This window comes from Flavobacterium cheniae (genome assembly GCF_004363695.1).
In the GTDB taxonomy this organism is placed as follows: Bacteria; Bacteroidota; Bacteroidia; order Flavobacteriales; family Flavobacteriaceae; genus Flavobacterium; species Flavobacterium cheniae.
The window spans coordinates 115,343-173,013 of sequence record NZ_SNZC01000002.1; the positions used below are offsets into that span (position 1 = coordinate 115,343).

Here is a 57,671-nt window from a genome sequence, read left to right on the forward strand (position 1 = left end):
AATTGAGCTAATTTAGCTTCTTCAATTGCTACTTTAGTTTCGATATTATTGGCGCGTTCTTGAGCAATTTTAGACTTCAAATCTTGAGCTTTTTCAGCTGAAATCTCTCCTTCTTTTACTTTTAAATCGATAGCTTCAACTTCTTTTTTTAAAGCGTTTTTCTCCTCGGTGGTAATCATTTCAATGCTGTTTGCAATTGCTTTCGCTTTATCTTCAAATGAAATACTTTTTGAATTTCTGCCTTTTGTAATTCCCGTTTCTGGAATAGAATCATCTACAATTTCAAGTTGTATGTCTTTGAACCAAATTTGACCTGTTCCATCCAACAAAACACCATAAGAAAAATCTGTTGCATCTTGAGGCACAAATAAAACAACTTCGTATTTAGTCCAATCATTTGTTCCTTTAATAGCTCTATTTTGCATATTATCAAAAGCAAGAACTTTATCGTTATAATAATCGATTCGCATCCAAAGGCCAGCCCAAGATTTTACATTTTCACTTTTAACATAACCCGACATTTTAATGGTTTTTCCTAAATATAAATCAGGCTTACTCGATTGCATTAAATTTCCAAAACCTTCTATTTTTTCATCTATAGAGCGTATGGTAAAAACTTTTTGCGCTTTATCTGTTGAATTTTTCAATAAACCCATTTCATAACTTTCTGGTTTACTTCCGCGTGCCATCCACTCGGTTGATTTCTCTATAGTTTCTAACTCCTGCGCAACTGCTTTAGTTACTAAACTAAAGACAATAACGATTGTGTACAAAATAATTTTTTGCATGACTGTTTGATTTTTAATTAATGATGATTTTTGTTTATTCGTAATTTCTATTCGCTAAAGCTGATTTAGCGTCTTTAAACTTTCTATTTAATTTATCTAAAGTAGTTTCTCTGTGATTTTCGTCTAATTCTTTTTCAACGTTTGTTAGTAAAGAATTAGCATCTACTTTCATTTTAGCTTTTGGACTTATTTTTTTATCCGATGTAATTACTTTTTCTCCTGTTTCAACTTCTGCTAATAAATTTTCAGGCGAAACGTATTTGTATGAGTTTGGTGATGGATGATGGATGATGGATGATGAATTATCTTTAGTTGAAGTCTCCTCTTTTATCAATTCATTTGTTTCCTTTGATTTTTTATTTTTTTGCGTTTTTGAATAATTTACTTCATTTTGAACTAAAACGGGTTGCTCTTTTTCAACTGAAATTTGATTTATTTTATTTGCTTCGGTTGAATCCATCACTTCGTTAATTGTTGTTACAATCGGATTTGAATTATTAATTTCCTTTGTTTCGTTTGAATTGAAAAGGAAAAATCCCAATCCGAAAAAAAGTATCGTAGAAGCGGCCACAAAAAACCAACCATAACCTTTCTTTGACTTTTTTTCTTCCGAAACCGCAAGCATCGCATCCAATCGATCCCAAGCTTGAGCTGATGGCTGAACTTCTCTTGCATTCAGCTTTTCTCTTATTTGATTATCTATTTTATTTGGTTCCATTGAGTTTCTTTTTTAATTCGGTGATTTGTTGTTGCAATAACTTTCGGGCGTTTGATAATTGCGATTTTGATGTTCCTTCACTTATTTTGAGCATTTCGGCTATTTCCTGATGTTTGTAACCTTCAATTGCGTATAAATTAAAAACCATTTTATAACCATCGGGCAAATTATCAATCATATTTTGAATGTCGTCTACCGAAAAATCTTCCATTTCATAAACCGATTCATTCTCGCTTACCGTAACATCATCTATATCTTGGTGATTGAAATTATTCTTTTTCACCCGAATAAAGTCGATGCATTCATACACCATAATTCTTCGAATCCAACCTTCAAAACTACCTTTGTGTTCAAAATTTTTCAGATTGGTAAACACTTTCATAAATCCGGTAATCATTACATCTTCTGCGTGGTGAATGTCTTTTATGTATTGGCGACACACACTTAACATTTTAGAAGAAAACTTAGCATAAATCTGCTGTTGTGCTTGTCGATTATTTTCGACAGCTAACATAATGAGTTGTTTTTCTTCTTGATGTAATTGAATTACTTTCATTTTTAAAATTTAGAATTCAGAAAATAGAATTCAGAATCTCGCTTCTAATTATATAGACGAGAATGAGTTTAAAATGGTTGTACGAAATGAGAAAAAAAATTATTTTTTTCTTTCAATAACGTAATTTACCATTAAAATAAGGGAATCTTTATAAGTAGATGTTGGGAAATCTTGTAATAATGAAAGTGCTTCTTGTTGAAATTGCACCATTTTTTCTTCGGCGTACGTTAATCCGTTTTTGTCTTTTACAAATTGGATAACTTCTTTGACGCGCTTTTTGTCTTTATTGTAGTTTTTTACCGAGTTGATTACCCAACTTTTTTCTTTAGGCGAACAATTATTCAATGCATAAATCAAAGGCAATGTCATTTTTTGTTCTTTGATATCAATTCCTGTTGGTTTTCCTATAGCATCATCAGTGTAATCGAATAAATCGTCTTTGATTTGGAACGCCATTCCGATAAGTTCTCCGAATTTTCGCATTTTCTCGACCACTTCTTTATCTTCTGGAGCAACAGAACATGCGCCAAGCGAACAACAAGCTGCAATTAAAGTAGCTGTTTTTTGTCGGATGATTTCGTAGTAAATATCTTCTGTGATGTCTAGTCTACGTGCTTTTTCAATTTGAAGTAATTCGCCTTCACTCATTTCGCGAACTGCGACTGAAATGATTTTTAATAAATCGAAATCGTTATTATCAATGGAAAGCAATAAACCTTTTGAAAGTAAATAATCACCTACTAAAACCGCAATTTTGTTTTTCCAAAGTGCGTTTAGAGAGAAAAACCCACGACGTTTGTTACTGTCGTCAACTACGTCATCATGTACTAAAGTTGCAGTGTGAATTAATTCAATAACCGAAGCGCCACGATACGTTCGCTCATTAATTGAGCCACCTGAAACCATTTTAGCCGTTAAGAAAACAAACATTGGTCGCATTTGTTTTCCCTTTCGATTTACTATGTAATGTGTGATTCTGTTTAATAAAGCCACTTTTGAAGACATGGAATCGCGAAACTTCTCTTCAAAGAGTTCCATTTCATTTGCGATAGGTAGCTTTATTTGTTCGGTTATTTTCATTTAGATTTCAAAAATACAAAAACAAACTCGTTAGTCAAAAGTTTAGCAAAAGATTATAAAAAAAGAGACTCCGAACTTTATCGAAATCTCTTTAATTTTTTTAGAATGAAAACCTATTAATTTTTAATAGAATCAACAAATTGCTGTTCGCTTTCTTTTAAAGGAAAAATATTGTTCATTTTCCAAAATTTCTCTGTGTAATTAGTGCCAGCTTCAAAAATAGTTTTTCCATCAAAACCTTTTTCTGGTATTTCTACATCGTTTTTGCTATCAAGAACCAACAAATCAAAAGTCCCACTAACATTGTCGTGTATTTTTTTACCCATTTGAATATAAATATTAAAACTACTTTTATAGTAAACCAATTCATATTGGTTATTTACAAACTTAAATTTACACCAAACCGATTGGTCATTCAGTTTTAGTTTAGCAATTAATATATTTTTAAGTTTTGAATTTTTCTTATGAGATTCAGCTATTTCAACCTTAAATTCAATAATTTTATTGGATTTATTATCTACGATAACATAACCTTCGTATAATAACTCATCGCTATCTGCATTCGGAATTATTTTAATGAATTCGTATTCAAATCCTGATGCATCTCTTCTTAAATATCGATCAAAAGTGTATTCTTTACTCTTGATAAGATTTTCAATTCCATCAAAATTATAAGCATATTTTACATAATCTCTTACATTGTAGGCTGAATCCATTCCATTCAAAACAGAACTGGTTGAATCTTGCAAATTGGATTTTATAGCTCTACTTTGATTGATTTGTAAAACCGATTTTCCATTTCCTTTCTTTATGAAATAATCCATTTTAGCATCTGAATACTTGGTATACTGATTGTTAATTTTTACAATTTCTCTACCATATGTAGTTAACTTAGTGTTTTTTACGGCACGAACTTTAGCGTCTTTTATTAACGATTTCAAAAAATCTCTACCTGAAACATTTGAGATTATTAATTCATCTAAAACATACACTTTTGGACTTAGATAAATTTCAACTTCCTTAGTTTCAAACACGACTTTCTTGGTTTCGTAATTGATATGACTAATCTCAACTTCTTTGATATGTTGCAATGAAAATTCACCATTTTCATTTGTCATCGTACCAGTCAAATTTCCCGAATTATCTTTAAAAAGAATATTTACAAAAGGAACTGTTTCTTTTGTTTCTGCATCTTTAATAATTCCTTTTGTGATGTTCTCCTGTGAAAAACTAAATGTAAAAAAAAGCAGAAAAAATAAGGTGTGCTTAATCATAATGATAGATGTGTGTTTGTTGAAACTGAAATTTATTTCTTTAATAAAAAAACCTTTCAGTTGTACGAAGATACTGTTTCTTACAAAAAAACATGTATTTCTTACATCTTTTTATAGCACAAAAATTACAATAATTGAATTTTAAGACTTATTCGCTAATTGGCCGCAAGCTGCATCAATGTCCTTTCCACGACTTCTTCTCACTTTTGCTACAATATTACTTTTTGCTAAAGCAGTTATGTAAGAGTTTGTTGCTTCTTCAGAGGCTTGTTGAAACATGCCGTCGTCAATAGGATTGTACTCGATAAGATTTACTTTACAAGGAACATATTTACAAAATTTTACCAATGCATCTATCGATTTTTTGTCGTCATTGATACCTTTCCAAACTACGTATTCGTATGTAACTTTGCTTTTCGTTTTTCTGTACCAATATTCTAAACTTTCACGTAAATCGGTTAAAGGAAAATTTTTGGTAAACGGCATGATTTCATTTCGAATTTCCTCCACAGCAGAATGTAATGAAACTGCTAATTTGAATTTCACCTCATCATCTGCCATTTTTTTAATCATTTTCGGAATTCCTGATGTAGAAACTGTAATACGTTTTGGCGACATTCCTAAACCTTCGGTAGACGTAATCATATCAATTGCTTTCATTACGTTTGGATAATTCATCAAAGGCTCACCCATTCCCATGAAAACGATGTTTGATAAAGGTCGGTCGTAATACAAACGGCTTTCGTTATCAATTGCAGCTACTTGGTCATAGATTTCTCCTGGTTCCAAGTTACGCATGCGTTTTAATCGAGCGGTTGCACAAAAATTACAATCTAAACTACAACCAACTTGCGAAGAAACACAAGCTGTAGTTCGAGTTTCTGTAGGAATTAAAACCGATTCTACAATTAAATCGTCATGCAAACGAACGGCATTTTTAACGGTTCCATCTTCGCTGCGCTGTAAAGTATCTACTTTGATGTGATTGATTACGAAATTAGCTTCTAACATAGCGCGCGTTTCTTTAGACACATTGGTCATATCTTCAAAAGTATGTGCGCGTTTTTGCCATAACCATTCGTAAACTTGGTTACCACGAAATGCTTTGTCTCCGTTAGAAACAAAAAAGTTACGCAATTGTTCTTTAGTAAGTGCCCGTATGTCTTTTTTCTCGATTTGCATGGTGCAAAGTTAGGTTAAAATGTTAAATCGTTTAATTGTTAATTTGTATTTTTGTCAAAATTTGATTTCATATGCATTTCATATCAGAAGATTTAGAAGATTACGTTGCCAATCATTCACAAGCGGAACCTGAATTATTAGCGAAACTTAACAAAGAAACTTACCAAAAAATCATGCAACCTCGTATGTTGAGCGGTCATTTTCAAGGTAGAGTTTTGAGTATGCTTTCTAAAATTATTCGTCCGAAACATATTTTGGAAATTGGAACGTATACAGGTTATGCTGCTTTGTGTTTAGCAGAAGGATTAGCTGAAAACGGAACTTTAGATACAATTGATATTGAAGAAGAATTGGTTGATTTTCAAAGAAAATATTTTGACGCTTCGCCATGGAAAGACCAAGTTTTTCAACATTTAGGCGATGCCGTTGATATTATCCCAACTTTAAATAAAAAATTCGATTTGGTTTTTATTGATGCCGATAAAGAAAATTATGTAAATTACTTTCACTTAATAGTTCCCATGATGAATAAAGGTGGAATTATTTTATCGGATAATGTGTTGTGGAGCGGAAAAGTTTTGGAAGAAGTAAAACCAAATGACAAAAGCACACCTGTTTTATTAGACTACAATCAACTATTGAACACTGACCCAAGAGTAGAAACGGTTTTATTGCCTATTCGTGATGGACTGACTGTTAGTCGCGTTCTGTAATGAAATTGTATTTTTTTCCAAAAAACAAGTACAATTTATAAAATACAAATCCGAAAGTTGCCCCAAACACATAACCAGTTAAAATATCGGCTGGATAGTGTAATCCTAAGTATATTCTACTATAAGCAAAAATTAATGGAAACAAAAACAGCAAATAAGTGTGTTTATAATATTTGCGTAGGATTAATACAACAAACGTTGTAGAAGCAAATGAATTAGAAGCATGTCCTGAGAAAAAACTAAATGATTTTCTTGTGATTACTTCTCTAATTGTTCCATCAAGTTCGGGATTGTTACATGGTCGCAAACGTTCGAAGGAATATTTGAAAAGATTGGTGATTTGGTCTGTAAAAGTTATTAAGGCCGCTAAAAAAAGTATGATAATTCCTAAACCTTTCCAACCAACTTTCTTTTGAATGAGATAAAAAACTCCAACGAAAAGTGGTGACCAATAGATTTGTTTGGTAATAATTTTCCAAAAACCATCAAATGGTTCTGAACCTAATCCGTTTAAAAAAACAAATAATTCTTTATCTAGATTAATTAACTGTTCCAAATTACAATTGTCTTTTTACAGGTCCGGTAATGCTTTCAATATCTTCTTTTACTTTTTCAATCGGATTTTGAACATCTAAATTGATGTTTTCAATAGGATTTACCATTTTAGTAATCCCCTCTTTTGCTTTTGCTATTTCATCTGAAACACCTCCTGTTAAAGTGTTCATATCCAAACCAGCATCTTGAGTACCTTTCTGAATTTCACTTTTAATCTCGTTAGTGGCATTCTTTAATTGCGCCATGCCTTTTCCTAAAGCACGAGCAATATCTGGAATCTTATCTGACCCAAATAACATTAAAACAACTAAAATGATGAAAAACAATTCACCTCCACCTATTCCAAACATAACGTATTGTCTTGAAAATTAACTTCGCAAAGTTACAAAGTTTTATACCTACTTTATCTTAAAGTAATCAAAAAAAAAGACTATCCGAAGATAGTCTTAATACTTATTTTTTCTCTAACGTATCAAATTTTGATACTGTTTCTGCTTTAGGCCAATAATTATTTTCAACATCAATATCAGCTGTTTCTAATTTTGGATCTACTTGAATTTTTACTACTTTTTTCTCAGTTGCGAAAACACGTTTAGCAGTGTCGTTGTTTCTTCTCCAAATTTGAGCTGGGAATTTTTGCGTTTCACTCGTTCCGTCTTCAAACTGAAGCTCTACGATGATTGGCATGATTAATCCTCCTGGTTTTTCAAACTCTACTTCATAGAAATATTTAGGCGATTTTAAAGCGTTCTTTTCTTCTGCCGTATAATTTTTATTTACATAATCAGAAAGTGCTTGAACACTATTTACGTCCATTGCTTTTTTCAATTCAGGTTTAAAATCTGGAGCGTCTTCAGCAACTAAGTACAACATTGGTTCTCCATCGCTAATTTTTCTTCCTCTTCTATTAAACATTGCTTGAGTTTCTTTTGAAGCTTCAGTAGAAACGTAATATTGTTTAACTGTTTTCACTCCAATATCAGTATAATCTGTTGAATAGAACCAACCTCTCCAAAACCAATCTAAATCTACAGCCGAAGCATCTTCCATAGTTCTGAAGAAATCTTCTGGTGTTGGGTGTTTGAATTTCCAACGATTCGCATACGTTTTGAAAGCATGGTCAAACAATTCTCTTCCCATAATAGTTTCTCTTAAAATATTTAAACCTGTAGCTGGCTTTCCGTAAGCATTAGCACCAAATTGGTAAATATTCTCAGAGTTTGACATAATAGGCTCTAAATATTTTTGGTTCCCTTTCATATAAGGAACAATATTTTTAGCTGGACCTCTTGTTGCAGGGAAATTTGGATCAAAAGAAGTTTCTGTTAAATATTCTAAGAAAGTGTTTAAACCTTCATCCATCCATGACCATTGTCTTTCATCTGAATTTACAATCATTGGAAAGAAGTTGTGCCCTACTTCGTGGATAATAACTCCTAACATTCCGTATTTAATTCTATCACTTACAAATCCTTTTTCGTCAGGACGACCGTAATTCCAACAAATCATTGGATATTCCATTCCTTGATCTTCTGCAGAAACTGAAACTGCTTTTGGATAAGGATAATCAAATGTAAAATGTGAATATGTTTTTAATGTATGTGCTACTGCTTTTGTAGATAAATCTCCCCAAAGTGGATTAGCTTCTTTTGGATAAATCGAAATTGCTAAAGGCTTGTTTGTTGGTAAATCAACTGCCATTGCATCGATTATAAATTTTCTTGAAGTTGAGAAACCAAAGTCACGCACATTTTGTGCTTTGAATTTCCATGTTTTCTTTTTGTCTGAAAAGCTACTTTCTTTTGCAACTGCTTCTTCTTGAGTAACAATTACTACTGGTTTATCAAAAGTTCTTTCCGCTAATTCCCATCTTTTTACTTGTTCAGCGGTGAAAACTTCGCTTCTATTTTGTAAAACTCCAGTTGCTTCCATAACGTGGTCAGCAGGAACTGTGATATTTACTTCGTAATCTCCAAAAACTAAAGCAAATTCACCTCTACCCCAAAACTGCATGTTTTGCCATCCTTCAACATCATTGTAAACAGCCATTCTTGGGAAAAATTGTGCCATTACAAACAAACGATTTCCATCAGGAAACTGCTCATAACCAGAACGACCGTTGTTAGCTCCTTCCATGTAATTTACAATATTGTACCACCACTTGATTGAGAAAGAAACTTTTTCACCATTTTTTAATGGCTTAGGCAAGTCGATTCTCATCATGGTTTGGTTGATGGTGTATTTCATTGGATTTCCTTTAGCATCTTTAACATACTCAATGTTAAAACCTCCTTGAAAAGGGCTTCCCATGTATTTTTTTGCAAAACCACTTGTTGAAATGGCCTTGTCCATATTTTGACTTTCTACCAAAGGTGTTTTCGAATCAGGTCTTTCGATATTTTGGTCTAATTGTACCCATAAATATTCTAACGATTCTTTTGCGTTATTGTAATAGGTAATAGTTTCAGAACCATATAATTTTTTGTTCTTATCATCTAATTCCAGATTCATTTTATAATCTGCTTTTTGCTGATAATAAGCAGGTCCTGGAGCTCCAGAAGCTGTTCTGAACATATTAGGAGTAGCCATTTCGTCATACATTTGACGGAATTTATTCTCATTATAATGTCCTAATTCACGCTTTTTTTCTTCTGTTTTCACTTCTTGAGCCAAGGCTCCGAATGTAAACGCTAAAGTTAAAAAAGCACTAAGTACAATTGACTTTTTCATGGTAATTCAGTTTCTTTTAATAGACTATTTTTTGTTGCGCATCACTATTAGTAAACAAAAAGCTATTTTTGTTACTATTAATATTTACATGAACAATATTTTGTTGTTCGCTGTAAACATCGGTTAGTAATGAATTAAAGATTTCGAAGGTATTTATTTTTTTTGAAATGGCAATTTTAGTGTAAAAAATTAACACATCACCTTCTACTTCTCGAGCTAAAAATTCAAGGTTTTGTGCTTTTTTATTGATGGAAATCTTTACGTTTTCCTTTAAGTAATCTTTGATTAAGGTTTCTGCTTCGGGCAACTCTTTCTTAGAAGTCAAATATACTTTCTTCTTGTATTTTTTTTCCAAAGCTTTTTCTAAATCGTCGATAAAAATTCTATGCGTAATTTCTATCCTTTTTTTACTTGGCACATAATCGATTTGGGTTACTGAAACATAAAATTTATGCCAAGCAAAAGAGCTTAACAGCACAACGATAATGATTGGAAAGACAAATCGTAACAGGTTCTTCTTCATTGGGTAAAAATAGTAATTATTCCTTTTGCTTTTCTAATTTATATGCTTTTGCTTTATCGGTTAAATACTGAATAAGCTGTAATTCATATTCAGATTTTAAAAACAATGATAAATCTTTGGCAGGCATTTCAGCATATTGCAAAAACAATGGAATATCTTCATGCTTTATTTTTAAAGTTTCTACGAAAAAATTATGTGAAAAACGCTCAAATATATGGTCAGAAAAAGATTTAGACTGAATATCTCGCTGTCTTCGTTCTTCAAAAACTTGTTCTGAATACTTTTTAGGATTTCTATCTTTTACAAATAAACTTACTAATCCAGCTCCAATGGCAAGAAAATTAAAATTTGAACCATTTGGCGCAAAATGACTTGGCATTGCCGTATTTACAGGTGTTCCTAACCGAACATCATCTTCATAATACATGACTTTTTTAGCATCAATTTTTGCAAAACCATCTCCATAAACTTGAATTCGTTTTATGTCTTCTTCTATTATTCCAGTAAGTGTATAGGGAGTAATTTCTACTTCATTTAACTCTGTAACCCTTACTTGCAATCTAATTTCTAATTCTTCTAACCAAAAATCTTTGTCGGTTAAAACATATTTTTTGGAATCGTATGAAATTCCTTGAATAAACAAAGTATCCGTAGCTCTAGCTTTAATAGAAAATTTTCCATCTACATTCGTAACTGCTCCAACATTTGAAGTAATATTAAAAATCGTTAAATTTTCAACTTCTATTGAGTCGGCAACAATTCTTCCTTTCAAAACTTTTCTTTCAATGTGTTGTCCAAAACAAATTTGAACAAACAAAAAGAATATACAAAAAAGACCTTTATTTTTCATCTGCTTTGATTTTAGAAATCTCAAGTTCATTAAGTTTTAAATATTCTACTGCTAACTCTGATAATATAAAAGACGCCATTGTTTTATTTTTGTCTTTCATAGCTCTAGCAAATCTTTCATTTTCTGCTATATAAAAAAGAAACCCATCAACATAAATTTCTGGAATTTTTAGTGTTTCAATAAAATATTTCTTTTCAAAATAATCAGAAGTTTTCATTTGTAACATTTCTTTTCTTTCAACCACTAATTCTTTCTTTAACATGCTAGTTCTTCCACTAATTGAATTTAATAATCCATCAACACTCATTCCTCCCAAAGGAATCAATAATGGACTATACCATTTAAATTCTTCTGCCGCAGCTAATTTACGTTCTGCAGGAGTATATGTTTTTTGATTAGCTGGCACAATTCCAAGAGCAACTGCATTTATATTTTTATATTGAATGATAGCAACTTCATCTAATTCTGTAATTAGCGATTCCATTTTTACAAAAACCAAATCTTTTGAAAAATCATTTGTAGTTAACACATATCTTCTTGCTTTCAGATTAACTGCGCTAAATTGTAGCGTATCAGAAATTTTTGCACTTATTTCAAAATAACCTCTTGAATCAGTAACAACGCCATTTTTTTTAGATAAATTAATGATATGAATTCCTTCCAATAGTGAAGACTCAGAAACAACTTTACCTTTAATTATGGAGACGTCCTGAGAAAAAACAAAAGCTGGAATTAGTAAAAAAAAGAAAAATAGTTTTTTTATCATAAATGAAATCTTATCACATTGTAAATGTAATTAGTTCTCTTCAAAATGAAATCCTAATGAGATGATAAACTTATGTTAATACAATTTGATAAATTTGTAAAAAATTAATTTAATGAAAAATATTATAATTGCTAGTACATCAACTTTACATGGTGGCGACTATTTAGATTATTTATTACCTGAATTGCAATCTTTCTTTTCGAACGTAAAAGAATTGCTTTTTATTCCATACGCAAGACCAAGTGGTATTTCACATGAAGATTACACAAAAAAAGTTAGTGAAGCTTTTACCAAAATTAACATCTCAGTAAAAGGAATTCATGAGTTTGAAAACCCAATTGAAGCAGTTGAAAAAGCAGAAGGGATCTTTACTGGAGGAGGAAACACGTTTTTATTAGTAAGTCAATTATACAAAAACAATGTAATTGACACTATAGAGAAAGTAGTTAAAAACGGCACACCTTATTTAGGAACTAGCGCTGGAAGTAATATTTGTGGTTTAACTATGAGCACAACTAACGATATGCCAATTGTATATCCTCCGAGTTTTAGAACTTTAGGATTTGTTTCATTCAATATCAATCCACATTATTTAGACCCTATTGAAGGTTCAACTCACATGGGAGAAACGCGCGAAACCCGAATTAATGAATTTCACCATTTTAATCCGCAACCTGTTGTGGGATTGAGAGAAGGAAGTTGGTTAGAAGTTAAAGGTGATTCTGTAAAATTGAAAGGAACTTTAACTGCGAGGATTTTCAAAAGAAATGAAACGCCAATTGAAGTGGCGCCTGAAACCGAACTAAACGAATTGAAATAAAAAAAGCCTTGCAATTGCAAGGCTTTTTTGTGGAGCGGAAGACGAGGCTCGAACTCGCGACAACCAGCTTGGAAGGCTGGAGCTCTACCAACTGAGCTACTTCCGCAGGTGATAATTTTTAAAACTTTATCTTGTTTTGGAGCGGAAGACGAGGCTCGAACTCGCGACAACCAGCTTGGAAGGCTGGAGCTCTACCAACTGAGCTACTTCCGCATTTGAATTACAAAAACTCTAATTTTATTAGGAGTTGCATGTATTTCTTTGGTGGGTGCAAATATACTTCAAAAGTTTTTTTAATTGCAAATTTTTTTAAATATTTTTTTCGAAGCAATTGCACTAACTTTACACTAGAATAAACCCATTTTACTAAATGATTAGCTTTTAATAAGTTATATAATTATGGAAATAAAAAAAATCAATTCAATTGACACTTATCCTGTTAGACATGAAGTTTTAAGAAAGGGAAAGCCAATCGAAACTTGCCAATTTAAAGGAGATGATGATGAAAATACCATTCATTTCGGATTGTATCAAAATGAGCGATTGATTGGAATTATTTCAATTTTTAAAGAAAAAAATGATTTATTCTCAGAAACAAATCAATTTCAGATTAGAGGAATGGCGGTTTTAGAAGAATTTCAAGGCAAAGGATTTGGAGCCGAATTAGTAAAAGAAGCTGAAAATCATTGCATTAGTTTGAATACCGATTTAATTTGGTTCAACGCACGAGAAAATGCAGTTCCTTTTTACAAAAAACTAGACTATATAATTATAGGAGATTCTTTTTTAATTCCTGATGTTGGCATTCATTTTGCTATGTATAAGAAAATTCGGAAAAATTAATTCAATAATTCTTCTTACATTTATATCACAATTGCTGCTCTCTATGAAAAAAATTACTTTTCTACTTCTTATTCTCTCTATTATTTCTTGTAAAAAAGAAGCTTTACCTGTTGCTTTTGATAATAGCATTATTAAAGACACGGTTTTAAATGTAATTATTAGACCTGTGCATCCCGACTTACTTTCAGAAAAATCAGATAGTTTGAAACTGTATTATCAAAAGTTTAATTTTCATGAAATTTGGTATCTAGATGAAAACCGAAAAGATTTAATTAATGAAATTAAATTTTGTTACGAAGATGGATTAAATCCAAACGATTATGAAATTAAAATTATTGAAGATTTAGAAAGTAAAAGAGCTAAATTAAATGATGAAGACATTGTAAAATATGACATTCTACTTACTGAAACCTTTGAAAAGCTAGCCAATCATTTGCACAAAGGGAAATTAAATCCAAAAGAATTATATACTGATTGGGATTTAAAACCAAAAGAAATTGCACTTTCTCCGCTATTAGAAAAAGGTGTAAAAGAAAAAACTATCGCTTCAACCTTTAAAGATTTAAAACCCAATCATATTGTTTATCAATTACTTAAAAAAAGCTTATTTGAAATAGACAAATTTCCCAATGTAACCTTTGAAAAAATTGCTGTCAAAAATAAAATTGTTGTAAACGACACTTTACCCGAAATGGTAAAAATTAAAAAGAGATTGGCTTATTGGAAAGATTATAAAAACAAAGACAGCATCATTACTTGGGCTTACGACACTTTAACACTCAAAGCGGTAAAACGTTTTCAAGCTCGTCATGGATTAGCTCCAGATGGCGTTATCGGAATTGGAACACTTAGAGCGTTAAACACTACTAAAAACGAACGAATTGAACAAATATTTGCCAATTTAGAACGTTGGAAATGGTATCCTTCAGATTTAGGAAAACAATACTTAATAGCAAACATTCCAGATTACATGTTACATTATGTAATTGATAATGATACCGTAGCTTCGCACAAAATTGTAGTAGGAACACCTAAAAGAAAAACTCCTATTTTAAGTTCGAAGTTGTCTAATTTTGTTTTCAATCCTACTTGGACCATTCCTCCTACTATCATTAAAGAAGATTTAACTCCTGATGCTTCAAAAAACCGAAATTATTTCCCTTCACGAAAACTAACAATATACAACAGCCAAGGAAAAGAAGTGAGTCCGTATGAGTGGAATCCAGCCAGAGCTAACAATTACAAATACGTACAAAAACCAGGTTACAATAACTCTTTGGGGTTGGTTAAGTTTAATTTTGCCAATCGACATTCGGTTTATTTACATGATACGAATCATCGTGAATACTTTGTAAAAACGTATCGTTCATTGAGTTCAGGTTGTGTGCGAGTGGAAAATCCATTGGTTTTAACCAAACAAATTTTAACCAAAACCAATCCTAACAAATGGGATAACAACGAAATTGATTCCATTATAAAGTTAGAGAAAACAAAAACAGTGTCCGTTAAAGACACTGTAAATGTATATTTGTTTTATTGGACGAGTTGGATAGAAAATGACAAACTTCAATTTAGAGATGACATTTATGAACTCGATAAGGCTTTGTTTTTAAAATTAAGAGACTAACTTAGATTTCACTACATAGTTTCTTGATGGGTGATAAATAAAAATACAAGATTTACCTTTTATGGTTTGAATCAATTCTTTGTGTACTTCGTAAGGAACAGCAGGGCAACCTTGACTTCTTCCCAATCTTCCTGTATTTCTAATGAATGATTTGCTTACATAATCAGCTCCGTGAACCACAACCGCTCTATTTCTAGCATTATCATTTATTCCGTATTCCATTCCGTCTAAACGTAATGACAACCCGTGTTTTCCTGTATACGTTTCTCCAGTTACATAAAAACCTAAACTACTTTTAAATGATTCACTAGTGTTTGAAAAATCAGTTGCAAATTCAGAACCCGAATTTCTTCCGTGAGAAACTAGCGATTTTAAAATCACTTTTTGTGTTTTCATATCAATAACCCACATTCTTTCTTGAGAAGATGATAAACTAAAATCAACAATCGTTAAAATTTCGTTTTCAATTTTACCTTGTTGTTTCAATTGCTCATAACCTTCAAAAGCAGCAATAAAACTTTCGAATGTTGGTAAAGAAAATCCATTAGCATCAATTACAGTGTAAAATGATTTACTTCTAGCTTCAAAAGTTGCTTTTGCATTTGCAGCAATTAATTTTGGATCAGTAGATTTAACTTCATTCTTAGTATTTTCTGTTGTATTTAAAGGCTTGAACGAAAAAATGCAAAATAAAATTAGGGGCAAAATTCTGTAAATCATTGTTAATCTTGTAGTTATATTGTTGTTGTGATTTGCCAAATATATTTATTTTTTTTAAACCTGCAAACTTTTTAATGCATTTTGTCGAAAATTTTAACCTTTCGTCGATTATTCGCACAAAAGTTAAACATTATATAAAAAAAGTAGACCTATATAATAAAACTATAATTTTGCGACCAAAATTTTTTACATGATAAATAGATTCAGTATTACAATTCTTTTTTGCTTAGCAAGTTTTCTTCTTTCGTTTTCACAAACTAAAAAAAGTGTTTCGACGAAAAAAACAACTGAAAACATTTCAATTGATGCTGAATTAAACGAAGCTTCATGGAAAGATGCAGAAATTGCAACCGACTTTGTTTCTTTAGAACCAAAAAACGGAACACCAATTCCTGAAGAATTTAAAACTGAAGTCAAAATCTTGTACTCTGATGACGCGGTTTATATAGGTGCAAAATTATATGATCCAAATCCAGAAAAAATTTTAAAAGAATTAGTGGAACGAGACGAAATTGGCACATCTGATTTTTTTGGCATTTTTATTAATGGTTACAACGATGGTCAGCAAGAATTTAGATTTTTTGTAACCGCGGCCAATGGACAAGTCGACACTAATTTCACATCTTCAGAAGGTGAAGATGGTTCTTGGAATGCTATTTGGGAAAGCAATGCAAAAATCACCGATTTTGGCTATGTCATCGAAATGAAAATTCCTTATGCTGCACTACGATTTCCTGAAAAAGACAAACAAATTTGGGGACTTAACTTTTTCAGAGAAGTTCGAAGAGAACGCCAAAAATACACTTGGAGTCCAATTGATAATAAAATTGGAGCCATTTCACAACAAGCTGGACTCTTAACCGGAATTGAAAACATCAAAACGCCTACTCGATTATTTCTAATTCCTTATTCTTCATTTTATCTTTCCGGAAGTGAAACTCAAAAAACTAAAGGCGAACTAAAAGGTGGATTAGATATCAAATACGGAATTAACGATGCTTTCACTTTAGATGCAATTTTAGTTCCCGATTTTGGTCAAACTAAATTTGATAACGTGGTTTTAAATTTAGGTCCATTCGAACAACAATTTAATGAAAATAGACCTTTCTTTACAGAAGGAACCGACTTATTTAGCAAAGGAAATTTATTGTATTCAAGAAGAATTGGACAAACTCCAGATTTGAATTTAAACATTGCCGAAAACGAATCAGTAGAAAGTCCTGGCGCTATCAACTTAGTCAATGCTTTAAAAATTTCTGGGCGTGATAAAGATGGATTAGGTATTGGATTTTTAAATGCTATTACCGAAAAAACAATGGCAACAGCAACAAATTCTGTTGATAATTCTACTCGACAAGTAGAAATTTCTCCATTGACAAATTACAATGTAATGGTTTTTGACCAGCGATTTAATCAAAATTCATCGGTAACTTTTATCAACACAAATGTTACCCGAAACGGGAGTTTTAGAGATGCTAATGTAACAGGATTATTATTCGATTTGAATAATAAAACTAATAAATACAATCTTTCTGGAGGATTGAAATCGAGTAGTATTAATGATGTTGAAAATAAAAATGGTTTTAATGCTTCTTTATATTTTGCAGAAACAAATGGCAAGTTTAGATATAGTTTTGGTAGTGAATATATGTCGAAAGATTTTGAAATTAATGATTTAGGAATCAATTTCAGAACCAATTATTATTCTTTCTCTGGAAACACAAACTATCGAATTCTAAACCCTAACAAAACCTTCAACACCTTTAGAATTAACCTAAACTCTTACTTTGAATTTTACACACCTACAAATCAAATTCAGGCAAGTAATTTTAATGTAAACTTAAATTCTACAAATAAAAGTAACCATTATTTTGGAGGCGGTTTAAATTTTAATCCGTTTGAAAATTATGATTACTACGAACCACGAGTAGCAAATAGATATTTCGTAAACCCTAGAAATGCCGGTGGTTTTTTCTACTTTTCATCTAATTACAACAATAAATTTGCTTTAGATATTAATCCATTCATTACCCATGTAATAAATGAAAACAGATATGAAGCTGGTATAAACATCAGTCCGAGATATCGATTTAGTGATAAATTTTCATTAGTGTATAGCTTTGACTATTTCAAACAACAAAATGATATTGGTTTTATAGATTTTGAAGGTTCAAATATTATTTTTGCAAGAAGAAATAGAGATACTTATACCAATTCAATATCGAGTAAATTTTCAATTAGTAGTGTAATGAATTTCAATTTATCGGTTAGACATTATTGGTCATTAGCCGAAAACAATAAAATCAATAATCTGAATGAAGATGGAAGTTTATCAACCAATACAACTTATACAGGTAATAGAAACTCAAACTTTAGCACTTGGAATTTAGATTTAAGTTACTCTTGGTGGTTTGCTCCGGGAAGTCAAATGTCAATTTTATACCGAAACAACGCAGGAACTTTTGACCGCACTATCAATAAAGATTTTGGCTCCAATTTCTCCAACTTATTTGAAGATAATTTGAATCATGTTTTATCTGTAAGCGTTCGTTATTTTATTGACTACAACCAAGCCAAAAACTGGATTAAAAAAGAATAAATCACTTAATCGTTTTCGTAATTTTAAGTCGGTTTTTAATTCAGAAATTTACCAATTGTTTATCTTTGTACAAACACACAAAAATGAACAAAAAAGTAATTTTAATGATATTGGACGGTTGGGGAAAATCTCCTGACCCAAAAGTCTCTGCAATAGACAACGCCAACACGCCTTTTATAGATAGTTTATATACCAAATACCCAAATGCTCAACTAAGAACCGATGGTTTAAACGTAGGTTTACCCGAAGGTCAAATGGGAAATTCAGAAGTTGGTCACATGAATTTAGGCGCTGGACGAATTGTATATCAAGATTTAGCCAAACTAAATTTAGCAGTAGAACATAAATCCATGAGTCAAGAAAAACCACTTATGGACGCTTTTGATTACGCAAAAAACAACAACAAAGCCATTCACTTTTTAGGATTAGTTTCTGATGGTGGTGTACATTCACATACTTCACATTTAAGAGGTTTGATTGATGCTGCTCAAGAAAGTGGTGTTCAAAAAATGTTTGTTCATGCTTTTACCGATGGTCGTGATGTAGATCCGAAATCTGGAGCTAATTATATTTTAGATTTAGAAAATTATCTTCAAAACACCAATGCAAAATTAGCTTCTGTAATTGGAAGATATTACGCAATGGATAGAGATAAACGTTGGGAAAGAGTAAAATTAGCTTACGATTTAGTAGTAAATGCTGAAGGAACTCACTCAAATAATGCTGTCGCGAGTATAAAAGAAAGTTACGCAATAGATACTACCGATGAATTCATCCAACCAATTGTTATGGTTGATGAGAATGACAATCCAATAGCGAAAGTTCAAGACGAAGATGTGGTGATTTTCTTCAATTTTAGAACCGATAGAGGTAGAGAATTAACCGAAGTTTTATCCCAAAAAGACTTTCATGAATTCAACATGCACAAATTGGATTTGTACTATGTAACCATGACCAATTATGATGACACGTATAAAAATGTTCATGTAATTTACGACAAAGATAATATAACCGAAACACTTGGTGAGGTTTTAGAAAAAGCAAACAAAAAACAAATTCGTATTGCCGAAACCGAGAAATATCCGCATGTAACGTTTTTCTTTTCTGGCGGAAGAGAAGAACCTTTTGTAGGTGAAACGCGTATTTTAAAAAATTCTCCCAAAGTAGCTACTTACGATTTACAACCCGAAATGAGTGCTTTTGAATTAAAAGACGCTTTAGTTCCAGAATTGAAAAAAGGTGAAGTTGACTTTGTTTGTTTAAACTTTGCTAATGGCGACATGGTTGGACATACTGGAGTGATGTCGGCTGCAATTAAAGCTTGTGAAGCTGTTGATGTTTGTGTAAAAAAAGTAGTTGAAACCGCTTTAGAAAATAATTACACCACAATTATCATCGCCGATCATGGAAATTGCGAAACGATGATAAATCCTGATGGCTCACCAAACACAGCGCATACAACCAATCCTGTTCCTATTATTTTAGTGGATAAAGATTTAAAAACTATACATAATGGGGTTTTGGGCGACATTGCTCCTACGATTTTAGACTTAATGGGAATTGAAAAACCTGACGTAATGACTTGTCATTCATTATTATAAAAAAGAAAAACTAAAAGAGATTCATTCATTTGAGTCTCTTTTTTTTTACTCGACAATTGTAAAATAAAAGTTAAACTTTTACATCATGATAGTATTACTATTATATTTGCATTGTAAAATATTACAAAATGCAAAATTTACTATCTAATTTAAAAATAACAATTAACGATAAACTATACGTTAAAGATCCTGAAACTTCAGAACTAGGGCGTAATATCTTAAAAAACAGCATCATATTAATTGATGAAATTGGATTTGAAGCATTTACATTCAAAAAATTGGGTGAAAAAATTCAATCTAATGAAAGTTCAATTTATCGTTATTTTGAAAACAAACATAAATTATTAGTATATTTAACTTCATGGTATTGGTCATGGATTGAATATCGTTTGGCATTTGCCACTACTAATGTTTCAAATCCGATTGAAAAATTAGAAAAAGCAATTAGACTCGTAACTGAAAATGTAGTTGACGATAATACAACTCCACACATCAATGAAGAAATTCTAAATCGAATAATTGTTGGAGAATTTACTAAAACCTTAATGACTAAAGAAGTAGACAACGAAAATAAAGAAGGTTTTTTCTTAGTTTACAAAAGAGTTATCAATCGTTTAATTGACATCATAAAAGAAGTGAATCCAGATTATCCTTACGCAAAAAGCTTAGCTTCAAGTGTTGTGGAAGGCGCACTTCACCAACATTTTTTAAAAAATCATTTAAAAACTATCACTAACTTATCTGAAAAAGAATGCGCAACTGAATTCTACACAGATATGACAAAAAAGATATTAGCATGAACCCAATAGATCGATTTAAAAAATTATTAATAGCAGATAAAAAAGATGTTTATCAATTACTTATTTATGCTGTTTTAGCAGGATTAATAAGTTTATCCATCCCTTTAGGTATCCAATCCATTGTAAATTTTATCCAAGCTGGACAAGTGAGTACGTCTTGGATTGTATTAGTATTTGGAGTTGTTATAGGGGTTGCGTTTGTTGGAATACTTAAAATCATGCAGTTTAGGATTACCGAAAACTTGCAGCAAAAAATATTTGTAAGATCTTCTTTCGAATTTGCCTTTCGTTTTCCAAATATAAAATTCAACCAACTTTACGATTTTTCACCTCCTGAATTAGCTAATCGTTTTTTTGACACAATTTCTGTTCAAAAAGGATTTTCTAAATTAATTTTAGAAGTTTCAACAGCAGCGCTGCAAATTATTTTCGGAATCTTGCTTTTATCTTTATATCATTCGTTTTTTATCTTTTTTGGAATTATCTTATTAATATTACTATATTTTATTTTTAAAATAAATTTTAAAGATGGGTTAGAAACAAGTTTAAAAGAGTCAAAATACAAATACAAAGTAGCACACTGGCTTCAGGAAATTGCGAGAAATCATTTAAGCTTTAAAAACAGTTCATTGTTTAATTTTTCGATGCATAAAAATGACAGACTCGTTAGTGAATACCTAATAAACCGTGAAAGCCATTTTAATGTATTAAAAAAACAATTTATTCAATTAACAGGTTTTAAAATACTTATAACTGCTGGATTATTAATTATTGGTGGAATTCTTGTATTAAAACAACAAATGAATATAGGCCAATTTGTTGCTGCAGAAATTATAATTATCACAATTATAAACGCTGTAGAAAAATTATTTTATGGATTAGAGCTTTTTTATGACGTAACTACTTCCTTAGAAAAATTAGGTACTGTTGTAGACTTAGAACTTGAAAGAGAAAATATATCTAAATCAGGATCAGAGTATTTCATTGAAAATGAAGAAATAACAATTGAAGCTAAAAATATATATTTTCAATTTCCTGATAATGAAAATCCTGTAATTAAAGGAGTCGATTTGACCATAAATAATAAAGACAGAATTTTAATTCAAGGAGAAAACGGTTCTGGAAAAACAACTTTACTTAGAATACTTTCAAGACTTTTAGAGCCATCAATTGGTAGCGTTTTTATTAACGATGTAAATTACAAGAAATATTGTATAGAAGACTTTAGATCAAAAATTGGTGTTATTACAATTGATGATAGCCCATTTGAAGGAACAATTTTAGAAAACATAACTTGTAATAATCCGGCAATTACAAAAAAAGAAGTTACTGAAGTTTTAGATAAATTGAAACTTACAGAAATAATTAAATCTTTACCTCAAGGCCTTGATACACCTATGCTTTCAGAAGGAAAAAGAATTAACTCAGCATCCATTCAAAAAATATTAATTGCTAGATCTGTTATCACCAAACCTAAAATATTATTTTTTGAAGAACCCGTAGATAAACTAGACAAGTATGCTGCCGGAGAGATAATTGAATGGCTAACAGACCCTGAACAACCATGGACACTTGTTGTAATTGCAAAAGCAAATTATTGGAAAGAAAAATGTACTAAAATAATTACAGTAGAAAAAGGTAAAATTAAATCCATAAAATAAGATGTTAAAAATTACAGAAAATGGCGTTGAAAAATGGATTGATATCACTCAATTCAAATCAACTAAAATATTTGAAGATAACAAAGGATACCTAAAAGTTAAAAAAACAATATGGGTATTGAGTATTTTTTTACTACTATTTTTGTTTTTGCCCTGGACTCAAAATGTTTCTGGTGCAGGTTCGGTGACTACTTTAAAACCAAATCAAAGACCACAAACCGTTCAATCAGCAATTGCAGGAAGAATAGAAAAATGGTATGTAAATGAAGGTGACTATGTAAAAAAAGGCGACACTATTTTGTTTATTTCGGAAATTAAAGAAGATTATTTAGATCCAAATTTAGTTGAAAATACGGGTAAACAACTAAACGCAAAAGAAAATGCAGTAATATCTTATGCAGACAAGGTAAAGGCACTAGAAAATCAAATGGGTGCTATTCAAAACGAAAAAGGTCTTAAATTAAAACAAGCTCAAAACAAATTAAAACAGTCGTATTTAAAAGTCCAAAGTGACAGTATTGATTTTGAAGCTACTAAAACCCAACTTAAAATTGCTAAAACGCAATACAATCGTTCAATAAATTTAAACAAAGAAGGTTTAAAACCAATGACCGACGTGGAAGAAAAACGCATGAAGTTGCAAGAAACCGAAGCTAAAATAATTACACAAGAAAATAAATATATTACCAGTAAAAACGAGGTACTTAATGCAACAATGGAGCTAAATAGAATTAGGGCTGAATATGATGAAAAGAATGCAAAGGCTAGTAGCGACAAACAAACTGCTTTAAGTACACAGTTTGACACTGAAGCTCAAGTTAATAAATTAAAAAATCAATACCGAAATTATCAAATTAGAAATGGAATGTACTACATTGTAGCGCCGCAAAATGGATATGTTAACCGTGCTTTACAAAGTGGAATTGGAGAAACTATTAAAGAAGGCACTGCAATTGTAAGTATAATGCCGGCAAGTTTTGATATTGCGGTTGAAACATATATTAATCCTGTAGATTTTCCATTAATTCACAAAGGAGAAAAGGTCAGAGTATGGTTTGACGGTTGGCCTTCTATTGTATTTAGTGGTTGGCCAGGTGCTTCGTATGGAACATTTGGAGGTGTTATTGTTGCTAAAGAAAATTTTATAAGTGAAAATGGAAAATATCGTGTTCTAATTGCTCCCGACAAATCAGATAAAGTATGGCCTAATCAATTAAGCATTGGAGCAGGAACACAAACTATAGCATTATTAGACGATGTGCCAATTTGGTTTGAAATTTGGAGAACACTAAATGGTTTTCCTCCTAATTTTTACCAACCAACACCAACTGAAAACACTAAGAAATAATGAAACCGAAACTATTTTACATCTTCCTTTTCATTTGTAGTTCACTGAGTTTATTGGGACAAAATTCACCAACCGAATTTACCTACAATGAATTTTTAGGTTATGTGAAAAAATACCATCCGTTAGTAAAACAAGCCGATTTAAAGCTCAACGAAGCACAAGCCAATTTAATGCAAGCGCGTGGGGCTTTTGACCCAAAAATTGAAGTCGATTTCAGTGAAAAACAATTCAAAGACAGTGAATATTATTCGATTTTAAACAGCAGTTTTAAAATACCAACTTGGTACGGAATTGAATTAAAAGCAGGTTTTGATAACGCCGAGGGAATTTACGTAAATCCAGAAAACACCTTACCAAATAGCGGATTAACTTCGTTAGGAATTTCAGTTCCATTAGGACAAGGTTTATTCATTAATCAACGAATGGCTGATTTGAGAAAAGCCAAAATTGCAAGAAATTTAAACGTTGCCGAAAGAAATTTACAAGCGGTTGAAGTAATTTATGAAGCTTCTGTGAGTTATGTCAACTGGAAAAGAAGTTTTGATGAAGTAAAATTGTATGAAACCTATTTAGAAAATGCTCTAATTCGTTACAACGGTATTTCAAAATTAATTGAAGAAGGAGACAAACCAGCAATTGATAGCGTAGAAGCTGGAATTGCAGTTAAAACCCGTAGATTAAATTTAGAAGAAGCTAAACTAAAATTTACTAAAGCTAAATTAGAATTATCTAATTATTTATGGTTAGAAAATAACATTCCTTTAGAACTGAATGACAATTTATTTCCTGAAACAACGTTATCTAAAACAATCAAAGAAGTTTTACAAATTAACGAATTAGGAACCGTTGATTTAGAAAATCATCCAAAAATTCAAGCTTTAGATGCTAAAATTGCAATGTTGAAAGTAGATCGGAAATTAAAAGCAAATGCACTTTTACCTAAGTTAGATTTGAGCTATAATTATTTATCTGAGCCAAGTTACATTGACAATTATCGTTTTGAAGATTATAAAATTGGCGTAAATTTTGCGTTTCCTATATTTTTAAGAAAAGAACGCGGTAGTTTAAAATTAGCCGATTTAAAAATTCAGGATTCAGAATTTGGCTTGCAGTTTGAACGAAAAAATTTGGAAAACAAAATCACTGCACAACAGCAAGAAATTGTTTCACTTGCAAAACAGCAAGACTACAATAATAAATTAGTAAAAGATTTTACCACATTGCTGAATGCTGAAGACCGATTATTTGAAATGGGAGAAAGTTCGTTGTTTGTAATTAATTCTAGAGAGAATTCTTTGGTAAGCTCACAAATTAATGAAATTGCTTTAGAAAACCGCTATTTGAATGCTATAATTGGGTTGTATAAAACTATTGCCAATCCGCAATAAAATGTGTCAAACAGAGTAAATCTGTTGATTTTATAACTTTCTGCATAAAAATTAATAAATTAGCAACCCCAAACAAGTATCATGAAAAAAACTGTTTCTATTTTATTAATTTTCTTTCTGTTTTTTAGTTTAAAAACATATAGTCAAGGAGGCGCATCATCTTGTGCTGAATTGGCGGCTAATCCTGCAGCATATCAATCTTGTGCAACAAGTATTCCTTTTAGCAGCTCTACTGGTGGAAATGGAGAAAGTTTTACTTCAACCTGTATTCCAACACAATATGTTGGTCCTACCTGGTTTTTTATTGAAATTGACACCCCAGGAGATGTTACACTACAAATTAGTCAACAAAATTTAGCGGGTAATGGTACCGATGTTGATTTTGTATTATGGGGACCTTTTCAAAACTTAAACAACATTTGTAATCAATTAAACACTACTAATGAAGTAGATTGTAGTTACTTACCAGACAATGTTGAAACTGTAAGCATTCCAAATAGTAATGCTGGAGATTTATATGTAATTGTAATTGATAATTATTCTGGTCAGGCTGGAAACATTACTGTTTCACAAACGGGAGGTTCAGGAAGTACCAATTGTGATTTTTTATCTTCAGTAACCTTAAACAACACTGATGGTTCTCTTTTAACCAATTTAGACTATTGCAAACCTGATACTAAAGAAATAGTAGCTACAATAGATATTTCTGATTTTCCGGGCGTTCCTACTAACTTAAGATTTAATTACACTTGGTTTAAAGATAATATTCAAATCAATGCAGTTTCTAATTCAACAACTTCAACCAACAGTTTAATTGTTTCAGAAAGCGGCATTTATAAAGTAGTTACAACAGCTTATGACATTACAGTAAATCCGACAGGAAACTTAACTGGTTTAAGAGTGAGTGAATCAGAAGCTAATTTAAAATTTCATGTAAAACCTGATGTTAGTATTTCAAATTCTAATACCGTTTGCTTGAATTCGAACCCAATATTATCATCAAATATTATTAATAATGCGGATTTAAATGCTACTATTGATGTTTTAAGTTATCAATGGTATCGGAATAACACCCTTATAAATGGAGCTACAACAAATACGTTTACTCCAACTCTTCCAGGGGACTACTTTGTAAAAGTTATCAATACACCTTGCTCGGAAACAGATTCAAATGTAATACGAATCATTGCTAATCCTAACATTCAAATTGCAACAGATACTACAATTTGCGAAGAAGACACCTATATTATTACTTCATCAAATGCAAATGCAAGTATAAATTCTGGATTAACTTATCAATGGTTTAGAGATGGAATTGCCATAACTGGAGCAAATAATTCGACTTATACCGTAACTAAATTTAATCAAACACTTAATACTACGGTACAATATTATTTAGAAACCACCGAACAAGGAACTTGTACAAATACCTCAAATTCAGTTTCAATTACTATTAATGCTTTACCTGTAATTAATTCGGTTTTAACTACTTTAGAACAATGTGACTACATCAACAATACTCTTGATGGAATTGCTGAAACTAACTTATTACAACTTTATAATTATTTTACGAATAACACTCCTGGATTAACCCTTAATTTCTATGCTGACGCTGGACTAACACAGTTAATAACTAATCCTACGAATCATGTTAATACTACATCTCCATTTTTACAAACCGTTTATGTAAAAGCGATAAATGAAAATGTGACTCCAAATTGTACTTCGGTGGGTGTTGGTAGTTTTGTGCTTCAAATTAATCCAACAAGTGTTGCTAACTATCCAAATATTCCAGCTGTTTGTCCAGAAATCAATCAAAACTATGGGTTTGTAAATTTTGATGCTCAACGTATCTTAATTAAAAACACTTATTTTGCGAGTTCAGATGTAAGTATTTCTTTTCATTTGAATACATCTGATGCCTCAACGGGTTTAAACGGATTGACTAATTTAAGCCAAATTCCAGTTGGAACTACAACTGTTTTCACTAGAGTAATTTCAAATACAACGCAAAGTTGTGAAGGAATTGGTACTTTTGAAGTTATTGTTACACAAGCGCCATTACAAAATATTGTAGATAATGAATCCGTTTGTCTTTTAGATTCGTTTTTATTGAACGCTAAGGATGGTGAAGCTTTAGCAGGACAAAATCCTTCTGTTACTGTTTCTTATTTCAATACTTTTGATAATGCGAGAGACAATGTTTTTGTTATAAATAAAAATATTCCTCTTCCATTGACATTAGGAAATCGCACAATTTTTGCTCGTTTATTTGATACACTAACTGGATGTACTTCAATTATAAACTTTACTATTACGGTTTTCCCAAATCCAATTATTGTACAACCTTCACCTATTCGTCATTGTGGTGATGTGACGGCTACTTTTGATTTAAATAGTAGAATTAATCAAATCACTAATGGGAATTTAAACTATCAAGTTACGTTTTATGCTAATAATGCTGACGTACTAGCAAATAATCCGATTGCAACACCTGATAATTACACAAGTTCCACAGCAACTATAATTTGTAAAGTTGTTGATGCTACTAATAATTCTTGTGAAGCATTTACTACTTTAAATCTTGTAGTAATGGCATTACCTGGAAGCAATTCTAATCCAACTCAAATGGAATTATGTAACGATTCTGGTTTTGACTATTTTGATTTGACTTCTAGAGAAATTGAGATGGCTGGTTCGACACCAATTAATACAATAAATTTTAGATATTATACAGAATTACCAGATGCTTTAGCAAACGCGAATACAAATCGTATAACTACACCAAGTAATTTCTTAAATACAACTATCAATTTTCAAAAAATATATGTTCGATTAAATAGCAGAACTAATATTGATAGCGAAACTGGAGTTGCTTGTTTTAAAATATTGGAATTGGACTTATATGTTAGACCTTATCCGGTAAATTATCTTTTAAACGAACCGTACACTATTTGTATTGACCAACTAAATAATATTACATATCCTGTTGAAATAAAAACGCAATTAAACAGCACAGATTACACTTTTCAATGGTACAATGGTCATGATGCAGTAGCTGGAAATGAAATTATTGGACAAACAGGTACTTCATTTACCACTTCAACTGTTGGACAATATTCGGTAGTGGTTACTAACATTTCTAATGCAGCCAATTGTTCGTCTACATTTAATCTTAGCACACAAAATTCGATAGTACCTAATTCCGTTACAATTAACCCAAATGAATTAATCGCTTTTGGAACGGATAATACAGTAACAGCAATCGTAACTCCAACATCTAACGATTATTTATATTCGATTGATGGAACATATTTTCAGTCAAGTAATGTGTTTACTAACATTCCTGGCGGCGACTATACTTTAACCGTTATCAATAAATTTGGTTGTGGCGATGTTAGTGCAACATTTACTATTGTAGATTATCCTAATTATTTTACTCCAAACGGAGATGGCTACAATGATACATGGAATATTAAAGGAAGTAGCGCTTTAGATTTGGCAATCATAAGAATTTTTGATCGCTATGGAAAGTTAATCAAACAAATTGACCCGAATGGCAATGGATGGAATGGAACATTCAACAATGAACTATTACCATCAACAGATTATTGGTTTACAATTGAATACACAAAAAATAATATTACTAAAGAATTTAAAGGACATTTTAGTTTAATCCGATAAATGAAAAAATAGAGCAATAAAAAAGCCTTCGCAATGCGAAGGCTTTTTTTCGTTTTATATCCAAAAAATATATTAGTAACGACCTCTTGAGTTGTTATCTCTATTGTTAGAGTAACCGCCTCTACTTCCACCAGCGTTACGATCGAAGCTTCTTCTTTCGCCTTCTGGTTTTGGTTCAGATTTGTTAACAACGATTTTTCTACCTTCGATAGTTCCACCGTTTAATTCGTCGATTGCTTTTTGAGCCTCAGCATCATTAGCCATTTCAACAAATCCAAATCCTTTACTTCTTCCGGTAAATTTGTCAGAGATAATTTTAACTGATTCAACAGCTCCATACTCTTCAAAATAACCTCTTAAATCTGCTTCCTCTACACTGAAAGGAAGACTTCCTACAAAAATGTTCATCTATGAAAAATTTAATTCCTTACAAAGGTAGACTATTTAATGTTGCCAAAAGGTTAAAGTTTGGTTTATTTTCAAAAACAAGCCTTATTAGCTAAAAAATTCAAAATCAAAAAGTTAGTTTTTTGATAATTTTTTAATTTTATAGAAATTTTTCAACAAAAAAGGACAACCATTCGATTGTCCCTTTCTATAGTTTAGTTCTTATTTATTTACAACCTGTCATTTCATAGTAAGCACGTTCTACTGCTTCTTGATGATTTGGATGTGCAATTCTTACTAACTCTTTAACTCTTTGTTTTAAAGTTTTTCCATATAAATCAGCAATACCATTTTCGGTGATAATGTAATGGGCGTGTGCTCTAGTAGTTACAACACCAGCTCCTTGTTTTAAATAAGGCACAATTCTACTTTCACCTCTTTTAGTAATCGAAGGCAGAGCAATAATTGCTTTTCCACCTTCACTTAATGATGCTCCCCGAATAAAATCCATTTGTCCTCCAACTCCAGAATACATAGTACTTCCGATAGAATCGGCACAAACTTGACCTGTTAAATCTACTTCTATAGCCGAATTAATAGCAACCATTCTTGGATTTCTACGTATACGAGCAGTATCATTTACCATAGACGATTCTTTCATTTCTATAAACGGATTATCATCTACAAAATCATACAAACGTTTCGAACCCATTAAAAATGTTGCCAATGCTCTACCTCTTAAAGTTCCTTTATAATTACAATTAATGACATCATTTTCTATTAAATCGATAACACCATCAGAAAACATTTCTGTATGTAATCCTAAATCTTTATGATTGGTTAACTTACTCAAAGCTGCATTTGGAATAGAACCAATTCCCATTTGAAGTGTACTTTTATCTTCAATTAAAGAAGCAACATAAGTTCCGATTTTTTCTTCTTCAGATGTAAATGGGGTTACTTCATGAGCAAAAATTGGCACATTAACTTCTACTAAATAATCTATTTCCGAAACATGCAGAATTCCATCTCCAAAAGTTCTTGGCATTTGTGGATTCACTTGAGCAATAACAATTTTCGCATTTTCAATAGCTGCTACCGAAGCTTCAACCGAAACACCTAACGAACAATAACCATGACTATCTGGAGGCGAAACATGTATAAATGCCACATCTAATTTTACTACATTTTTACGAAACAATAATGGTAATTCACTCAAAAAAACCGGTGTATACGAACCATTTCCCGCTTTTAACGTATGACGAACATTAGCTCCAATAAAAAAAGAATTCACGTGAAAACTTTCAGCTAATTCAGGATTAGCATAAGGCGCATCGCCTTCGGTGTGTAAATGGCAAACTTCTACATTTCTAAGCTCAGAAGCTCTATCGGTTAATGCTTTTGTTAAGATTGTTGGTGTAGCTGCCGCGGCTTGAACATAAACTCTGTCGCCACTTTTTACTACTTGTACAGCTTCCGCTGCGGTTACATATTTTCCCATACCTAATGAAATTTATACTGCAAATTTATGTTGGAATTTAAGCATAAAATATGATAATTCTCATTTTAAATTTAGAAGTTAGATGTCCGAATTATCACATAATAGTTTGAGATTTAAAATTAAAGTTATTCTTGAAATTGAAATTGAACTTGAATTTGTATTTTTGCCTCGAAATTTTGCATTATGATCGTAATTAAAACCTTAGAAGAAATAGAATTGATGCGCGAAAGTGCTTTGATTGTTTCGAAAACATTAGGAATGATTGCTAAGGAAATTAAACCTGGCGTTACTACTTTATATTTAGATAAATTAGCAGAAGATTTTCTTCGTTCGCACGGAGCTGAGCCTGCATTTTTAGGAATGTACGGATTCCCAAACTCGCTATGTATGAGTCCAAACACACAAGTAGTTCATGGTATTCCGAACAATGTTCCATTGCAAGATGGCGATATCATTTCGGTAGACTGTGGTGCTTTTAAAAATGGTTTTTATGGCGATCATGCGTACACTTTTGAAGTAGGTGAAGTTGCTCCAGAAACTAAAAAACTACTTCAAGTTACCAAAGAATCTTTATACGTTGGAATTCGCGAAACTAAAGTGGGCAATCGTGTAGAAGATATCGGACATGCAATTCAACAATACTGCGAAAGTCATGGTTATGGTGTAGTTCGTGAATTATGCGGACACGGTTTAGGGAGAAAAATGCACGAAGATCCAGAAGTTCCAAATTACGGAAAACGAGGTCGTGGAAAAAAATTAGTCAACGGAATGGTTATCGCAATCGAACCGATGATTAATATGGGAACCAAAAACATCAAACAACATAAAGACGGCTGGACAATTACAACAGCCGACGGAAAGCCAAGTGCACATTTTGAACACGATGTTGCCATTGTAAACGGAAAACCTGAATTGTTATCCACTTTTGCTTACATCTATGATGCTTTAGGAATTGTGAGTAACGAAGAAGATGGGTTGAGACAAAAACCATTAATATTATAACAAACTCTTTTAATGTATGAATTGTAAAACTTGCAATAATCCTTATGAAAACACCGCACAATACTGTTCAAATTGTGGTGCTAAAATAGTTGATGACAGACTTTCATTAAAAGGAACTTGGGAAGAATTTATTGGTCCTTTTTTTAGTTGGGATAATAATTTTTGGAGAACTTTCTTTGGTTTGTTTAAAAATCCTAAAGATGTATTAGCAGCCTATATTTCTGGTGCCAGAAAAAAATATTTTCATCCTTTTTCCTATATAATTTTATATGCTACGATAGCTGTTTTTTTCTATAAATTTTTCCCAATGGAAATAATCATGGATTATTCAGAAGGTTTTACAAAAGGCTATAATTCGACAAATTCCTCAAGTAATGTCCCTAAAATAGACATGAAAGGTTATATGGAAACATTAATGAGTTATTACAACTTTTTTGTGTTGTTGTTAATCCCTATATATGCCCTGACTAGTTACATTATATTCAATAAAAGAGGTCATAATTTCTTCGAACATTTGGTATTTAATAGTTACTTACAAACAAACTTAGGGTTTATATCATTAGTATTACAAGTTATTTTAGTAAATATGTTAGGAATGAGTTTTGGTACTTATTCTATACTATTTTTGTTTTTATTCATATTTTTTACACTTTATGCTTTTAAAGAATTATATAATCAAAATTTAAAACAAAGTATTGCTTCCGGAATTAAATACCTACTGCTTTTCTTTGGATTATACATAGGTATAATAATCGCATTTTCTCTTCTATTTGGAATTATATACGCCATAACTTTAATGAAATGAAAAAACTTTTTAAACTTATATTAAACACTATTCCTCGTCCGATATTGATTCGATTGAGTATTGTAGTGCGTCCTATTTTGGCTTTTTTATTAAAGGGAAGTCGTTTTACGGATCCGATTGATGGCAAAAGCTTTCGCATGTTTTTACCTTATGGCTATGGAACACAACGAAACAATGTATTATCACCAAGTACGCTTTCATTGGAAAGACACCGCTTGTTGTGGTTGTATTTACAAAACGAAACCGATTTTTTTACCGCTCCAAAAAAAGTATTACACTTTGCGCCTGAACAAGAATTTTACAAGCGTTTTAAAAAACAATCAAATTTAGATTACACAACTACCGATTTATTTTCGCCTTTGGCAGATGTAAAAGCAGATATTTGTAATTTACCTTTTGAAGATAACTCATATGATATGATTTTGTGTAATCACGTTTTGGAGCATATTCCAGATGACACGAAAGCTATGCAAGAATTATATCGTGTTTTAAGACCAGGCGGAATGGGAATCTTTCAAATTCCACAAGATTTATCAAGAGCTACCACTTTTGCAGATGATTCGATAACTGACCCAAAAGAAAGAGCTAAAATCTTCGGACAATATGATCACGTTAGAGTTTACGGAAGAGATTACTTTGATAAACTAAGAAGCATTGGTTTTAAAGTAGAAGAAGTAGATTACACCAAAACAATTGCTCCCGAATTAGTAGAAAAATATTGTTTAGCAAAAGGAGAAATTATTCCGGTTTGTTATAAATAAAAAAATCCCGCAATCATTACAATTGCGGGATTTTGAATTTAATAAAAACCTATTTATTCTTCAGGCATTAATATACCAATTACTTTATCTTTTGATAAATATTTCTTAGCCACATCTTGAAGCTCTTTAATAGTCAACGCATTCAATTTAGCTTCAAATTCAAATACTTCTTCAGGATTAACACCATCTGTATATTGACGTTTTAAAATTGCCATCCAATATCTGTTATCTTTCAAGCTTTCTTTGTATTCTAATCTTGACGCTTCTTTAAATTTATCCAAATCTTTTTGTTCTGGACCGTTAGTAATCATTTTGTTTAATTCTCTTAATGCAGATTCTGTAAGTTTTTCAGCATTTTCAGGTCCACAAGGGAAAGAAATTGAGAAATTATAACTTCCGTAAGGTACTTTATTTATACTTCCTCTTGCTCCTACTCCATAAACACCACTTTCATTTTCTCTTAGTTCTTCTACTAATTTAATTGTCAATACTTCACCTAATGCTTTGAAAGCAAATGCTTCTTTAGCATCGTATTTTGTATCGCCATAAATCATGATGTTCACGGTACTTTTTGGATCTTTACCTTTGTTTACCACTTTTTTGTGTGAACCATTAAGCATTCTGTATCCTAAATCTTTCGCACTTTCTTTAGTATTCTTATCCGAAGGCAATGAAGCAATATATTTCGCCGCAAAAGCTTCCAATTGAGCTTCATCAAAATTTCCAACAAAGTAGAAATTAAAATCAGCTGCATTTGCAAAACGCTCTTTGTATTTTTTATAAGCTAATTCATAATCCGCTTTATCAAAATCTTCTTCTTTTGGAAACCCTTTATATCTTGGATTTTCTTTATTCAAATACGTATAAAATTCATTTGAAAAATAAGTAGCAGGTTGCGACATCATGTTCGCCATAAAACCTTTTTGCTTTGAAATAAAACCAGCAAAAGCATCTTTATCTAAATTCAAATCAGTGAAATAAGCATAAGTCATTTGGAATAAATACTCTAAATCTTTTGGAGTTGAAGAGCCGTTTAATCCTTCATAAACTCCACCAACATAAGGATTTACTCTTGCGATTTTTCCAGTCATGAATTTATTGATATCGTTTTTAGACATTCCCGAAAAACCTGCTTCAGACAAACCACCCATTGCTAATGAAACTTTTGCCATTTCATCGTTTGAAAATAAATTTGAACCTCCAAAACTTACCGCTTCAAACATTACTTGATCGTTTTTAAAATCGGTTTTCTTGTAAACTACAGTTGCTCCATTTGAAAGTTTTAAAGTAGTTGTTCCTAATTTCGCATTGCTTTCTTTTGAAACTACACTTCCTTCTTTAACCTGATTTCTCAATAAACTTTCAGATACTTTCGTTTCTGTGTAAGCTGTTAATTCATTTTTGTTTACTGTTAATGAATTTAAAACTTCTTGCTCAGTTGGCTTAACCAATCCATCTTTTTCTGGACCTGTTAAAATTACAACTCGGTTGTCTTCTTTTAAATATTTTGCAATTAATCCGTTTGTTTCTTCAACACTTACTAAAGGCAACATTTTTTTGAACACATCGAATGTCCATTCGATACTAGGTATTGGTTCTTTTTCAAGGAAATTTGCCTGATATTCTGAAACATAATTCTCAGATTCATTCTTTTCTCTCTCGTTATATTGTCTTTCGATTTGTGATAAAAATTCGGCTTTTGCTCTATCTAATTCGCCTTGCGTAAATCCAAATTGTTTCACTCTTTCATTCTCTTTTACTAAAACTTTTAAAGCTTCTAATTGTTTGTCTTGCGCCACCATAGCAAAAGACTGAAAAGCTTCTTTTGTTCTTGCAAAAGTACCACCATGGTAAGTATAACCAAAGTTAAAAGGAGGATTCGGACTGTTTTGTAACTCTTCTAATCTATTATTTAACATAGTAGAAAAAAGTCCTTTTGCAAGATATTCTTTAAAATCACCAAGAGTAGTAACTTTCTTAGGCTCTTCATAATCTTTATACAACAATTGCACTTGAGCAAATGCCGCTTCTTTATCCGATTCTACAGAAACAAAAGTTTCTTTATGATTAGGAACATCAAACGTTTTTCTTTCTTTTTGCTTTTTAGGATTTTTATATTTTCCAAAATGAGCAATAATTTTTTGCTCCATTTCGGCAACATCAATATCACCCACAACAATTACCGCCATTAAATTAGGACGATACCAGTCTTTATAAAAACTAGTTAATTTATCGTATGTAAAGTTTTCTAAAATTTCTTTTTGACCAATAGGAAGACGTTTTGCGTATAACGAATTATACATCATTTTTGGCATAAAACGTCCCATCATTCTTTTGTCGGCACCTAAACCTAAACGATATTCTTCTAAAACAACTCCTCTTTCTTTATCAATTTCTTCTGGAGTTAACGTCGTATTGAATGCCCAATCTTCGATAATTTGAAACCCTTTTTCTACTTTTTCTTTATCATCTGAAGGGATTGGTAAAAAGTAAACCGTTTCATCAAAACTGGTGTAAGCATTTAAGTGTTGCCCAAACTTAACTCCAATACTTTGAAGGTAATTTACCAATTCATTTTTAGGAAATCGTTTTGTTCCATTGAAACACATGTGCTCCATAAAGTGTGCTAATCCTTGTTGCTCATCTGTTTCTTGAATAGAACCTGCATTAACAACTAAGCGCAAATCTACCTTATCTTCTGGTTTTGCATTTTTACGGATGTAATAGGTTAATCCGTTTGAAAGTTTACCGATTTTTACATTTGGATCGGTCGGAATTGGATCTTCTAGCTTAAAGTCCTGCGCAAAAAGAAACGCTGGAACGAAAAGCAATAAAGAAATGGAAAATTGAAATTTCTTCATAAAATTTGATTTTGTTTGGATAAAATTATCTTTATAACTACAAAATCAAAAGTTTATTATGCAAGTTTTAACAATTATTTTCTTATTTGGAATTAGTCTATAATTAAAGAATTGAAATTTTCTGTAGTAAATTGTTGCATTTTATTGTCAGAATCTGAGTACAAAAGCATTACATACAATTCTGGATGTTTTTGCAAGAATACTTTACTTTCCTCTAAACTCATTAACATGAAAGCAGTTGCATAACCATCAGAAATAGCAGAAGATTTAGATAAAACTGTAGCGCTTAATACATTGTTTTTTTGTGCCAATCCTGTTTTTGGATTAATGATGTGTACGAATTTATTCCCTGTAACTTCGTCAATCATTACTTTACGATAATTACCTGAAGTTGCCATTCCTAAGTTTTCTAAATTTACTTTGGCAATTAAAGTACGCTCTTCAGGTTTTTGTAAAGGATCATCGATTCCTACTACCCAATTCTTATTTTCAATCGTGTTTTTTCCTAAAGCGAATAATTCACCGCCAATTTCAACAATAGCATTTTCAATTCCTTTCGATTTTAAATAATTTACGACCACGTCAACGGAATAACCTTGTGCAATTGCATTAAAATCGATAAAAGTTTCTTGATGCTTTTTTGAAATGGTTTTATTTGAATTTAAAGCAATCTTATCAAAACCTACAAATTGCAACAAACTATCTATTTGTTTTTGAGATAAATTTTGTTGTTTTTTATTCGGACCGAATCCGTAAGCATTCACCAAAACACCAATAGTTGGATCAAACAAACCATTAGTTTCTTTATAAATTAGATTTGAAAGTTGAAACGTTTCTGTAAAAAAATCATCGACTACAATCGTTGAATCTCCTGAATTGATTTTAGAAATTTTAGAATCTGGACGATACGTTGAAAGCGACAAATCGAAAGCAGTTAACAACGAATCGATTTGATTTTTAGTTACTTTTTCTTCTGATGCAATATATTTTATAGAATAGGTACTTCCCTGTGCTTCACCTTGAATGATATGAAAATCTGTGGCTTTATCACATGAAACTAATAACACAGCTACAACCAAAAAACTACAAAATCTCTTTAATTCCTTCATAATTTAAAATATAATCTTGATTTTTTAAAACGGGCTTTTCGAAATCATTTGCATTGGCAAAACCAACTCCAGCATAAAGCACTTTAGCTTTTTTCCCTTTAGCGTGATTGATGAAGGTTTCCATAAACAACACATCGTATTCGGCAGGATTATCAGGATACGTAACGGCTTGCACCATCACAAAATGTAAAGTATTCGTAGGTTTATCAACACAAACAAATTGTGGATGTTTTTTCAATTGGCTGTTAATAGCAATGAACTCAAATCCTTGTTTTTCGAGTTCTTTTCCCACGTGATTCATGGCCAAATGATGTAAGTCTTGAAGTGATAATGGTTCCATGATACAAAGGTAGTTATTCTATTTGAAAGCATAAAAAAACCGACTCATTTCTGAATCGGTTTTGGTATTTAAAATTTGGATTAACCTCCAAAGTCGTCAAATCTAATGTTTTCTGGATCTAAACCGAAGTCTTCACCCATTTTTTGAACTGCTTTGTTCATCATTGGGGGTCCACAGAAATACAATTCAATATCTTCAGGATTATCATGTTTTGATAAATAATTATCAATTACCACATTGTGAATAAATCCTACGAATCCGTCACCTTCTCCGTCGATTCCTTCTTTCACTTTCCAGTTATCTTCTGGCTGTGGTTCTGATAAAGCCAAATAGAATTTAAAGTTAGGGAAATCTTTCTCTAACGCTCTGAAATGGTCTGTGTAGAACAATTCACGTTTAGAACGACCTCCGTACCAATACGTAACTTTTCTTCCTGTTTTAACTGTACGGAATAAGTGATATAAGTGCGAACGCATTGGCGCCATACCAGCTCCACCACCTACGTACAACATTTCTGCTTCTGATTCGTTGATGAAGAATTCTCCGTAAGGTCCAGAAACTACTACTGGATCACCTGCTTTTCTTGAGAAAACGTATGAAGAAGCAATACCTGGATTTACTTTCATCCAATCGTTTGTAGCTCTATCAAAAGGAGGAGTTGCAATACGAACGTTCAACATAATTTTTCTTCCTTCTGCTGGGTAAGAAGCCATAGAGTAAGCTCTTTCAACCAATTCGTCATTTTTCATAACTAATGGCCATAATTTGAACTTATCCCATTCCGCTTTGAATTTTTCAGGATCACTAGGATGTTCTTCTGGGTGCGCCATAATATCCATATCTGAGAATTTTACTTCACATTTAGGGATTTCAATTTGGATATATCCACCAGCTTCGTAGTGCATATCTTCTGGCAACTCAACGATAAATTCTTTAATGAAAGAAGCTACGTTGTAGTTAGAATATACTTTTGCTTCGAATTTTTTGATACCAAAAATTTCTTCTGGCACTTCAATTACCATGTCTTGTTTTACTTTAACTTGACATCCTAATCTCCATCCGTCTGCTAATTCTTTACGTGAAAAGTTAGGTATTTCTGTTGGTAATGGTTCACCACCACCTTCTAATACTTTACATTTACATTGTAAACAAGAACCTCCACCACCACAAGCTGATGGTAAGAAGATTTTACTATTTCCTAAAGTAGTTAAAAGCGTACTTCCTCCACCTACTTCGATTTCGTTTTCACCGTTAATTTTAATCTTTACTGCACCTGAGTTTACCAACTTTGATTTAGCGTATAATAGCATAAACACCATTAGTAAAATAAGCACTAAGAAAGCTAAAATTGAATATGTAATTAATTCTGTTATACTAAACATGAGTTCAATTTTTAATGTTATACTATTATTTAACTACTTGAGTTGAATCTACTTTTACAGAATCTACAGCTACTTGAACTGAATCAACCACAGGAGTTTCAACAACAGCTGGAGCTGGAGTTACTACTTTTTCTTGCGGTTTTTTATTTAAAGCATTGATGTCGATACCACCAAAACTCATAAAACCAATAGCCATTAAACCTGTTAAGATAAAAGTAATACCCAAACCTCTTAGCGGCGCTAATACGTTAGAATATTCCATTTTTTCACGGATAGCTGCTAATGCAACAATTGCAATTAACCAACCAAAACCCGATGCAAAACCGAAAGTTATTACATGACCTAATGAAGAATATGTTCCACCATCAACTCTTTGTTGCATAAATAATGAACCACCTAAGATAGCACAGTTTACTGCAATAAGTGGTAAAAAGATACCTAATGAGTTGTATAATGAAGGTGCAAATTTCTCAACAATCATTTCCACTAACTGTACCATTGTTGCTACAGAAGCAATGAATAAAATGAAAGTTAAAAAGCTTAAATCTAATTCTGCGAATGATGGATCTAACCAAGCTAATGCACCAGCACCTAAAACATAATGATAAATTAAATAGTTTAAAGGAACAGTAATTACTTGTACAAATATTACAGCAATACCAAGACCTATAGCTGTTGATACTTTTTTAGAAACGGCCAAAAATGAACACATTCCTAAGAAGTATGCAAAAATCATGTTATCAATGAAAACTGATTTTAAAAATATATTGATATATTCAAACATAGCTATTATTTTTTCTCGATTAATTTCTTGTTAATTCCTCTTTGTACCCAAATTACGATACCTACCATAACTAAGGCCATTGGAGCTAATAACATGAATCCGTTATTAACATATCCTGTAGCATACAAACCTGTTTTTTCAACAGAGTTTCCAAGAATTTCGATTCCGAATAATTTTCCTGAACCAAATAATTCTCTAAAAAATGCAACTACCAATAAAATGATTCCATATCCTAAACCGTTTCCTAAACCATCTAAGAAAGAAGGCCATGGTTTGTTTCCTAAAGCAAATGCTTCAAAACGTCCCATTAAGATACAGTTTGTAATAATTAATCCTACGAATACTGATAATTGTTTGCTGATATCATACGCATACGCTTTTAAAACCTGGTCAACCAAGATTACTAAAGCTGCTGCTACAACCAACTGAACAATGATACGGATTCTACTTGGAATTAAATTTCTTAATAATGATACAATTACGTTACCAAAAGCTACTACCGCAGTTACTGAAAGTGCCATTACAAAGGCATTTTTCATTTGAACTGTTACCGCTAAAGCTGAACAAATACCTAATACCTGAACCGTTACTGGGTTATCGTCATTAAATGGATTCGTAATTAATTTAATATTACTTTTTGAAAATAATCCTTCTTTGTTGTTATCTGCCATGACGATTATTTTTTATTAGATTTTAAATATTTTTCATATGGTTTTAAACCTCTAACTAACATTTCAGTTACACCATTACCTGTTAAAGTTGCTCCAGAAATTGCGTCCACTTCACCATCAGCTTTGTTGTCTTTTCCTGTATATCCTTTAACTACTTTTAAACCTTGTAAGTTTCCGTTAGCATCAAATACATTCTCACCAATAAAACTTTTTTGGAAATAATCTTGCGTTATTTCTCCACCTAAACCAGGAGTTTCTGCTTTGTGATCAAACACAATACCGTCTACTTTTAAGTTTTCGTCAACAGAAACATAACACCAGATAGCATCCCATAATCCCATTCCTCTTACAGGAATAACATAGAATTTTTTACCGTCTTTTTCAGCATTGAAAATTGGAAATTTTCCTTTTTCTTTAGCGATATCAACTGTAAAAGCATCTTTACTAATTTCGATTCCATTCTCATCAAAAACTACTTCACTAATGATGTGCTTTTTGTATGCTTCTTCAGAAGCGTCTCTTTCTACAGCTACTCCAAACGATTTTAGAATGTACTGCATTTTCTCTTTCTTAATGTTCGCTTCTTGATTTGGCTTAAGTGCCGTTGCAGCAAATGCTAATGCAGAAGCTACTAACACCACCATAACAGTCGCAAACAAAAATGTATATCCGTTACTTTCTCTATTCATGACTATGCAGATTTTAATTGTTTAGACTTAGCCAATCTTTTCTTTCTCTTAGAAATGTTTCCATTTACTACGAAATAATCAATTGTTGGCGCTAAAGTGTTCATTAATAAGATAGCTAACATTACTCCTTCTGGGTAAGCTGGATTGAAAACTCTAATCATAATACTAAAGAATCCTATTAATAAACCGTAGATGATTTTTCCTTTATCAGTTTGAGCTGCAGAAACTGGATCAGTTGCCATGAATACAATACCAAAAGCAAAACCTCCAACTACTAAATGATTTGTCCAATCAAAGTTCATTAAAGCAGTTAAACCAACAGCGTTGAACATCATTGCTGTTAATGCTGCTCCCACTACTCCAGAAACCATAATTTTCCAACTACCAACTCCTGTTGCAATCAAAATAAATGCACCAATTAAGATAGCTAAAACTGAAGTTTCCCCAATAGAACCTGGAATAAATCCTAAGAACATATCCATAGTAGAATAAGCTACTTCTTTTCCTTGTGCTAATGAACCCAAGATAGTTTCTCCTGAAATTGCATCAGTAGTACTTGCCTCACTAACCCAAATTTTATCTCCCGACATAAATGTAGGATAAGCAAAGAATGCAAAAGCACGCGCTAATAAAGCTGGGTTAAAAATGTTCATTCCAGTTCCACCAAAAGCTTCTTTACCAATTATAACTGCAAAAGCTACTGAAATAGCTAACATCCATAAAGGTAAGTCAACTGGCATAACCATTGGAATTAACAAACCAGATACTAAATATCCTTCGTTAACTTCGTGACCTCTAAAAATTGCAAAAGCAAATTCAATACCTAATCCTACTGCATAAGATACAATAATCATTGGTAACACTTTCCACAATCCGTGTAAAAAGATATCCATAAATGAAGGTAAAACACCATCGTTCAATTGAATAAAGTGTTGGTAACCTGCATTATAAATTCCGAATAATAATGCTGGAACTAAAGCTAAAACCACAGTAATCATGGTTCTCTTTAAATCTACAGCATCTCTAATATGAGCTCCATGCTTTGTAGTATGATTAGGCACATATAAAAATGTATCTAATGCATTGATAGCAGGTGCGAATTTTTCAAATTTTTGCCCTTTCTCAAAAGGCTTTTTAATTTGGTCTATTTTATCTCTTAAAAACTTCATAGCTATTATCCTACTTCTTTAATCATTAAATCAAGAGCTTCACGAATGATTTGTTGCGCTTCTAATTTAGATGTGTTAGTATAATCAATCAAAGCAAAATCTTCTGGAGCTACTTCGTAAATTCCTAAGCTTTCCATTTTATCGATATCACTTGCCAAACAAGCTTTTAATAATTGCATTGGAAAAATATCTAGAGGCATTACTGCTTCCATTTCTCCTGTTACAACTAAAGCTCTTTCTTCACCATTTAAATTGGTGTTAGGTGCATATTTTTTACCTGGCATTAACCATGATAACCCTGTTCTTGATGCACTGTGAACACTTGGAGAAGCGAATGGCATCCATCCAAACATTCTGTAAACATTTCCTTCAGGAATAACAGTTACTGTATTGCTTAAGAAACCTAAATTTCCATCCATTTTTACTTTAGTACCAGTTAAAACGTCTCCAGAAATAACTCTTACGTTATCTCCTTCAATTTTACCAGCAACTAAATCGGCAATAGCAGCACCCGAAATTACATTATAGTATTGAGCGTCTTTAACTTCAGAACCTACCAAAGCCACAGTTCTTGTAGCATTGAATTTTCCAGTTAAAAATAATTCACCAATTGTTGCAACATCTTGAGGTGTTACTGTCCAAACTCTCTCACCTGCATTTATAGGCGAAATTTTTCCAATTTGAACGCCAACATTTCCAGCAGGATGCGGTCCGTACACTTGGTGTAAAGAAACTCCTTTAACGTCTTTGAAAATTGATTTCCCTTTACCTTTAACAGATAAATGAACTTTTCCTGATGTTAATTTTGCTAAAGCATCGATACCAGTTTGAAAAGCTTGCAACTTGTTTTCTAAAACAAACTCAACATCTGCCGCCAAAGGAGCAGTTGCATAAGCCGAAATAAAAATAGCTTTAGGCGAATCAGCTGAATTAGCAATCACATCATACGGACGCTGATTGATAAATGGCCAACAACCTGAAGCTAACAAATGTGCTTTTACTTCTTCTGTTGATAAATCGTTAGGATTTTTCTTGCTATGCTCAACGAAAACATCTTGAGAATCAGCAGCAATAAGAATCTCTAAAATGACTCTTTTTTCACCACGTTTGATTTCTTGAATTTTTCCGCTTACAGGAGCAACAAACTTAACTTTCTCATCTGATTTAGAATAGAAAATTACTTCTCCCGCTTTAACGTTATCTCCTTCTTTTACTACCATTTTCGGAGTTACTCCGTGGAAGTCAGAAGGTTTAACAGCATAGACTTTCGAGCGAGTGGTATCAGCTATCTTATGAGCCGCTTCACCCTTCAACTTAAGGTCTAAACCTTTTTTAATTCGAATGTCTTTTGACATATTTTTGAAGATATGATTGTTAAAAAATTTACTATAAAACGTGCAAATTTAATCAAATACATAGCACCTTACCAAAAATAAAGGCGGAGATTTGGTTTATTTATAATTATTCTAAATTATAAATTACTAATAAATTAAAAGGAATTGCGTTTGTACCTAAAGTTTTACTATTTTTACGTCTTTATAGGAATAAAATGAACAAAATTGCACTCATAATTTCTTTTTTCTTTTTTCAATTTATTTTCTCACAATCAGGAATTGAACAAGAACCTTCATTTAATATCAAAACCATTTCATTTCGTGTAAATGGTAATAATGTTATTCCTTTTTTTAAACTAGGAGAAACTTTTGAATTGAGTTTTGATGATTTATACGGAGACGAAGCTGATTATTACTACACCATTACGCAATATAATTACGACTGGTCTGCACCATCCGATTTAGGAAAAGTAGAATATTTGAATGGAATAGACAACCAACGCATCATTACTTACGAAAACTCCTTCAATACTCTTCAATTGTATTCTCATTATAAACAAGTTTTTCCTAATAGATTTAATCAAATTACGAAAAGTGGAAATTATATGATTACTGTTTTAAATGATGAAAACGAAATTGTATTTTCTCGTAGAGTTATCATTTATGAAGAACAAGTTGCTGTTGGACTTTTGGTAAGAAGAGCGAGAGATTTTGACAGTTTAGACGGAAAGCAAAACATCGAAATGACAATAAATTATGGTGATCGAATTCTACAAAATCCGATTCAGAATGTAAAAGTTACTCTTTTTCAAAATGGAAATTGGAAAACCAGTATTTCTAACATTAAACCACAATACACTCTAGGTTCAGAATTAATTTACAGATATAATAAGGAAACTCAATTTTGGGCTGGTAACGAAACCTATAGTATTGACAACAAAATAATCAGAGGAACTAATAACACAGTAGCAAAAGTAACTTCTGGAGACAACATTTACAACACCTATTTGTATGTAAATACACCTCGAAAAAATCAACCTTATACCTATTTTCCTGATATTAATGGCAACTTTTTTATTCAAAATGCCAACACTGCAAATTCACAAATAGAAGCCGATTATTCTTGGGTTTACTTCGCTTTAAATACGCCTAATTTAGTAGATAAAAACATTTATGTGGTTGGCATGTTTAACAATTACGCTTTAACTGATGAATATAAATTAGAATTCGACAAAAATTCTGGATTGTACGAAAAAGCAATTTTATTAAAGCAAGGATTTACCAATTACCAATACGTTATTACCGATAAATCTGGAAAAGTAGATTACGAAAATGCTGTTGATGGTAATTTCTTTCAAACGGAAAATAATTATACTGCAATTGTATATTATAGAGGAAATAACGACCGATACGATAGAGTAATTGGAATTGCAAACACAAACAGCGAAGTTATCCGAAATTAAGAATGAGCAGAAAAGACATAAAATACAGAGGAACTCAGTGTATCAACTGTGAAACATCGTTAGACATAAGCGAAAAATATTGTCACCATTGCGGCCAATTAAATTCTACAAAAAAGTTAACGATAAAAGATTTTATTGAAGAGTTTTTTGCCAATTTTTACGCTTACGATTCTAGATTACGCAATTCTATAATTTCGATTTTTACAAAACCAGGTGCTTTAGCTCGCGAATTTAACGAAGGTAAAAGACATACATATGCCAATCCGTTTCGTTTGTTTTTGAGTGTTTCGATAATTCTATTCATTACTTTTAATTTAACAGAAGGAGATAACTCGCCTGCTTCTGACACCGCAAAAGAAGAATTAGCAAAAGAACAATTTAAAGAAGAAATAAAAAAAGACAGTGCAGCTCTAAAATTATTAAATACTAACGTAACAATAAAAGACAATCTTTTAAAAAACAAAATTGAATACAGCAAAGACTCAATCTATACCAAAGATTTTATCGATAAAAATATCAATCGGAATTTAGATCCTTTAGTCTATTACATAACTTCGCTAAGAAATTTTCACTTAAAATATCCAGAAAAATCAGATGACCAAACACTGAAAGAGTTAGGATTTGAAAACAACTTTACATACAATACAATGTGTAATAAAGCAAAGCTTTTTAAATCTAACAATATCTATGAAGAGCTTTTCGATTACTTTTATCAAAAACTTCCATTCTTTATTTTTCTTTCTTTACCTATACTAACACTTATGTTTTGGTTGGTTTTTTATTCAAGAAAAATTAATTACACTGAACATTTAGTTTTTGCTTACACCTTTTTCACTTTCATATTTTTATGTATGATGATTTTCAATTTAATAAGTTTTATAAGTGAATCGTTATCAAACTTCATAGCTGGAATTTCATTTGCATTTTTATTCCCAATTTATTTCTACAAATCTTTAAGAAATTTTTATCAACAAAGCCGTTGGATAACAGTTTTAAAATTCTTAATTTTGAATCCGCTATTCTTTTTATTCTTAGGGATTTGCACCCTAATAATGATGCTCATAGGAATAATTCTATTTTAATATATGGTAAGTCAAATTACAAAAGGCATAAAGATTTCAGTTTTAACTAGTTTTGAAGGTACTTACTTCAAAAACTATAAGATTCACTTTGCCTTTGCGTATCATGTTACTATCGAAAATCAAAGTAAAGATTCAGTTCAATTAACTACACGTCATTGGGAAATTTACGACGCATTAAACAATGTTGAAGTAGTAGATGGCGAAGGTGTAATTGGAAAAAAACCAGTTATCAAACCAGGTGAAAGCTATACGTATTCTTCTGGATGCTTACTTTCTTCTCCTATTGGCGCTATGAAAGGCTATTTCAACATGGTAAACTTTACCTCAACTAGAAGCTTTAGAGTAATTATCCCAACTTTCAAGCTAAGTGCTACTTTTGCAATTAATTAACTTTCATTTCAGCTAAGTAACTTTTGTTATCGATTATTCAAAATATACTTTGTATTTTTGTATTCGTTTACGAAAAACCAGTAAATCAACACACAAAATTGTCTAATTTTCACTCAAGGACTTTGTCCAAACTGAGCGAAGCTAAAATTCAAAACCATGTTAAAAGGATTTTTTAATGTCCCAAAAGCGGTTAACGAACCCGTAAAATCGTACGCACCAGGTTCTCCTGAAAGAGCAGCCGTTGCAGCAACTTATACAAAAATGTGGAATTCTCAAGTAGAAGTTCCTTTATATATTGGTAGCGAAGAAATTAAAACGGGCGATACCAAAAAAATGTCAGCTCCACATGATCATCAACATATTGTAGGTGTTTATCATCAAGCAGACAGAGCCTTAGTTGAAAAAGCAATCACCGAAGCATTAGAAGCTCGTAAAAAATGGGCAGCTATGGCGTGGGAAAACAGAGCTGGAATTTTCTTAAAAGCAGCTGAATTATTAGCAGGTCCTTACCGAGCTAAAATCAATGCAGCGACTATGATTGCTCAATCAAAAACAATTCACCAAGCAGAAATTGATTCAGCTTGTGAGTTGATTGATTTCTTACGTTACAACGTAGAATTCATGACTAAAATATATGCAGACCAACCAGCCTCTACATCAGACATGTGGAACCGTGTTGAATACAGACCATTAGAAGGTTTTGTATACGCAATTACTCCTTTTAACTTTACTGCCATTGCTGGAAACTTACCTTCAAGTGCTGCGTTAATGGGGAATGTTGTAGTTTGGAAACCAGCTGCAACACAAGTATATTCTGCTAATGTAATCATGCAAGTTTTCAAAGAAGCAGGTTTACCAGATGGTGTTATCAATATGGTAATGGGTGATTCTGGAATGGTTTCTGACGTAGTTTTATCAAGTCCACATTTAGCTGGAGTTCACTTTACAGGTTCAACTGGTGTTTTCAATGACATTTGGAAAACTATCGGAAACAACATTGCTACTTACAAAACATATCCAAGAATCGTTGGAGAAACAGGTGGAAAAGATTTCATTATTGCTCATCCATCAGCAAATCCAGCGCAAGTTGCAGTAGGAATTGCTCGTGGCGCTTTTGAATTCCAAGGGCAAAAATGTAGTGCTGCATCTCGTGTTTATTTACCACAAAGTTTATGGCCAGCAGTTCAAGCAAAATTAGAAGCTGATTTGAAATCGATGAAAATGGGTTCTCCAGAAGATATGAGTAATTTCATTACAGCAGTTATTTCAGAAGCTTCATTTGATAAATTAGCGCGCTACATTGACCAAGCTAAAAATGATAGCGATGCAGAAATAATCATGGGTGGAAATTATGATAAATCAAAAGGATATTTCATTGAACCAACGGTTATCTTAACTACAAATCCAAAATACAATACGATGTGTACGGAATTATTCGGACCAGTAGTTACAATTTATATTTACGAAGATGCAAAATGGTCTGAAACATTAAAATTAGTTGACGAAACTTCAGAATACGCTTTAACAGGCGCAGTATTTAGCCAATGTCGTTATGCGGTGGAAGAAGCAACAGTGGCTTTACAAAATGCCGCTGGAAACTTCTACATCAACGATAAACCAACAGGTGCTGTTGTAGGAATGCAACCATTTGGAGGCGCAAGAGGTTCAGGAACTAACGATAAAGCAGGTTCATCTCAAAACTTATTGCGTTGGGCTTCTGTTAGAACTATCAAAGAAACATTCGTAACACCAGAAGATTATAAATATCCGTTTTTAGGATAGTTCAAAATACGAAATAGAAATAAAAAACCCGATTTTCAGTTGAGAATCGGGTTTTTTTATTTTATTATTTAAAAATTATAACAACTTTTCAGCTTTCATAATTTGTAAAGCTTTTTTAGTCTCAGATTCGCCATTATCTAATAATCCAGGCAATAAAATCAGTCTAGTTTTCAAATTTCCTTTCTCATCTTCAAAAATGACTTCAAATCTTGAGCGAGTCGCTCCAAATTTAGCATCATAAAATTTCACTTCTTTAATTTTATTTCTCTCTATAATTGGAGTTGCTGAAAAATTTAAACTTTGCTTGATTTTGAATAACAAATAAATTACGAAAGAACCATTAAATAGAAACGTAGCAATTTTATTCTCTTGAAAAGCTTTAAAAGCAAAAAAGAATAAAAAAAGAACTATTATTGAATAAATAACCAAAATCCTTGAAATTTTATCTCCAACAAAGAACTCAGAAAATTTACCAACAGCACCATCTCGCGTCAAAATGATTTTCTCTGATAATATTTGACAAAAACCTGATTTAGTTCTAAATGTATTTTCTTGTTCCATAAAATATTTACTGAAATTCTTATTTCTTATACTTCAAAGGCAAATGCACCACTTTCTTAGTTTCAAAAAATTCATCAGTAAAGAAATCCGATAAATTATATTCTGTTGCTTTTGGAAAAGCTTTTAATTCTTCGGTTAAATCACCACCTTTTAAATATAAAATTCCGTTGGCTAATTCGTGATTTTGTTTTTTCGAAACTTTATCATCTACCCAACTTACAAAATCAGGCATATTGGTTACCGCGCGACTTACTATGAAATCGAATTCTTGTTTGACTAATTCGGCACGTTTTTGTTCGGCTTTTACGTTTTTTAATCCTAAACCAGCAGCAACTTCATTGACTACTTTAATTTTTTTCGCAATAACATCAATCAAGTAAAAATCAACTTCTGGATGCAAAATCGCCAATGGAATTCCAGGAAAACCACCACCAGTTCCCACATCCATAATTCTTGAACCTGGACGGAATTCGATAATTTTTGCAATTCCTAACGAATGCAAAACGTGACGCGTGTATAATTCGTCGATATCTTTTCTTGAAATCACATTAATTTTCGCATTCCAATCCTCATATAACGATTGCAATTTTTGAAACTGAAGTATTTGATTCTCAGATAAATCAGGAAATTGCTTTAAAATCTCTTCCATTAGTTAAATTTTGCACAAAAATACGCTTTTTGGTGAATAAAAAATGACGAATATCATAAATGAAAAAATTATAATAATTATCTTTGACGAAATTTGAATAGAATATTTATGAGTACGACAACCCCGATTTTCTCAAAAGAAGATAATCTGAAATTTTTCAGAACATTAAATAAAAGAGTAAACGATTATTTTAAAGAAAATAAAATTGACAAAACAGGAAACTGGAAGCTTCACTTGAAAACCATTGTGATGTTTGGTCTTTTCCTAACACCATACTTCTTCCTATTAGCTATGGATATGCCTTTTTGGACTTATTTATTGCTAAACGTGGTAATTGGAATTGGAATGGCTGGCGTTGGAATGAATGTAATGCACGATGGTAATCACGGTGCTTATTCAAACAAATCTTGGGTAAACAAATTAATGGGTGGAAGTATCTATATCTTAGCCGGAAATGTTTACAACTGGCAAGTTCAACACAATGTTTTACACCACACGTATACCAACATCATTGGTCACGATGAAGATTTAGAAGCGGGAAGAATTTTACGTTTTTCAAAAACAGCTAAATGGTACAGTCACCACAGATTCCAACATTATTATTCTGTTTTCTTATACGGATTATTAACGTTCAACTGGGCCATAACAACTGATTTCCTTCAAATGAAACGTTACTTAAAAAGAAATTTATCATATGGTGAATTCAAAAAACCAACCATTCTTTGGACAACATTAGTGATTACAAAAATAATCTACTTTTCAATTTGGTTAGTTTTACCAATGGTTTTAGGAGTTACTTGGTGGAAAGTTATCTTAGGCTTCGTAGTGATGCATTATACTGCTGGATTAATTTTAAGTGTAGTATTCCAATTAGCTCACGTAGTAGAAGACACTATTAATCCTATTCCAGATGAAAGCGGAGAAATCGAAAACACTTGGGCTATTCACCAATTGTTCACAACGGCTAACTTCGCACCAAAAAACTGGATTGTAAATTATTATACTGGTGGATTAAATCACCAAATTGAACACCATATTTTCCCTAACATTAGTCATATACACTACGACAAAATTGCTGAAATTGTAAAACAAACAGCAGCGGAATGTAACTTACCGTATCACGAGTTCAAAACGACTCGAGCGGCAATCGCATCTCACTTCAAACATTTGAGAGATCTAGGAAGAAAACCACAATTAGCATAAATAAAGTAAGAGACGCGAGGAATCGCGTCTTTTGTATTAACTATAATAACTAACACACAATGAACCCGTTATCGGACAGAATCAACAACTTAGCTGTTTCACAAACATTAGCAATGGCAGCTTTGGCAAGAGAATTAAAAGCACAAGGAAAAGACATTATTAGCCTTAGTTTAGGAGAACCAGATTTCAACACACCTGACTTCATTAAAGAAGCTGCAAAAAAAGCTATCGACGAAAACTACAGTACGTATACTCCAGTAGAAGGTTACTTAGAATTGAAAGAAGCGATTTGCAAAAAATTCAAAAGAGATAATAATTTAGACTACAAACCATCACAAATTGTAGTTTCAACTGGAGCAAAACAATCATTATACAACATTGCACAAGTAATGTTAAACGATGGTGACGAAGTAATTCTTCCTGCTCCATATTGGGTTTCATATTTCGAAATTATCAAGCTTTCTGGCGGAGTTCCTGTTGAAGTTCCTACTTCTGTTGAAAGCGATTTCAAAATCACACCAGAACAATTAGAAGCAGCCATCACACCAAAAACAAAAATGATGTGGTTCAGTTCACCTTGCAACCCAAGTGGTTCGGTTTATAATCGTGAAGAATTAACTGCTTTAGCTAAAGTTTTAGAAAAACATCCACACGTATATGTAGTTTCAGATGAAATCTACGAACACATCAACTTTTCGGGAACATTTTGCAGTATTGGGTCTATCCCAGGAATGTTAGAAAGAACAATCACTGTTAATGGAGTAGCAAAAGCATTCGCTATGACAGGATGGAGAATTGGATATATTGGTGCACCAGAATTTATCGCAAAAGCGTGTACAAAAATTCAAGGTCAAGTTACTTCTGGAGCTAATTCTATTGCCCAAAGAGCTACTATAACAGCTCTTGAAGCAGACCCAAGTGTATTAAACGAAATGGTTTCTGCTTTCAAAAGCCGTAGAGATTTAGTTGTTGGATTAGTAAACCAAATTCCGGGATTCAAATTGAATGTTCCTGAAGGAGCATTTTATGTTTTCCCTGATGTATCTTACTATTTTGGAAAAACCATCAAAGGAACCGAAATCAAAAATGCAACTGATTTCTCAATGTTCTTATTAGCAGAAGCAAATGTTGCAACTGTAACTGGAGATGCTTTTGGAAATCCAAATTGTATTCGTTTCTCATACGCAACCAGCGAAGCTTTATTAACAGAAGCAATGAGAAGAATCAAAGAAGCAGTTTCTTAAATCACAAACAAATATATTAGCACGAATTGATTTATTAAATTAAACCAATTCGTGTTTTTTTATGCTCTAAATTCAAAAAAAGCGAACTTGAATTAGAAATCTTGGATTTTTTATAAGAACTTTGCACACTTTTTTTCGGCAAATCCCGAAAGATTAAAGATTTACAAATGAAGAAGAAGATTGAAATTTTAGCACCTGCAAAAAACTTAGTACAAGGAATTGCTGCTATTAACAGTGGTGCCGATGCGGTTTATATTGGCGCTCCTTTATATGGTGCTCGATCAAACGCTACCAATTCTGTGGAAGATATTGCCGAGTTGGTTAAATACGCACATTTATATAACGCTCAGGTTTTTGTAGTTATCAATACGATTTTATACGATAACGAATTAGAACCTTGTCGTCAATTGATTTGGAAATTGTACGATATTGGCGTGGATGCTTTAATCATTCAAGACATGGCGATTATGGAAATGGAGTTACCTCCTATCGTATTGCATGCTAGTACGCAAACCAACAATCGTGATGCAGATAAAATTAAATTCTTAGCGGATGCTGGAATCAAACGTGTGGTTTTAGCGCGTGAGTTGAACTTACACCAAATCAAAGAAATCCGTGAAGCTTCTGATGTAGAATTAGAATTCTTCGTTACGGGTGCTTTATGTGTTTCGTTTAGTGGAAATTGCTATATGAGTGTTGCCAATGGCGAACGTTCGGCAAACCGTGGTTCTTGCGCACAAAACTGTCGTTTACCATACAACTTGATTGACGGAAATGGCGACACTTTAATCAAAAATAGTCACTTACTTTCAATTAAAGATTTTGATGTTTCGGACCAAATTCCAAATTTAGTTGAAGCTGGAATTGTTTCGTTCAAAATTGAAGGTCGTTTAAAAGATATCGTTTACGTTAAAAATAACGTTTCATATTTACGTCAGAAACTAGATGCTTTCTTAAACGAAAATAGCGACAAATACACCAAAGCTTCTTCTGGAAAATGTACTTATTTATTCGATTCATCATTAGACAGAACGTTCAATCGCGGTTATACCGATTATTTTGTAAACGAAAGACATCAATCTATCGGTTCTTGGGAAAGCCCAAAATCAAAAGGACAATACATTGGAAAACTAATTAAAACCGTTGGGAATTCATACGAAATTGAAAATGGTGAGTTATTAAACAATGGAGACGGATTGTGTTTCATAAACGAAAACAACGAAGCCGAAGGAATTTACGTTAACCGTGCCGAAAACGGAATCATATATCCAAACGTATTAAAAGAAATCAAGGAAGGCACTTTCATTTATAGAAATAACGATGCCGCTTTCATTAAGTTAGTAGAAAGAGAAGATAGTGCGGTTCGAAAAATTAGCACAACTTTAGTGTTAAAAGAAAACGAAACTGGTTTTGAATTAATCGCTACAGATGAAGATGGAAATGTAAGCGTTGTAAATTTGGTTCACCCAAAAGAGCAAACAAAAAACAACGAATCTTTAGCAGAAAATTTCAAAATCAACTTAGCAAAAACAGGTTTTACACCTTATACTGCTGATGAAATTACAATTGAATTTTCTGGAAATTGGTTTCTTCCGATTTCAAAAATCAATGAAATGCGAAGAACTGTTTACGAACAATTATCAGAAATTCGTTTGAAAAATTATGTTCGTCATGAACATCAAATTGTTAAAACATCACATCCTTATCCAGAAACGAAATTGGATTTCATGTACAATGTTGCCAACAAAACTGCTCGTAAATTTTACGAACGTCATGGTGTAACCGAAATTGAAAAAGCATTCGAATTACAATGGGATCCTGGAAAATCTCGTGTAATGACTACTAAATATTGTATTAAATACGAATTAGAACGTTGCCCAAAATACCATCGTGAAAACATGGATAAAAAAGTAAAAGAACCTTTAGTTTTAAAACAAGGCGAATTGGAATACAAACTAAAATTCAATTGCAAACCATGTGAAATGGAAATTTGGGAAAAAGATGCCGAATTCGAAATTGAAGAAGATCACTTTCATTAATATAGAAACCGATGTTAACCGCATCGGTTTTTCTTTTCTTGAATACCAAAATTAAATCGTATTTTTGGAGTAATGCAATCGATTCTAGAAAATATCGCCAAACATGTTGCTTTAACTCAACAAGAGCAAGAACTATTTTTGTCTAAAACCGAAACTAAACCATTCAAAGCCAAAACCATTTTATTGAGTTCGGGTGAAATTGCTACTTGCACTTATTTTGTGAATTCGGGAATTTTGAGAAGTTTCAATATTAATGATAACATTATCGAACACGTATTGCATTTTGCTTGCGAAGGTTGGTGGATTGGCGATATGTACAGCTACATTTCTGGAAAACCTGGCAATCTATTTTTAGAAGTTTTAGAAGATGCTGAAGTAGTGATTATTACCAAAGAAAATCAACAACAACTTTATCAAGAAATTCCAAAATTAGAACGCTTTTTCAGAATTTTAGCCGAAAACTCCTTAGTTTCTCATCAAGAACGCTTAATGGATAATTTGAGTTTGACTGCCGAAGAACGTTTTGAAAAATTTTGTTCTAAATATCCTACCTTGATTCAGAAAGTTCCTCAAAAACATATCGCTTCTTACATTGGTGTTACACCTGAGTTTTTCAGTAAAATGAAAGCTAGATTGCTGAAAAAAAATTAAAACATATAGTCACATAGTTTTTTTTAAAAGAATCTTCGATTTTAAAAGCCAACATTAGACTCTGTGCAAATGCAATGCTTAAAACTTAAAAAATACTCCGATAAATTTTAAGCTATGTATCTATGTGTTAAAAAAACACTTCTTAATCTAGGTTAAGTGCTCTTCCCTATTCATCGGTGTAAATTTGTATCATAATAATTACTAAATTTATACATTATGAAAAATACAGTTTTACACAAAGCAGATTCAAGAGGACATGCAGATCATGGTTGGTTAAACGCTTACCATAGTTTTAGTTTTGCTAACTGGTACAATCCTGAAAAAATTCAGTTTGGGATGTTGCGCGTTTTAAACGACGATACTGTTGCTGCCGGAATGGGTTTTGGAACTCATCCGCACGATAACATGGAAATTATCACTATTCCACTTGAAGGCGATTTGGCTCACAAAGACAGTATGGGAAATGCCGCAACCATCAAAACAGGCGATGTACAAGTTATGAGTGCTGGAACTGGAATTCAACACAGCGAATTCAATCCAAATCATGACCAACACACAAAATTATTTCAAATTTGGTTATTTCCAAAATACAGAAATGTAGAACCACGTTACCAACAAATTACGCTAGACCAATCGTTACAAAAAAATGACTTTGCGCAAATCTTATCACCAAATGCAGACGATGAAGGAGTTTGGATTCATCAAGATGCTTGGTTTTATTTGAGTGATTTTGACAAGGATTTTTCGAAAAAACTAAGTTTAAAAAAAGAAGGAAACGGTTTCTACATTATGAATATTGAAGGTGAAATCGAAGTAAATGGCGAAAAATTAGAAAGAAGAGACGCCATTGGAATTTGGGCAACCAATGAAATTGAAATCAAGGCGAATACAGCTGCGAAGTTTTTAGTGATGGAAATTCCAATGGAACAATAAATTTTGAATTAATGAAAAAAATCATAGCTTTTGGAGCTTCATCAAGCAAGTCTTCCATTAATAAACAATTAGCTACTTATACTGCAAATCAATTTCAAAATGCTGCAGTAGAAATTTTAGATTTGAACGATTATGAAATGCCCGTTTTTTCAGTGGATAAAGAGAAAGAAAATGGCATTCATCCGTTAGCTCAAGAGTTTTATGCAAAAATTGGAAGTGCTGATTTAATAATAATTTCCTTTGCTGAACATAATGGAAATTTTTCATCAGCATTTAAAAACATATTAGATTGGTCTTCTCGAATAAATGCTAAAACTTTTCAAGAAAAACCAATGTTGTTATTAGCAACTTCTCCTGGTGCTCGTGGTGGAAGTTCGGTTTTAGATATTGCTACTAAACGTTTCCCGTTTCAAGGTGGCATTGTGAAAGGTAGTTTTTCATTACCAAGTTTCAACGATAATTTTGATTCAGAAAAAGGAATCACAAACGAAGAATTAAAAAATCAACTATTGGAAATTGTAAATTCAATCGAATTATAATAAAAATGTTATTTTTGCCTTTCAAGAAAAACTTGAAACTTTAAACTTGAAACAAAATTTATGAAAGCATACGTATTTCCAGGTCAAGGTGCTCAATTCTCAGGAATGGGAAAAGATTTATATGAAAATTCAGCAGTAGCAAAAGAATTATTCGAAAAAGCGAATGAAATATTAGGTTTCAGAATCACCGATATCATGTTCGAAGGAACAGCAGAGGAATTAAAAGAAACGAAAGTAACGCAACCAGCGGTATTTTTACATTCAGTAATTTTAGCAAAAACATTAGACAACTTTAAACCTGAAATGGTTGCCGGACATTCATTAGGTGAATTTTCTGCATTAGTAGCCAATGGTGCTTTATCGTTTGAAGACGGCTTAAAATTAGTTTCACAAAGAGCAATTGCTATGCAAAAAGCCTGCGAAATCACTCCTTCAACAATGGCTGCTGTTTTAAACTTAGAAGATAAAATTGTAGAAGATATTTGTGCATCGATTGATGGTGTTGTTGTAGCTGCAAATTACAACTGCCCAGGACAACTAGTGATTTCTGGAGAATACAAAGCGGTGGAATTAGCTTGCGAAAAAATGAAAGAAGCTGGAGCAAAACGTGCTTTGATTTTACCTGTTGGTGGCGCATTTCACTCACCAATGATGGAACCAGCAAGAGAAGAACTAGCGGCAGCGATTGAAGCTACTACTTTTTCAACTCCGATTTGCCCAGTATATCAAAATGTGACTGCTAGTGCGGTTTCTGACGCAAATGAAATCAAGAAAAATTTAATCATTCAACTAACTGCTCCAGTAAAATGGACACAATCGGTACAACAAATGATTGCTGATGGCGCAACGAGTTTCACAGAAGTTGGTCCAGGAAAAGTATTAGTAGGATTAGTAAATAAAATAGATAAAGAGGTTGAAACGATTTCAGCTTAAAAATTAATAAAATACTTTTAAAATTGAATTCCTCATGAAGTTTTATTCGTGAGGAATTTTTATTTTTGGGAAAAAGAAAAACATGGAAAATATAATTGCACTTTTTAAATCAATTGAAGCGGCTAAAGTTATTGCTCCTGAAATTGATTATTCTGAATACGTTCCTTTGAATTTATCAATAACGAATTCAGAATTAAAGCATCACAAATTAGAAACAGCTCAAGATTATGAAATTTTCATACAAAACCATTTAGATAAAAATCAAAGTAAAATTACTTTTGGCGGTTATATTGAAACCAGAAATTTATACCAAAGAAGTACGGTTTTTAAAAACACCAATTCAGACGAACGCAATATTCACATCGGATTAGATTTGTGGATTAATGAATCAGCTCCAATTCACGCGGCTTTAGACGGAACGATTCATAGTTTTCAAAATAATACCGCTTTAGGTGATTATGGTCCAACTATAATTTTAGCACACGAAATCGAAGGAATTAAATTCCACACACTTTACGGTCATTTGAGCGAAACTAGTTTGAATGGTAAAAAGATTGGAGACATCGTAAAAAAAGGAGAAC

Annotated in this window: 52 protein-coding genes and 2 tRNA genes (2 of these 54 running past the window's edge); 26 read left to right on the forward strand and 28 right to left on the reverse strand. The window is 32.1% G+C overall.

Annotated features, from left to right (window positions below; genetic code table 11):
- The 6 genes from C8D80_RS05455 to rlmN all read right to left on the reverse strand — a co-directional run.
- Positions 1-788: the 5' portion of a hypothetical protein gene (locus C8D80_RS05455; RefSeq protein ID WP_242004845.1), read on the reverse strand. It extends 823 nt beyond the left edge of the window; 788 of the gene's 1,611 nt are visible here — the first part of the coding sequence; it begins with the start codon at positions 786-788; the stop codon falls past the left edge of the window.
- 34 nt (positions 789-822) lie between these two features.
- The gene (locus tag C8D80_RS05460; protein WP_133608207.1) at positions 823-1,506 is read right to left on the reverse strand and encodes a hypothetical protein; all 684 of its coding nucleotides are present in this window, start codon (positions 1,504-1,506) and stop codon (positions 823-825) included.
- The gene (locus C8D80_RS05465; RefSeq protein ID WP_133608209.1) at positions 1,493-2,062 is read right to left on the reverse strand and encodes an RNA polymerase sigma factor; all 570 of its coding nucleotides are present in this window, start codon (positions 2,060-2,062) and stop codon (positions 1,493-1,495) included. Before C8D80_RS05465 ends, C8D80_RS05460 begins: the two co-directional genes overlap by 14 nt.
- A 99-nt stretch (positions 2,063-2,161) precedes the next feature.
- On the reverse strand, positions 2,162-3,142 hold the full coding sequence (locus tag C8D80_RS05470; protein ID WP_133608211.1) for a polyprenyl synthetase family protein: 981 nt from the start codon (positions 3,140-3,142) through the stop codon (positions 2,162-2,164).
- Positions 3,143-3,258: 116 nt separating this feature from the next.
- Positions 3,259-4,416 carry a carboxypeptidase-like regulatory domain-containing protein gene (locus tag C8D80_RS05475; RefSeq protein ID WP_133608214.1) on the reverse strand — a complete coding sequence of 386 codons (1,158 nt, stop codon included), beginning with the start codon at positions 4,414-4,416 and terminating at the stop codon, positions 3,259-3,261.
- A 141-nt stretch (positions 4,417-4,557) separates the two neighbouring features.
- Positions 4,558-5,598, reverse strand: coding sequence for a 23S rRNA (adenine(2503)-C(2))-methyltransferase RlmN (gene rlmN / locus C8D80_RS05480; protein ID WP_133608216.1), 1,041 nt, complete (start codon positions 5,596-5,598; stop codon positions 4,558-4,560).
- Between the two features lie 71 nt (positions 5,599-5,669).
- On the opposite strand from rlmN, the gene C8D80_RS05485 reads away from it, so the two are divergent.
- Positions 5,670-6,311, forward strand: a complete 642-nt coding sequence (locus C8D80_RS05485; RefSeq protein WP_133608217.1) for an O-methyltransferase — start codon at positions 5,670-5,672, stop codon at positions 6,309-6,311.
- Here the strand turns inward: C8D80_RS05485 and C8D80_RS05490 are convergent.
- From C8D80_RS05490 to C8D80_RS05515, 6 genes are all read right to left on the reverse strand, one after another.
- Positions 6,295-6,867: a phosphatase PAP2 family protein gene (locus C8D80_RS05490; RefSeq protein ID WP_133608218.1), complete on the reverse strand. Its 573-nt coding sequence runs from the start codon at positions 6,865-6,867 to the stop codon at positions 6,295-6,297. The two genes, C8D80_RS05485 and C8D80_RS05490, sit on opposite strands and share 17 nt — an antisense overlap.
- Position 6,868: 1 nt before the next feature.
- Positions 6,869-7,216, reverse strand: coding sequence for a Sec-independent protein translocase subunit TatA/TatB (locus tag C8D80_RS05495; RefSeq protein WP_133608219.1), 348 nt, complete (start codon positions 7,214-7,216; stop codon positions 6,869-6,871).
- Positions 7,217-7,319: 103 nt separating this feature from the next.
- Positions 7,320-9,596 (reverse strand): M1 family metallopeptidase, encoded by a 2,277-nt coding sequence (locus tag C8D80_RS05500; protein ID WP_133608220.1) that lies wholly within the window; start codon positions 9,594-9,596, stop codon positions 7,320-7,322.
- Between the two features lie 16 nt (positions 9,597-9,612).
- Positions 9,613-10,119, reverse strand: a complete 507-nt coding sequence (locus tag C8D80_RS05505) for a DUF6702 family protein (RefSeq protein WP_133608221.1) — start codon at positions 10,117-10,119, stop codon at positions 9,613-9,615.
- A 16-nt stretch (positions 10,120-10,135) separates the two neighbouring features.
- The gene (locus tag C8D80_RS05510; protein WP_133608222.1) at positions 10,136-10,969 is read right to left on the reverse strand and encodes a hypothetical protein; all 834 of its coding nucleotides are present in this window, start codon (positions 10,967-10,969) and stop codon (positions 10,136-10,138) included.
- Positions 10,959-11,735, reverse strand: a complete 777-nt coding sequence (locus tag C8D80_RS05515) for a carboxypeptidase-like regulatory domain-containing protein (protein WP_133608223.1) — start codon at positions 11,733-11,735, stop codon at positions 10,959-10,961. The genes C8D80_RS05510 and C8D80_RS05515 overlap by 11 nt, the downstream gene beginning before the upstream one ends.
- 112 nt (positions 11,736-11,847) lie before the next feature.
- Here C8D80_RS05515 and pepE point away from each other — a divergent pair, with 112 nt between their 5' ends.
- Positions 11,848-12,555 carry a dipeptidase PepE gene (gene pepE / locus C8D80_RS05520; protein WP_133608224.1) on the forward strand — a complete coding sequence of 236 codons (708 nt, stop codon included), beginning with the start codon at positions 11,848-11,850 and terminating at the stop codon, positions 12,553-12,555.
- A gap of 30 nt (positions 12,556-12,585) precedes the next feature.
- Here the strand turns inward: pepE and C8D80_RS05525 are convergent.
- Together C8D80_RS05525 and C8D80_RS05530 are read right to left on the reverse strand one after the other, a co-directional pair.
- Positions 12,586-12,661: transfer RNA gene (locus C8D80_RS05525), tRNA-Gly, on the reverse strand.
- Positions 12,662-12,692: 31 nt separating this feature from the next.
- Positions 12,693-12,768 (reverse strand) — tRNA-Gly (locus C8D80_RS05530).
- A 186-nt stretch (positions 12,769-12,954) separates the two neighbouring features.
- On the opposite strand from C8D80_RS05530, the gene C8D80_RS05535 reads away from it, so the two are divergent.
- Positions 12,955-13,398: a GNAT family N-acetyltransferase gene (locus C8D80_RS05535; RefSeq protein WP_133608226.1), complete on the forward strand. Its 444-nt coding sequence runs from the start codon at positions 12,955-12,957 to the stop codon at positions 13,396-13,398.
- A 43-nt stretch (positions 13,399-13,441) separates the two neighbouring features.
- The gene (locus C8D80_RS05540) at positions 13,442-15,025 is read left to right on the forward strand and encodes a L,D-transpeptidase family protein (RefSeq protein WP_158633788.1); all 1,584 of its coding nucleotides are present in this window, start codon (positions 13,442-13,444) and stop codon (positions 15,023-15,025) included.
- Here the strand turns inward: C8D80_RS05540 and C8D80_RS05545 are convergent.
- A complete protein-coding gene (locus C8D80_RS05545; RefSeq protein WP_133608230.1) occupies positions 15,014-15,745 on the reverse strand; it encodes a murein L,D-transpeptidase catalytic domain family protein in 732 nt (243 codons plus the stop codon). The genes C8D80_RS05540 and C8D80_RS05545 overlap by 12 nt on opposite strands.
- A 190-nt stretch (positions 15,746-15,935) precedes the next feature.
- Here C8D80_RS05545 and C8D80_RS05550 point away from each other — a divergent pair, with 190 nt between their 5' ends.
- The 7 genes from C8D80_RS05550 (at position 15,936) to C8D80_RS05580 (ending at position 28,826) form a co-directional block, all read left to right on the forward strand.
- Positions 15,936-18,344 (forward strand): DUF5916 domain-containing protein, encoded by a 2,409-nt coding sequence (locus tag C8D80_RS05550; protein ID WP_133608232.1) that lies wholly within the window; start codon positions 15,936-15,938, stop codon positions 18,342-18,344.
- Positions 18,345-18,427: 83 nt separating this feature from the next.
- Positions 18,428-19,945, forward strand: coding sequence for a 2,3-bisphosphoglycerate-independent phosphoglycerate mutase (gene gpmI, locus C8D80_RS05555; RefSeq protein WP_133608234.1), 1,518 nt, complete (start codon positions 18,428-18,430; stop codon positions 19,943-19,945).
- Positions 19,946-20,073: 128 nt separating this feature from the next.
- Entirely contained in the window at positions 20,074-20,745 is a 672-nt protein-coding gene (locus tag C8D80_RS05560; protein ID WP_133608236.1) for a TetR/AcrR family transcriptional regulator, read from the forward strand.
- The gene (locus tag C8D80_RS05565; protein WP_133608238.1) at positions 20,742-22,406 is read left to right on the forward strand and encodes a peptidase domain-containing ABC transporter; all 1,665 of its coding nucleotides are present in this window, start codon (positions 20,742-20,744) and stop codon (positions 22,404-22,406) included. Before C8D80_RS05560 ends, C8D80_RS05565 begins: the two co-directional genes overlap by 4 nt.
- A 1-nt stretch (position 22,407) precedes the next feature.
- The gene (locus tag C8D80_RS05570) at positions 22,408-23,754 is read left to right on the forward strand and encodes an HlyD family secretion protein (RefSeq protein WP_133608240.1); all 1,347 of its coding nucleotides are present in this window, start codon (positions 22,408-22,410) and stop codon (positions 23,752-23,754) included.
- Entirely contained in the window at positions 23,754-25,142 is a 1,389-nt protein-coding gene (locus C8D80_RS05575) for a TolC family protein (RefSeq protein WP_133608242.1), read from the forward strand. The genes C8D80_RS05570 and C8D80_RS05575 overlap by 1 nt, the downstream gene beginning before the upstream one ends.
- Before the next feature lie 81 nt (positions 25,143-25,223).
- The gene (locus C8D80_RS05580) at positions 25,224-28,826 is read left to right on the forward strand and encodes a T9SS type B sorting domain-containing protein (RefSeq protein WP_133608244.1); all 3,603 of its coding nucleotides are present in this window, start codon (positions 25,224-25,226) and stop codon (positions 28,824-28,826) included.
- A gap of 72 nt (positions 28,827-28,898) precedes the next feature.
- Here C8D80_RS05580 and C8D80_RS05585 read toward each other — a convergent pair whose 3' ends face one another.
- Positions 28,899-29,234, reverse strand: coding sequence for an RNA recognition motif domain-containing protein (locus C8D80_RS05585; protein ID WP_026724257.1), 336 nt, complete (start codon positions 29,232-29,234; stop codon positions 28,899-28,901).
- 205 nt (positions 29,235-29,439) lie between these two features.
- Positions 29,440-30,714 carry an acetyl-CoA hydrolase/transferase family protein gene (locus C8D80_RS05590; protein WP_133608246.1) on the reverse strand — a complete coding sequence of 425 codons (1,275 nt, stop codon included), beginning with the start codon at positions 30,712-30,714 and terminating at the stop codon, positions 29,440-29,442.
- 183 nt (positions 30,715-30,897) lie between these two features.
- On the opposite strand from C8D80_RS05590, the gene map reads away from it, so the two are divergent.
- From map to C8D80_RS05605, 3 genes are read left to right on the forward strand one after another with little or no spacing between them, the layout of a single operon-like run.
- Positions 30,898-31,716, forward strand: coding sequence for a type I methionyl aminopeptidase (map, locus tag C8D80_RS05595; RefSeq protein ID WP_133608248.1), 819 nt, complete (start codon positions 30,898-30,900; stop codon positions 31,714-31,716).
- A 16-nt stretch (positions 31,717-31,732) separates the two neighbouring features.
- The gene (locus C8D80_RS05600; protein WP_133608250.1) at positions 31,733-32,521 is read left to right on the forward strand and encodes a DUF3667 domain-containing protein; all 789 of its coding nucleotides are present in this window, start codon (positions 31,733-31,735) and stop codon (positions 32,519-32,521) included.
- The gene (locus C8D80_RS05605) at positions 32,518-33,282 is read left to right on the forward strand and encodes a class I SAM-dependent methyltransferase (protein WP_133608252.1); all 765 of its coding nucleotides are present in this window, start codon (positions 32,518-32,520) and stop codon (positions 33,280-33,282) included. Before C8D80_RS05600 ends, C8D80_RS05605 begins: the two co-directional genes overlap by 4 nt.
- Positions 33,283-33,335: 53 nt before the next feature.
- Here C8D80_RS05605 and C8D80_RS05610 read toward each other — a convergent pair whose 3' ends face one another.
- From C8D80_RS05610 to C8D80_RS05650, 9 genes are all read right to left on the reverse strand, one after another.
- Positions 33,336-36,143, reverse strand: coding sequence for a M16 family metallopeptidase (locus C8D80_RS05610; RefSeq protein WP_133608254.1), 2,808 nt, complete (start codon positions 36,141-36,143; stop codon positions 33,336-33,338).
- Positions 36,144-36,235: 92 nt separating this feature from the next.
- Positions 36,236-37,252: an FAD:protein FMN transferase gene (locus C8D80_RS05615; RefSeq protein ID WP_133608256.1), complete on the reverse strand. Its 1,017-nt coding sequence runs from the start codon at positions 37,250-37,252 to the stop codon at positions 36,236-36,238.
- On the reverse strand, positions 37,227-37,592 hold the full coding sequence (locus C8D80_RS05620) for a Na(+)-translocating NADH-quinone reductase subunit F (protein ID WP_133608258.1): 366 nt from the start codon (positions 37,590-37,592) through the stop codon (positions 37,227-37,229). Before C8D80_RS05620 ends, C8D80_RS05615 begins: the two co-directional genes overlap by 26 nt.
- An 80-nt stretch (positions 37,593-37,672) precedes the next feature.
- The gene (gene nqrF, locus C8D80_RS05625; protein WP_133608260.1) at positions 37,673-38,974 is read right to left on the reverse strand and encodes an NADH:ubiquinone reductase (Na(+)-transporting) subunit F; all 1,302 of its coding nucleotides are present in this window, start codon (positions 38,972-38,974) and stop codon (positions 37,673-37,675) included.
- 25 nt (positions 38,975-38,999) lie between these two features.
- The gene (gene nqrE / locus C8D80_RS05630; protein ID WP_133608262.1) at positions 39,000-39,758 is read right to left on the reverse strand and encodes an NADH:ubiquinone reductase (Na(+)-transporting) subunit E; all 759 of its coding nucleotides are present in this window, start codon (positions 39,756-39,758) and stop codon (positions 39,000-39,002) included.
- Between the two features lie 5 nt (positions 39,759-39,763).
- The gene (locus C8D80_RS05635; RefSeq protein WP_133608264.1) at positions 39,764-40,429 is read right to left on the reverse strand and encodes an NADH:ubiquinone reductase (Na(+)-transporting) subunit D; all 666 of its coding nucleotides are present in this window, start codon (positions 40,427-40,429) and stop codon (positions 39,764-39,766) included.
- A gap of 5 nt (positions 40,430-40,434) precedes the next feature.
- The gene (nqrC, locus tag C8D80_RS05640) at positions 40,435-41,118 is read right to left on the reverse strand and encodes an NADH:ubiquinone reductase (Na(+)-transporting) subunit C (RefSeq protein WP_133608266.1); all 684 of its coding nucleotides are present in this window, start codon (positions 41,116-41,118) and stop codon (positions 40,435-40,437) included.
- A 2-nt stretch (positions 41,119-41,120) separates the two neighbouring features.
- Positions 41,121-42,287 (reverse strand): NADH:ubiquinone reductase (Na(+)-transporting) subunit B, encoded by a 1,167-nt coding sequence (locus C8D80_RS05645; RefSeq protein ID WP_133608268.1) that lies wholly within the window; start codon positions 42,285-42,287, stop codon positions 41,121-41,123.
- Between the two features lie 5 nt (positions 42,288-42,292).
- On the reverse strand, positions 42,293-43,642 hold the full coding sequence (locus C8D80_RS05650; RefSeq protein ID WP_133608270.1) for a Na(+)-translocating NADH-quinone reductase subunit A: 1,350 nt from the start codon (positions 43,640-43,642) through the stop codon (positions 42,293-42,295).
- Between the two features lie 194 nt (positions 43,643-43,836).
- Between C8D80_RS05650 and C8D80_RS05655 the strand changes: the two genes are divergently transcribed.
- The 4 genes from C8D80_RS05655 (at position 43,837) to pruA (ending at position 48,338) form a co-directional block, all read left to right on the forward strand.
- Positions 43,837-45,084, forward strand: coding sequence for a type IX secretion system plug protein (locus C8D80_RS05655; protein WP_133608273.1), 1,248 nt, complete (start codon positions 43,837-43,839; stop codon positions 45,082-45,084).
- A 2-nt stretch (positions 45,085-45,086) separates the two neighbouring features.
- Entirely contained in the window at positions 45,087-46,166 is a 1,080-nt protein-coding gene (locus C8D80_RS05660; RefSeq protein WP_133608275.1) for a DUF3667 domain-containing protein, read from the forward strand.
- Positions 46,167-46,169: 3 nt separating this feature from the next.
- Positions 46,170-46,556 (forward strand): Co2+/Mg2+ efflux protein ApaG, encoded by a 387-nt coding sequence (gene apaG, locus C8D80_RS05665; RefSeq protein WP_133608277.1) that lies wholly within the window; start codon positions 46,170-46,172, stop codon positions 46,554-46,556.
- A gap of 156 nt (positions 46,557-46,712) precedes the next feature.
- Positions 46,713-48,338, forward strand: a complete 1,626-nt coding sequence (pruA, locus tag C8D80_RS05670) for an L-glutamate gamma-semialdehyde dehydrogenase (protein ID WP_133608279.1) — start codon at positions 46,713-46,715, stop codon at positions 48,336-48,338.
- A 75-nt stretch (positions 48,339-48,413) separates the two neighbouring features.
- Here the strand turns inward: pruA and C8D80_RS05675 are convergent, their stop codons facing one another.
- Together C8D80_RS05675 and rsmG are read right to left on the reverse strand one after the other, a co-directional pair.
- On the reverse strand, positions 48,414-48,899 hold the full coding sequence (locus C8D80_RS05675; protein ID WP_133608281.1) for a phosphoribosylaminoimidazolesuccinocarboxamide synthase: 486 nt from the start codon (positions 48,897-48,899) through the stop codon (positions 48,414-48,416).
- A 19-nt stretch (positions 48,900-48,918) separates the two neighbouring features.
- A complete protein-coding gene (gene rsmG, locus C8D80_RS05680; RefSeq protein WP_133608284.1) occupies positions 48,919-49,548 on the reverse strand; it encodes a 16S rRNA (guanine(527)-N(7))-methyltransferase RsmG in 630 nt (209 codons plus the stop codon).
- Positions 49,549-49,656: 108 nt separating this feature from the next.
- Between rsmG and C8D80_RS05685 the strand changes: the two genes are divergently transcribed.
- From C8D80_RS05685 to C8D80_RS05720, 8 genes are all read left to right on the forward strand, one after another.
- Positions 49,657-50,751 carry a fatty acid desaturase family protein gene (locus tag C8D80_RS05685; RefSeq protein WP_133608286.1) on the forward strand — a complete coding sequence of 365 codons (1,095 nt, stop codon included), beginning with the start codon at positions 49,657-49,659 and terminating at the stop codon, positions 50,749-50,751.
- A 59-nt stretch (positions 50,752-50,810) separates the two neighbouring features.
- Entirely contained in the window at positions 50,811-51,995 is a 1,185-nt protein-coding gene (locus C8D80_RS05690) for a pyridoxal phosphate-dependent aminotransferase (RefSeq protein WP_133608288.1), read from the forward strand.
- A 167-nt stretch (positions 51,996-52,162) separates the two neighbouring features.
- A complete protein-coding gene (locus C8D80_RS05695) occupies positions 52,163-54,034 on the forward strand; it encodes a peptidase U32 family protein (RefSeq protein WP_133608290.1) in 1,872 nt (623 codons plus the stop codon).
- Positions 54,035-54,106: 72 nt separating this feature from the next.
- Complete coding sequence (locus C8D80_RS05700) at positions 54,107-54,685, forward strand: Crp/Fnr family transcriptional regulator (protein WP_133608292.1); 579 nt, start codon at positions 54,107-54,109, stop codon at positions 54,683-54,685.
- 216 nt (positions 54,686-54,901) lie between these two features.
- Positions 54,902-55,618, forward strand: coding sequence for a pirin family protein (locus C8D80_RS05705; protein WP_133608294.1), 717 nt, complete (start codon positions 54,902-54,904; stop codon positions 55,616-55,618).
- Positions 55,619-55,629: 11 nt separating this feature from the next.
- Positions 55,630-56,157: an NADPH-dependent FMN reductase gene (locus tag C8D80_RS05710; RefSeq protein ID WP_133608296.1), complete on the forward strand. Its 528-nt coding sequence runs from the start codon at positions 55,630-55,632 to the stop codon at positions 56,155-56,157.
- Positions 56,158-56,217: 60 nt separating this feature from the next.
- Positions 56,218-57,090, forward strand: coding sequence for an ACP S-malonyltransferase (gene fabD / locus C8D80_RS05715; RefSeq protein WP_133608299.1), 873 nt, complete (start codon positions 56,218-56,220; stop codon positions 57,088-57,090).
- 82 nt (positions 57,091-57,172) lie between these two features.
- Positions 57,173-57,671, forward strand: partial view of a peptidoglycan DD-metalloendopeptidase family protein gene (locus tag C8D80_RS05720; protein WP_133608300.1) — the 5' portion only. 179 nt of this gene lie beyond the right edge of the window; the window shows 499 of its 678 coding nt (coding positions 1-499); it begins with the start codon at positions 57,173-57,175; its stop codon lies beyond the right edge, outside the window.

What these genes read in the sequence shown, in the direction of transcription:
- C8D80_RS05460 (WP_133608207.1), bottom strand. Translation starts at nt 1,506, where the DNA reads ATGGAACCAAATAAAATAGATAATCAAATAAGAGAAAAGCTGAATGCA.
- C8D80_RS05465 (WP_133608209.1), bottom strand. Translation starts at nt 2,062, where the DNA reads ATGAAAGTAATTCAATTACATCAAGAAGAAAAACAACTCATTATGTTA.
- C8D80_RS05470 (WP_133608211.1), bottom strand. Translation starts at nt 3,142, where the DNA reads ATGAAAATAACCGAACAAATAAAGCTACCTATCGCAAATGAAATGGAA.
- C8D80_RS05475 (WP_133608214.1), bottom strand. Translation starts at nt 4,416, where the DNA reads ATGATTAAGCACACCTTATTTTTTCTGCTTTTTTTTACATTTAGTTTT.
- rlmN (WP_133608216.1), bottom strand. Translation starts at nt 5,598, where the DNA reads ATGCAAATCGAGAAAAAAGACATACGGGCACTTACTAAAGAACAATTG.
- C8D80_RS05485 (WP_133608217.1), top strand. Translation starts at nt 5,670, where the DNA reads ATGCATTTCATATCAGAAGATTTAGAAGATTACGTTGCCAATCATTCA.
- C8D80_RS05495 (WP_133608219.1), bottom strand. Translation starts at nt 7,216, where the DNA reads ATGTTTGGAATAGGTGGAGGTGAATTGTTTTTCATCATTTTAGTTGTT.
- C8D80_RS05500 (WP_133608220.1), bottom strand. Translation starts at nt 9,596, where the DNA reads ATGAAAAAGTCAATTGTACTTAGTGCTTTTTTAACTTTAGCGTTTACA.
- C8D80_RS05505 (WP_133608221.1), bottom strand. Translation starts at nt 10,119, where the DNA reads ATGAAGAAGAACCTGTTACGATTTGTCTTTCCAATCATTATCGTTGTG.
- C8D80_RS05510 (WP_133608222.1), bottom strand. Translation starts at nt 10,969, where the DNA reads ATGAAAAATAAAGGTCTTTTTTGTATATTCTTTTTGTTTGTTCAAATT.
- C8D80_RS05515 (WP_133608223.1), bottom strand. Translation starts at nt 11,735, where the DNA reads ATGATAAAAAAACTATTTTTCTTTTTTTTACTAATTCCAGCTTTTGTT.
- pepE (WP_133608224.1), top strand. Translation starts at nt 11,848, where the DNA reads ATGAAAAATATTATAATTGCTAGTACATCAACTTTACATGGTGGCGAC.
- C8D80_RS05535 (WP_133608226.1), top strand. Translation starts at nt 12,955, where the DNA reads ATGGAAATAAAAAAAATCAATTCAATTGACACTTATCCTGTTAGACAT.
- C8D80_RS05540 (WP_158633788.1), top strand. Translation starts at nt 13,442, where the DNA reads ATGAAAAAAATTACTTTTCTACTTCTTATTCTCTCTATTATTTCTTGT.
- C8D80_RS05545 (WP_133608230.1), bottom strand. Translation starts at nt 15,745, where the DNA reads ATGATTTACAGAATTTTGCCCCTAATTTTATTTTGCATTTTTTCGTTC.
- C8D80_RS05550 (WP_133608232.1), top strand. Translation starts at nt 15,936, where the DNA reads ATGATAAATAGATTCAGTATTACAATTCTTTTTTGCTTAGCAAGTTTT.
- gpmI (WP_133608234.1), top strand. Translation starts at nt 18,428, where the DNA reads ATGAACAAAAAAGTAATTTTAATGATATTGGACGGTTGGGGAAAATCT.
- C8D80_RS05560 (WP_133608236.1), top strand. Translation starts at nt 20,074, where the DNA reads ATGCAAAATTTACTATCTAATTTAAAAATAACAATTAACGATAAACTA.
- C8D80_RS05565 (WP_133608238.1), top strand. Translation starts at nt 20,742, where the DNA reads ATGAACCCAATAGATCGATTTAAAAAATTATTAATAGCAGATAAAAAA.
- C8D80_RS05570 (WP_133608240.1), top strand. Translation starts at nt 22,408, where the DNA reads ATGTTAAAAATTACAGAAAATGGCGTTGAAAAATGGATTGATATCACT.
- C8D80_RS05575 (WP_133608242.1), top strand. Translation starts at nt 23,754, where the DNA reads ATGAAACCGAAACTATTTTACATCTTCCTTTTCATTTGTAGTTCACTG.
- C8D80_RS05580 (WP_133608244.1), top strand. Translation starts at nt 25,224, where the DNA reads ATGAAAAAAACTGTTTCTATTTTATTAATTTTCTTTCTGTTTTTTAGT.
- C8D80_RS05585 (WP_026724257.1), bottom strand. Translation starts at nt 29,234, where the DNA reads ATGAACATTTTTGTAGGAAGTCTTCCTTTCAGTGTAGAGGAAGCAGAT.
- C8D80_RS05590 (WP_133608246.1), bottom strand. Translation starts at nt 30,714, where the DNA reads ATGGGAAAATATGTAACCGCAGCGGAAGCTGTACAAGTAGTAAAAAGT.
- map (WP_133608248.1), top strand. Translation starts at nt 30,898, where the DNA reads ATGATCGTAATTAAAACCTTAGAAGAAATAGAATTGATGCGCGAAAGT.
- C8D80_RS05600 (WP_133608250.1), top strand. Translation starts at nt 31,733, where the DNA reads ATGAATTGTAAAACTTGCAATAATCCTTATGAAAACACCGCACAATAC.
- C8D80_RS05605 (WP_133608252.1), top strand. Translation starts at nt 32,518, where the DNA reads ATGAAAAAACTTTTTAAACTTATATTAAACACTATTCCTCGTCCGATA.
- C8D80_RS05610 (WP_133608254.1), bottom strand. Translation starts at nt 36,143, where the DNA reads ATGAAGAAATTTCAATTTTCCATTTCTTTATTGCTTTTCGTTCCAGCG.
- C8D80_RS05615 (WP_133608256.1), bottom strand. Translation starts at nt 37,252, where the DNA reads ATGAAGGAATTAAAGAGATTTTGTAGTTTTTTGGTTGTAGCTGTGTTA.
- C8D80_RS05620 (WP_133608258.1), bottom strand. Translation starts at nt 37,592, where the DNA reads ATGGAACCATTATCACTTCAAGACTTACATCATTTGGCCATGAATCAC.
- nqrF (WP_133608260.1), bottom strand. Translation starts at nt 38,974, where the DNA reads ATGTTTAGTATAACAGAATTAATTACATATTCAATTTTAGCTTTCTTA.
- nqrE (WP_133608262.1), bottom strand. Translation starts at nt 39,758, where the DNA reads ATGTTTGAATATATCAATATATTTTTAAAATCAGTTTTCATTGATAAC.
- C8D80_RS05635 (WP_133608264.1), bottom strand. Translation starts at nt 40,429, where the DNA reads ATGGCAGATAACAACAAAGAAGGATTATTTTCAAAAAGTAATATTAAA.
- nqrC (WP_133608266.1), bottom strand. Translation starts at nt 41,118, where the DNA reads ATGAATAGAGAAAGTAACGGATATACATTTTTGTTTGCGACTGTTATG.
- C8D80_RS05645 (WP_133608268.1), bottom strand. Translation starts at nt 42,287, where the DNA reads ATGAAGTTTTTAAGAGATAAAATAGACCAAATTAAAAAGCCTTTTGAG.
- C8D80_RS05650 (WP_133608270.1), bottom strand. Translation starts at nt 43,642, where the DNA reads ATGTCAAAAGACATTCGAATTAAAAAAGGTTTAGACCTTAAGTTGAAG.
- C8D80_RS05655 (WP_133608273.1), top strand. Translation starts at nt 43,837, where the DNA reads ATGAACAAAATTGCACTCATAATTTCTTTTTTCTTTTTTCAATTTATT.
- C8D80_RS05660 (WP_133608275.1), top strand. Translation starts at nt 45,087, where the DNA reads ATGAGCAGAAAAGACATAAAATACAGAGGAACTCAGTGTATCAACTGT.
- apaG (WP_133608277.1), top strand. Translation starts at nt 46,170, where the DNA reads ATGGTAAGTCAAATTACAAAAGGCATAAAGATTTCAGTTTTAACTAGT.
- pruA (WP_133608279.1), top strand. Translation starts at nt 46,713, where the DNA reads ATGTTAAAAGGATTTTTTAATGTCCCAAAAGCGGTTAACGAACCCGTA.
- C8D80_RS05675 (WP_133608281.1), bottom strand. Translation starts at nt 48,899, where the DNA reads ATGGAACAAGAAAATACATTTAGAACTAAATCAGGTTTTTGTCAAATA.
- rsmG (WP_133608284.1), bottom strand. Translation starts at nt 49,548, where the DNA reads ATGGAAGAGATTTTAAAGCAATTTCCTGATTTATCTGAGAATCAAATA.
- C8D80_RS05685 (WP_133608286.1), top strand. Translation starts at nt 49,657, where the DNA reads ATGAGTACGACAACCCCGATTTTCTCAAAAGAAGATAATCTGAAATTT.
- C8D80_RS05690 (WP_133608288.1), top strand. Translation starts at nt 50,811, where the DNA reads ATGAACCCGTTATCGGACAGAATCAACAACTTAGCTGTTTCACAAACA.
- C8D80_RS05695 (WP_133608290.1), top strand. Translation starts at nt 52,163, where the DNA reads ATGAAGAAGAAGATTGAAATTTTAGCACCTGCAAAAAACTTAGTACAA.
- C8D80_RS05700 (WP_133608292.1), top strand. Translation starts at nt 54,107, where the DNA reads ATGCAATCGATTCTAGAAAATATCGCCAAACATGTTGCTTTAACTCAA.
- C8D80_RS05705 (WP_133608294.1), top strand. Translation starts at nt 54,902, where the DNA reads ATGAAAAATACAGTTTTACACAAAGCAGATTCAAGAGGACATGCAGAT.
- C8D80_RS05710 (WP_133608296.1), top strand. Translation starts at nt 55,630, where the DNA reads ATGAAAAAAATCATAGCTTTTGGAGCTTCATCAAGCAAGTCTTCCATT.
- fabD (WP_133608299.1), top strand. Translation starts at nt 56,218, where the DNA reads ATGAAAGCATACGTATTTCCAGGTCAAGGTGCTCAATTCTCAGGAATG.